The sequence below is a fragment of the Paenibacillus xylanexedens genome, assembly GCF_007676705.1.
Taxonomy (GTDB): domain Bacteria; phylum Bacillota; class Bacilli; order Paenibacillales; family Paenibacillaceae; genus Paenibacillus; species Paenibacillus xylanexedens_C.
In genome coordinates this window covers 1-57,671 of record NZ_VEBF01000012.1, presented here as the reverse complement: position 1 = coordinate 57,671, position 57,671 = coordinate 1, and the positions used below count along the sequence as shown (strand labels likewise).

Genomic DNA, 57,671 nt, shown 5'->3' with positions numbered 1-57,671 from the left:
CAGGCACATGAACCGAACCGTAGGCTGCAATCCGCCCGATATCGTTACGTTCCAGATCGACCAGCATAATATGCTCCGCCCGTTCCTTCTCACTGCCCAGCAGTTCCTCCGCCATAGCCTTATCCTCTGCTTCGTCACGACCCCTTCTTCGGGTCCCTGCGATGGGACGTGCGCTGACTTTGCCATTCTCCACCTTCACCAGAAGTTCAGGAGATCCGCTTACCAGTTGAAAATCAGGACTGCGCAGCATACCCATATATGGTGATGGATTCACGAGACGCAGCCATTCATAAATATGCTCAGCGCTCGAATGAAGCCGTTTTTCCTGTCTCAAGGACAAGTTCACCTGGAACACATCACCCTGCCTGATATATTCCTGTACCGTGCGTACAGCTTGTTCAAAGTCATTCTGGGGAAAAGAGGTCTCCCATCCTTCGGATTCTCTTTCCGCATCTTCAGGCTGCGGGATGCGATTGACCCGCTTGTTGCGACGTTCCAGTGCCTGCTGCTGTTCCTCGGCCTGTGCGAATCCCATAATATGAAGCCAACGTTGCTGCATCGCTGTCGCTCGTGCTTCTGCCGCTGCATATAGGCTACGGATATCGGTTTCGTTCTGATTAGGCTGTATAGCCAGATGAACCATGCAGAAAAGCGCCTGCTGCTCATGGTCGTACGCCCATATTTCTTCAAAACGCATCCACCAATAATCCGGCAGAGACGGATTATCTTCAGCCAAAGCTGGAAGCTTCTCCAACGATCTCGCTATATCGTAGCTGAGATAACCTGCATATCCACCCCCAAAGTCTGGAGCTCCAGTAACCTTGGGTGCGCTGTAAGGGGCTGTCCATCTCTTCAATACATCAAGCGGCTTGCCACTGTCTGTCGAGGTGGTTCCCTGCGTCACATCATGAATAACCGCTTCTTGACCTTTACCAGAAATAACGGATACCGGGTCCAGCCCCAGAAATGTATATCTCCCGCCTTTGCCATTCTCCAGCACAATTGCGTATGGTGACGCCTGCTGCCAGGCTGCCTCCCACGATAACGGTAAACCGCCATGATACGGCCCCTCATCCGACTTCGTGATATAGGGCATCATGGTCCAGCCTTGTCCAGCCCACTCCAGCCAGTCGGCGTATGTTGTCATCAGGTGTGTCATTGCGGTGTGCCGCCCTCCATCTGTCGCTAGTTCTATTGTCTGATAGTATACTAAAGCGCCGCCCCTTTTAAAAGCATTACGCCAAAAATCCTCCGTACCCGTCATGCGGGCAGGGAGGATTAACTTTGACATTTGTAGGCTTAGGCTTCGAAGTTGTAGAGCGGTGTGCTGAGGTAACGTTCACCGTTACTTGGCACGATTACGACAACACGTTTGCCTGCACCCAGCTGTTTGGCAACCTGAAGACCTGCGCGGATCGCTGCACCGGAAGAGATCCCGGACAGGATGCCCTCTTCCTTCGCTACCTGACGAGCTGTCTCGAATGCATCATCATTCTCAATGTGAATGATCTCATCATAGATTTCCTGATCCAGAATCTCAGGGATGAAGTTGGCACCAATCCCCTGAATCTTATGAGGGCCCGGTTTGCCACCCGCCAGAATTGGCGAAGCTGCTGGCTCAACTGCAACAATTTTAACGCCAGGGAAAGCTTCTTTCAGCACTTCGCCTGTACCTGTGATTGTTCCGCCTGTACCAATTCCTGCAACGAAAGCATCCAACGTACCGCCCACGGATTGAATCGCGTCAACAATCTCAGGGCCAGTCGTTTCACGGTGGATCTTCACGTTGGCTTTATTTTTAAATTGCTCTGCCATGAAATAGGATGGGTTTTCCTTCAGCAATTCTTCGGCTTTCTTAACAGCACCATTCATACCTTCGGCTCCCGGTGTAAGCACAAGCTCAGCACCATACGCACGAAGCAAGTTGCGACGCTCCAAGCTCATCGTCTCAGGCATTACAATAACAGACTTGTAGCCTTTGGCTGCAGCCACCATCGCGAGTCCAATTCCCGTGTTACCACTTGTTGCTTCGATGATGGTATCACCTGGTTTCAGCTTGCCTTCTTTTTCCGCTTCTTCCACGATGCTAATTGCGATACGGTCTTTCACGCTTGAACCTGGATTCTGGTACTCCAGCTTCACGAGTATTTCAGCACTGCCTTCAGGTACAATACGATTCAGACGAACAAGCGGAGTACCTCCGATGAGTTCTGTTACGTTATTAACTACTTTAGCCATATGAATGCCCTCCTTAGTGGGATGAGTAATACTTAAGTCCTGTTACTTTATACTGTGCGGCCGATAGCCTCTGGATGCTATAGAAGAACTGCGGAAATCCTGTTGATCCTATCCCTTACTGCTAAGTTTTCTAGACAGGGCGGAGGTTTCCGAAAGTTTCTTTGTTCATAATTAAATCTTTTATATCCGAGTAAACGAGTGGGTATTTGATTGTTTTCATCTTATCAACGTTAACCCTTATTGTCAATATGAGTACTCAAAAAAAATACTCTGCCTTAGGCCCTAGGACCGCAGACAGAGTACTTTTATCAAGATGCAGCAGTACGAGACAATCCTTGCGAATGGAATTCAGGAGGCAGGAATCTCGGACAGGATCACGGCTTCATACTTGTTACGCAGCATTTGCTCTACCTGCGGTAACGGATCAGCCTGACTCAGAGCCAGCTGCATTCGAATTTCCTCACGAACTTCTTCAGCCGACTGCACTTGGCGTTCTTCTATATCATTGAGTCTGATAATCGCATAGCCTTCCTCTACTCGAACAGGACCGGCAATATCGTCAACATCCAGTTCCGCAGCGAGTTGAAGAATTTCTTCAGGCTGGAATGGATCATTCCGCTCAATCCATCCCAGCCTCCCACCAGCTTCACGAGAGAAGCTGTCTGTCGATAGCCTGCGAGCAGCTTCTTCAAAGTCTTCACCATTTTCCAACGCATCCAGTAAGGAATCCGCTTCCTCTTCTTCCTCTACTACGATGATGGACAAATCATATTTCTCAGGAGAAACGTAATCCTCACGGTGTTCGGTCCAGTAATGCTCAATATCTGCATCTTTGATCTGTATGCCGATCGTGGCGATTTTCTCAAGCAGCAGCCTATATCCGGCTTCCAACTCAAGCTCCTGTTTTGACAGGCCTAATTGGGACTTCATTTCGTCAAAATACGATTTTTCTGAATCGTACCCCTCCATCGCGGCAGCCAGTTCCCTTGCGATCTCTTGGGGAGTGACGATCAGCTTGCGTTCAATTGCCTCGGCATACACAGCTTTACGATTCAGCATTTGGAGTAACAACTCACTGCCGTAACGTTTTTTCAGCGCGTCGGTCCACTGCTTGTTCGTGATGACTTCCCCGTTGATTGTCGCTACGGTGCTTCCTTCTTCCGTATTGGCATCATGGGATGCATCTGTCTCATCTTTACCCTGTCTGAGACCATGCATGGCCATCACTGTACCCATGACCAGCATGCCCAGTGTCAAGACAATTACGGCCGTCCACAACCCTTTTTCCTGTCTCGTCATTCCGCATCCCGTCCCCGCATAGATCAGTTCTTGGCTTGCTCTAGGATGGTCTCAAGTTGTTCTTTGTTAAATTCATAAGCTTCATTACAGAATTGGCAGACCACTTCAGCCCGACCCTCTTCTTCAATTAGCTGTTCCATTTCGGATTGGCCCAAGCTGATCAGCGTCTTCTCTACCCGCTCACGTGAACATTCACAGCTAAAATGAATATCCAATCCTTCCATCACTTGTACATCTGGCAACAATCGGCGAAGTAACTCTTCCAATTCAAGTCCCTGCTCCAGTAACGTCGTCACTGGTGGCAACGTCCCAATGGCGTTTTCGATTGCTGTGATCTCTTGATCTGTCAATCCCGGCAACAGCTGCATAATGAATCCACCTGCGACAATAACGGAATTATCCGTATCGACGAGTACACCTACCCCTACAGCAGAAGGTGTCTGCTCCGATTGAGCAAAGTAGTACGTGAAGTCTTCGCCCAGTTCTCCTGAAATAATGGGCACACTGCCGCGGTATGGCTCTTTCAGCCCCAAATCCTTGGTTATGTTAATGAAGCCTTCCGTTCCAACCGCGCCTGCAACGTCCAGTTTTCCCACACTATTGCTTGGCAAATGTACATGCGGATTAGAAACATATCCACGTACTTCGCCTTTGGCATTGGCATCAGCTACAATCTGTCCAATGGGCCCATCACCGTTGACTTGTACCGTTAACTTCTCTTCGCCTTTGAGCATTGCACCCATAATGGCTGCTGTTGTAACCGTACGCCCCATGGCAGCTGTAGCCGTGGGAAACGTGTCGTGTCTTCTGCGTAGTTCCTCAACCAGTTCCGTAGTCTGGATAGCAAAGGCTCTTACCTTTCCATTCATTGCTGTACCACGAATTAACCGATCATGCTTGTTGTTGTTTTCCAAGTCATTCAGCCTCCTTTGGCGTATCGTCATAATAGTCGTAACACAGAAAAAACGGCACAACACTTAAGCTGTAATCTCAGCCCGCTGTATGCCGTCTCTAAGCTCACCTTTCCCGGTTCCGCTCATATATAATACGCAGCCCTTCAAGCGTAAGCAGCGGATCAACTTCCTCTATACTACGGGTTTCTTCTGCAATCAGTGTAGCGAGACCACCCGTTGCAATAACTCTGGGTCTGGCTCCCATTTCTTCGCGAATACGCTCTACAATACCATCTACCTGCCCTGCATAGCCAAATATAATGCCGGCTTGCATCGCATGAATAGTATTACGGCCAATCACCTTCTTGGGTTTCTCCAGCTCAATACGAGGCAGCTTGGATGCTCGCTCATAGAGCGCTTCGGTGGCAATGTGAATGCCAGGTACAATAGCTCCCCCCAGGTAATGACCTTTCTCGTCAATACAGTCAAAGGTCGTCGCAGTACCGAAATCGACCACGACGAGAGGGCCGCCATACTTCTCAACGGCTGCTACTGCATTAACAATACGATCTGCACCCACTTCACGCGGATTTTCGTATCGCAGGTTCAGGCCGGTTTTGATACCAGGCCCAACAAGTAACGGTTTTTTGCCTACATATTTCTCACACATCTCTTCGATTACATTCACCAGTGGCGGAACCACAGATGAGATGATTACACCTTCGATGTCGCTTGCCCTGATGCCGGACATATGAAATAAATTATAAATCAATACGCCGTATTCATCCACTGTTGACTGACGTGATGTACTCAGACGAAAGTGGTGCAGCAACTCCCGGCCTTGATATACGCCGAGCACCATATTGCTGTTCCCCACGTCTACAACTAGAATCAAAGAGGTTCACCCCTCTTTCTTTTCATTTAAATCCAGACTAATATCCAAGCTCTCAAAGGAATAGGTTAACCTGCCAACCGAAATTACATCCACACCACTCTCTGCAATACCACGAATGGTCTGAAGGGACACGTTACCGGATGCTTCAACCTTTACATGAGGAGCCTGTTCACGAATAAGTTCAACTGCTTCACGCATCCGCTCTGGATGCATGTTATCCAGCATAATGATATCTGCCCCGGCTTGCAAGGCTTCTCTCACCTGCTCCAGATTTTCAGTCTCCACTTCAATCGTCATCGTGTGTGGAATAACGGTTCGCGCACGCTGTACCGCCTCGGTGATTCCGCCTGCACCCTTGATGTGGTTATCCTTAATCATAACAGCATCGTACAGTCCAAATCTATGATTCGCTCCGCCACCCACGCGCACTGCGTATTTCTCAAGTAATCGGTGACCCGGCGTTGTCTTACGTGTATCCACGAGTCTGGTCTCAAGACCATCCAGCACATCCACGTAGGCACGCGTACGCGTAGCTATTCCGGACATACGTTGCAGCAAGTTAAGTGCCAGTCGTTCCCCCGTAAGCAGTGAATGTGTACTTCCCTCTACCTCGGCCAAAATCGTGCCATGGGTAACCTTGTCTCCGTCTGTTACCTTCGGTGTAAATACAAGATCAGGATCGACGACCTGAAATACGAGTTCGGCTACGGTCATGCCTGCTATAATGCCATTGTCCTTGGCATGTATAATGGCCTTGGATTGATTGCCTGCTGGAATCGTCACACTCGTTGTAACGTCACCTGCACCGACATCTTCACGAAGCCAGTTTTTGATTGATTCGATAAGCCCATCATTATATCCATTTCGTATCATGACATCAATTCCTCCACAATCGCTTGTTCTCGCTGCTGCAGACTATGCTTCTGCCAGACGACATCATCACGTGCCGGGAAATCCTCACGGTAGTGGGCCCCCCGACTCTCCTCGCGGTGCAATGCTCCGCTGGTAACTAACCAGGCACAGGTCAGAAGGTTGGCGTACTCTAACTCTTCCTTATGGGTGAGTGTCTGATCAAAAAACTGCAATTCCTGGTGCAGCTTGTCCATGGCCTTCTCCAGATTCTCACCATTCCGGCGCAAGCCTACCTGACGAACCATCATTTTCTGTAGTCGTAAGCGTCTTTCGGATATCGGTCTTTGCTCTACCATGATTTTGCTCATCTTGCTACTCATGTTCACAGAAGAAGACGTATTCCCTCTTAATGAACCAAGCGGAGGAAGAGATTGAATGCGATCTACAATTCTCCGGCCAAATACAATTGCTTCAGACAAAGAGTTGCTTGCCAGACGGTTAGCTCCATGCACTCCTGTAGACGATACCTCTCCACAAGCAAATAACCGGGAGATGCTGCTCTCTCCACTTAGGTCCGTTTTCACTCCGCCCATCATGTAATGGGCAGCAGGTGCAACGGGAATCCAATCCGTTGTCATGTCTAATCCATAACGCATACAAGTCTCATATATGGTAGGGAACCGATGCTTGATCATCTCTGGCTGTTCATGCGTAATATCCAGGTACACAAAGGTGCTGTTGGTCGACTCCATCTCACTAACAATCGCCCGTGCCACGATATCGCGTGGTGCCAGTTCAAGCTGAGCATGATATCGATCCATGAAGCGTTCACCCTTCACATTGCGCAAAAATGCTCCCTCACCGCGCACGGCTTCTGACACAAGGAAACGTGGTGCCCCCGGGTAACAAAGAGAGGTAGGGTGAAATTGAATAAATTCCATGTCACGAACGATAGCCCCAGCTCGATAGGCCATTGCTACACCATCGGCAGTAGCTACATCCGGATTCGTCGTATATCGGTACAGTTGTCCTGCCCCACCAGAGCAGAGAACCGTTGCCTGTGCCTTCACGAAAACTTGCGATCCATCGTCCTTCTGAATCAGAGCTCCGATGCACTCCCCTCGATCTCGATCCGTAATTAGGTCAATCACAAAATGCTCATCCCATACTTCAATTCCGGGATGTTCATTCACTTCGACTGCAAGCGCACGTACAATCTCATATCCCGTTGCATCCCCGTTGGCATGCAAAATACGGCGGTGGCTATGCGCACCTTCCTGCGTCAACGCCAACTCGCCGTTCTCCAGGTCAAACAACGTACCTAAACGAATCAGTTCCTTCACACCGTCCGGCCCCTCATTCACCAATACCTCTACTGCCTCGGAGCGGCATAAGCCCGCTCCTGCAACAAGTGTGTCCTGCAAGTGATAAGCAGGTGAATCATCTTCAGCAATAACCGCAGCGATGCCTCCCTGCGCATACCGGGTGTTACTTTCAAGTAATGACTTCTTCGTAATCATTAATACACGTTGTTGTTCACTTGCTTTAATAGCGGTAAACAAACCAGCAATCCCTGAGCCTATAACCAGTACATCCGTCTCTACTGTGGGTAGCGCAGATAGATCAAAATCAACTAAATATTGCGGTATCATGTTATTCACCTGTCTTGGAGCAAGAGTAGCGCATCCTACTTCACCAATAACATACGCTCTAGTGATTCTCTGGCTTTGTCGGCAACGGCCGGTGGCACATAGATCTGCGGCTTCATCGTTTCCAGGCATTTAACCAGTTTCTTCAAGTTGTTGACCTTCATGTTAGGACATACGAGGAACTTGGTAGCAAAATGAAACTGTTTATCCGGACTATCCAAACGAAGTTGATATCCTGTACCATCTTCCGTACCTACGATAAATTCCTTCGCTGATGAATTTTTGCAATACTCCAAGATGGCTGTTGTACTGCCTACAAAATCACCCATCTCTACAACCTCAGGACGGCACTCCGGATGGACAACAAACTCTGCATTCGGATGCTTGGCTCTCATCTCCACCACATCTTTGACTGTGAGCATATCATGAGTGTTGCAATAACCTTCCCAGATAATCATTTTCTTGTCTGTATGCTGCTGCACATAGTGTCCCAAGTTTTTATCCGGTACCCAGATAATTTCGTCGGAATCTACCGATTGAATAACCCGAACTGCATTCGCAGATGTACAACAGATGTCGGTCTCTGCCTTGATCTCAGCCGAGGAGTTGATATAAGTGACAACCTTGGCATTAGGGTGTTGTGCCTTCAATTTGCGTAGTCCATCCACATTCACCATATCTGCCATTGGGCAACCCGCACGTTCATCCGGGATAATAACTGTTTTGTTCGGCGCCAGAATCTTAGCGCTTTCACCCATAAAGTGAACACCACAGAAAACGATCACATCTGCATCAGTTTGTGCTGCCTTCTGGGCTAATAGAAATGAATCTCCACGGAAGTCAGCAACCTCCTGTACCTCGTCACGTTGATAATAATGGGCAAGAATAATGGCATTACGTTCCTTCTTCAATTCCATCAGCCGCTCACGCAGTTCGCGGTTCATCTCAGCCTTGCGCTCTAAAGCCAGAGCTTCCACCTGTGATCCTCTCCTTTATCGGGACAGCGTCATGCGCTGTTTCGTAGAGCCAACCTAGTCGTTATCTTCGCTTGAGAAACGAATCACAAGCGGTTTAACAACTAATTTACACAACGTTCACGACTCTGTCAATAAATGAAAAAGGCTCAGAACAACGCCGTAACCACCCGTTTGCTAACTGGTTCGCCATCTAACTCCCGTTTATCTTTATCTATCCTCTTTTAAAATAATGGACAAAAAAAGAGAGCCCGAGGGCTCTCTTGATTTCACCTGCTAGCATAGCCAGATGTATTATGCATTAAGACGTTGGCTTCGTTCCGCCATCATCCGGGTTATTGTTATTACCCTTTTCCAGATTCGGAGCTTCGTTCGGAATATCTCCGGCTAGTGGCTCAGGCGTTCCATCTTTACCTTGAATACGGACACGCACATCACCGATGTTGTCGATGATTGGCTCTCCGCCTTCAGTTGGCGTACCTTCACCATCATTGTCATTCTCTGCTTTTGGAGTCAAAGAACCTGTTTCGATCAATTGTTTGATCTGATCCATTTCCAAAGTCTCAACCTCAAGCAAAGTTTGAGCGATCAGGTGCATCTCTTTTGAATGTTTAACAAGCAAGTCCTTACACTTCTCATAACAGTCATTGATAAAGCGTTGCATTTCCTGATCAATCTCATAAGCAATGGAATCCGAGTAATTCTGTTCATGACCGATATCCCGACCAAGGAATACCTGTCCTTGTGAACTTCCGAATTGCATAGGTCCCAATTTCTCACTCATACCGTACTCCATAACCATGCTGCGAACAATACCTGTCGCTTGCTGGAAGTCACTGTATGCACCAGTACCAATTTCTCCGATGAACAATTCTTCAGCTACACGACCCCCGAGAAGTCCGGTTACTTTATCCAGCAATTCCTGCTTGGTAACCAGCATACGGTCTTCTTTTGGCAACATGATTACATATCCACCCGCACGTCCGCGCGGAATAATGGTCACTTTATGTACCATATCAGCATGTTCGAGGAAGTATCCTACGATGGTATGACCTGCTTCATGATAAGCAACGATTCGTTTCTCACGGTCACTGATGACACGGCTTTTCTTCTCCGTACCAACGATAACACGGTCAATCGCTTCGTCAACTTCCTTCATGGAAATATCTTTACGGTTACGACGTGCTGCAAGCAATGCCGCTTCGTTCAAGAGATTTTCCAAATCTGCACCAGAGAAGCCTGTTGTACGTTTCGCGATAATATCCATCTTCACATCTTTAGTCAGTGGTTTATTACGGGAATGTACTTTCAGAACAGCTTCACGACCTCTTACATCAGGGCGGTCAACCGTAATTTGACGGTCAAAACGTCCTGGACGCAGCAAGGCAGGGTCCAAAATATCTGCACGGTTCGTTGCGGCTATGATGATAATGCCTTCGTTAACTCCGAATCCGTCCATCTCAACGAGCAACTGGTTGAGTGTCTGTTCACGTTCATCGTGACCACCACCGAGACCAGCACCACGCTGACGTCCTACAGCATCAATCTCATCGATAAAGATGATACATGGGGCATTTTTCTTCGCATTTTCGAACAAATCACGTACACGTGATGCACCGACACCGACAAACATTTCCACGAAGTCGGAACCTGAAATAGTGAAGAATGGTACACCCGCTTCACCGGCTACGGCACGAGCGAGCAATGTTTTACCGGTACCTGGAGGCCCTACGAGCAATACGCCCTTAGGAATCCGTGCACCTACCGCTGCGAATTTACGAGGGTCCTTGAGGAAGTCTACAACCTCAACAAGTTCCTGTTTCTCTTCGTCAGCACCCGCAACATCTTCAAATGTAACCCGCTTCTTCTCTTCGTTGTAGAGACGAGCACGGCTTTTACCAAAGTTCATTACTTTACCGCCGCCGCCTTGAGCCTGATTAAACAGGAAGAAGAACAGCAGGAACATAATGATCAAAGGAATAAAGGAAGTCAGCAACGTCAACCAGATGCTGTCACCTTTCATTGGCTCCTGATGATATTGGAAATTGTTAGTTTCACTTGCAGCTACAAGTTCACTAATTGCCTCATCCGTAGGAGGAATATACGTTGAGAAATTTTCTGATTTGGCGCCATCGGGTGCCTTCTTGTATTGACCGGTCACGAGATACGTTTGACCGTTGAATTGAACCGTCAATTCAGAGACATTGTTGGCTTTGATCGCTGCACGCAACTGATCATATCTAGGATTATCGGTGGCTTCGCCGCCATTGCTGACGAACTGGACTATCCCCACCACAACTAAAAAAAGAATCAAATAAAAACCAGAATTCCGGATGAACCGATTCATCCCCTACCTCCTCTCGAGACACTTTAATTATTTTAACATAGCCCGACATGGCTTCTCAACAGAAGCCAAGAACAGCTCAAGGCTTGGGTCGGGCAGGATATTAGCTACTATAGACTTCCGGCTTCAAAATCCCGATATAGGGCAGGTTCCGGTACTTCTCCGCAAAATCCAAACCGTAACCAACGATGAACGCGTCAGGAATGTCAAAGCCTGTGTAATGAGCTTCCAACTCCACTTTACGGCCTGAAGGCTTGTCGAACAGCGTAACCACACGCACCGATTCGGCACCACGGTTTTGCAGCAGTTCAATCAGATAACTGAGTGTAAGTCCACTGTCGATAATATCTTCGACAATCAGAACTTCCCGTCCTTCAACGGAGACATCCAGATCCTTAATGATTTTGACAACACCTGATGACTTGGTGGAAGCGCCATAACTGGATACCGCCATAAAATCCATTTCAACAGGTACCGTTATGTTTTTAACCAAATCAGCCATAAATATAAACGCACCCTTGAGCACACAAATGACCAAAGGATTGCGGTTTGCATATTCGGCACTTAGTGTTGCGCCTAATTCCTTGACTTTACTCTGAATTTCTTCTTCACTGATCAATACTTCCTGAATGTCGTTCTGCAACTGTGCGAACCTCCTAAGTTATACTATGAAAGCCTTACCTGAACCATAACCACTACCCCTGAATCGCTGAATCGCCTACAGTCATGTACAGGATTGCGGAAGTGCCCTCCCTGACAGGAGCCACATTGGACCGTCGAACACCCGGTAACCAGATGATATGACCTGCTCCATCACATACCACAGGAATACGTGGACGGACAGATGGGGGGATTTTCTCATCGATGAAAATATTTTTCACCTTTTTGCTTCCGTTTAATCCCATTACTTTCATGGTATCTCCAGGTAACCGTGAACGCACAACCAGCGGCATAAGCAGTTGATCCGCATCAAACGCGGCTTGATCCGCCGATTCTGGTACATGATAGTCCTCGGGACTCACCGGCATCAACCGAATATACCGGTTAATCTCGGTGAGTGAAAGCTCATAAGTTCCACTCCATTGCGCAAGACGATACTCGTAAGATTGATCCTGTACGTCCGTCCGTATGCCAAAAGAAATCAGATTATACTCCCGAGTGCAGGCGAGTGTCTGTCCTATATCCAGGCTCCAGGTCGTCACATGGGTCTCCATGACCTTGCGACGAATGGTTTCTATACGGGTAAAGTCGACAAAATCACTGTCCAAAGGCAGATAATTCAATATTAGTTTAATCAACCTTCGTTGTAAAGCGACATGTAACTTCAAGAAGGAAGGCACCTCAAAGGTTTGCCTTCCGCCGTTCACCTGCACTAGACACCTGTATGTGTCATATGCACTCTGCTCCATGAAATCGTCTTCATCACCCACAATTTCGGCAAGCCGATTCAATGACGGCGTAAGTTGTCCATTATACTGCCCCAAAAAAGGAAGCACATCCAAGCGAATGGCATTACGCCGATATTTACGCAGGGAATTGCTCTCATCATTGAAATACTTAAAACCCTGGGTATTACAAGCTTCTACAAGGTCTGTCTTGTTTATACGAAGGCATGGACGAATAAGTTCCACATTTTTTTCACGTCTTTTAAACTTCATTCCTGCGAGTCCCGACAAGCCGGTTCCACGAAGCAAATGAAGCATGACCGTCTCTGCCTGATCATCCGCATGATGTGCCAAAGCGATGCTTGCCGCATTATATTTGGCAGCCACTTCGTGCAGAAAGGCATATCGCTTGTTGCGGGCCGCTTCCTGTGGTCCTTGACCCGTCAGCTCCATATATGAAGGAACATCGGCCTTGATCCATTCAAAAGTAATCCCAAGCTGCTGTGCCAGTTCCATCATTTTCTCCGCTTCATCATCAGATTCACTTCGGAAGCCATGATGCACGTGGGCACAGATCAATTCAAGTGGCACATGCTGCTTGCTGATCTCATGCATGATATGCAAAAAAGCCACCGAGTCCGGCCCGCCCGATACTGCGACGACAATCCGATCCCCGGGAACCCATAACTGATGCTCTTCCGCTGCATCCAGCACGTTATTCACCAGCATGTTCCAGCGTAAAGCCTCCATACCTGTTCCTCATTCCTTGCGTTATGTATATGCACCCTTACCGATCAGAAACGTAGTGCATAGATGAGCACCCCAATAAGTAGTATCACAGATACAGCAAATGCGTTCTTGAGCCAGCGCGGCGTTGTACTTTTGGAACGACGGCGAAGAGGCGTGGGGCGTGCCATCATTTCCTTCCATCCTTGTGCCGCATGGCCTGCATCACGAAACTGACCTCGTAAGGCCTGGATTGTCCAATTCCGAAAAGGACCCAGTCGTTCACTACGTTCCACCAGCGCTACGAGCTGATTCACACTTCGCAGTTGCGGTAACCCTTCTGCTGCCAATGCCTTGAGTGCGTCTGCTTCAAGTACATGAATCAACAATAATGCAAAAGCAAATACATCATAGGTACCGTCTGCTGTTCGGCTACCTGCATTCCAGAACCCCCGATCATACCATTCGGTGAACTGCTTGACGCTTCGACCAATGGACGTAACTCCGCCGTAGTCGATCAATTCCACATGCCCATAATCAGATACCAGCACATTCTGAGGCTTGAGATCACCGAACACCCATCCCGCCTGATGCAACTGTGCCAGCTTCTGTAAGAGTCTAAGTCCAACCAGCAGTGTCCAGTCTGTCCCCTGACGCCGAATGAAGTGATGAAGAGCCTCACCTCGAACGTAACGCATCACATAAAAGGGAATATCCCGGCCACGAACGGCATAATCATCCACATCTTTAAGATAGGAAGGAATGCCGCTCTGCCGAAGGGCCTCATGATTACGCTGTAGTTGAAAAGATTTGAGCACATTGACTTCCGATTGCAGATCTACCGGATCAAATCCCATTTTAAGCGCGTAGTGTTTGCCATTTTCACCCCGTTGGACAAGAAAAACGATGCCATTGGCTCCTTTGCCCAGTAGCTTCCGAATCGTGTAACGACTGCGATTCCATTTCCCTGTAACCACTGTTCCTGGCGGGAAAGAGGCGTCAGACAACGTTGTCACCGAGCATCCCTTCTCTTTCAATGCGATAGTTCCCTTCTATTTCCTGCTGTTTCTCCAGTGTACCATAACGGTAAAAATCAATCACCTTCTGAATTGCAGGGCCTGTCGGCGTTGCACCCTTCATCTGCAATCGTCCAAACAGGGACCGAACACGGCCTGGATCCGTTGTCCAGTCAATATCCATTACCGCATCTTCGCCACTGTGTCGTCCCGGAAAATGAAATACCGAAAGCTTGCTCTGACCTATACGCGCCTGCAAACTTAGCATTAAATCGCGAATGCCTTCTTCTACTGCTGCCAGTTTGGGCTTCATGCTGGCACTAACGTCAATCAGCAATATAACCTGTAACGCTGTAGTTTCAGCCATATCATCCATCACTTCCACGACCCGGGCGCGTTGTGCGGGTTCCAGATCGGTTACCGTTTTGGGCTCCTTCTCTCCCAAAATTTGTGTTAACTCTCTATTAACCGCCTGCTGAATCGTCTGAACCACCGTTTTCCTTGTCATCATCTGCATGGTATGGGCAAGCTGACGTGTACCTACAATTTGGCTGATTCCACCTCCGGCTCTGGCAATGTCCTCAATCTCCCGGCTACCCAGCTCACCAATGGTTCCATAATCAATCACGCCAACCACATTAACCGTAATCCCTTCTTCCTGCGCTTCGGCCGCTGCCAGCACCGGACTTGGTCCTACATTGGAACAACCGTCGGTGATCAACAAGATTTGCTTCATCCGATATCCCTCCGTTATTCGTTACTCTCCAACTCTATGACTAGCATTGCCAGAATGAAGAGACTTCAAACAGAAGAAATGCAATTAACTGACGGTCCGTGGACGCTCCATCCGGTTGATGCCAGGCACACGCAGTGTGGCCCATTCAGGGCGGAAATGCTCTACTTTTCCAACAACGACAGTCATATCATCCAAAATTTCATGTTGCTGATATCTTATGACACTCTCAAGCAGGCAATCGGCCAACTCTTGTGGATCATCTGTATCAATCTCTTGAATGAGCCGTTTCATCCATAACTCTTTGTTCACCGCATACCCCGGTGCATCATAGATGCCATCCGTCATCATAATGAGTATATCACCAGGTTGAAGCTGTACCGTTACCAGATCTACTTCAATATCCTTAATAATACCGATCGGCAAATTACTGGCTGAAACTTGAATAACCTCCTGTCCTCGTTTGATAAAGCTTGGCGTTGAGCCAATTTTCATAAATGTTGTCTCTGCCGTATATTCATCGATCAGTGCCATATCCACTGTCGCATACATCTCTTCAGGTGAGCGCAGCATCAGGACGGAGTTCACGGATTTGATCGCCAGCTTCTCATCCATGCCGGACTGTAGTAACTGTTCCAGTATATTTAGAGCTGCACTGCTCTCCATGCGTGCCCGTTCTCCATTGCCCATTCCATCACTAAGCGCCACCGCGAACGTGCCATTGCCTAACTCAACCGTGCTGAAGCTGTCACCTGACATCACATCTCCCCCTTTGGCAGCAGCAGCAACACCTGTGGTAACCTCGAAGGTTTTGGCTGAACCAAACGTGACAGTCGCCAGTCCCTGACGAGGGTCGGTCATGGTCTCATGCAAGACGGCAATATGCTCGTCCAATACATCCGAGATCAGCGGAGCTATCATTTTCCGGCACTCATCGAATCCCCGTGTATACGCATGTACAATCTCAATTTCCACATTACCCGCTTCCAGATTGATAATCTCAATGGAATGAATGGACAGGCCCAGTGACTCTAACGCGTCCCTGATCTGCTCCTCTTGCTGCACCATCTCCTCACTTTCCCGTTGAATTTCTTTTGCCAGGTCCTCCATAACCTGAGATACACCAGACAATTGCTCCGCAACGAGCTGTCGACTATCGATAATCTGACGCTTCCATTGCATGTTATGTTGATGCAACCCATACTGGGCACGCATGACTTCAAGGACCTCTTCCGGTTTCGCACACACCCTGTTCCATTCTACTGGAATCTGCTTGCCTGATATCTCCGGGTTCCCCTCAATCGTACTCATCACGTCCGTCATATATTTGTAGGTTTGAATAAACTTTGCATCCCAGCATTGCGTACGCTTGAAGCAGCTTGCACATGTGCCCTCGGCAACCGCATTCATGAAATGATCCATTCCACCTTCTTTTTGTACCGGCTCCCCCGCACCGGACATCTGATCAAAGCTGCGTGATAATTGACGGAATACCTGCGAGAACCGGGTTACCCGCTCTGCCGTGATATCCCGTATCCGTTTGGCATACTCATGCTGGGATTTCGTATGATCCTGCGTACCTGGGACATACTTGGATATCGCCGTCAGCAAGCTCTTAGGTGTCAACATAAACAGAACGATAGCTGCACACGTCTCCCATAATGAGTTCATCACATCACCTGGACCGCCCAAGTAGATGGATAGAATGGACGAACCCAGCAGCATGCCCAGTGCAACTGCCGCACGTTTGCCCTCTCGAAGCATACCCGCCAGCATGCCGGCAAAAGCAAGCAGGCTCATCTGATACACCGCTGACATGTCAGCCAGACTCAGAATCAAGCCGGTAATCACCCCAACCGAGGCTCCGAGGGGGGCTCCGCCCACCAACGCAAAGATCAGAATGAGATAACGGGAGAGCATATGCTCAACGGACAAGGACTGAATTGTCCAACCCACGGCTCCCGTCATAACGGAAGCGAGCAATATGATCAGGCAAAGGATCTCCTCGTTCTTTAGGTTGAACTTTTTTTTGCGGTAGGTGAAGATCGGTATGGCTTGTATAAAAACAAGGGTGAGCACGAAGCTTAATACCGAATCCATCGTGAGCATCAGCATGGCGTACCAGCTGAAGGATGGTCCAATCACGACGGCGAATAACTTGACCATAAATGTAGTCGTAAAAACCATCGTCGGCGCATAAGATAATTCAGCACGATCATATGACTCCAGTCCCCGGAAGAGCAGATAGAAGATGGCGATCTCCGATGCGACAATGAGAGGTACTGGAAACGGTGCAAAGAGACTGCCTGCGAGTAGAGCAGCTCCTACCGGTATGATGTAATCCCTGCGCATGAATGCAATCACGGCGAAGTAGGCTATGGCAAAGGGCGATAATTCATTCAGAATCATGGCCTTTCCGAGCAGGAACCCCATAAACGTAAGCAGCAGTACCCATTTGCGGGAAGCAACCATTTGGACAGCCTTGCGGGAGCCAAGCCATTGTTTCAGACGTACCGACAGCTCCTCCCGAGCTTCTGTACCTCCTTTGCCTGCTTTCATTCCCGGAAATTGAATGACATTCCACTTTTCCATCATCCTCAAGGCACCCCATTCGATTAATTTGAATTTTCGTGTTTCGTTCTCGATGGTTCTGATTATAGATAGATTAGAAGACGTAGTTTGTCAGAATAGGTGGGCAGGGCCCAAAAAGTTTACGACAAAAGAAACGAGCCTGGCGCGGTGGTGCGAAACCCCCGGCCTTATTGTGGTTTTAATCATTCTCCTACTTGATTCCGACAAGGGGAATGTCTGATTTTGAACCGGAGTTAGTATGTCCTCGCCATCATTTGAGCAGGATAGCTGTGGAATGCCACGGAAACCTGTCGGTAAAAAATGGTAGACGACAAATGTTCTTATCGTTCCATTTTGTTGTGCAGAAAAACTGGGGATATGGAGCTTCACCTTACAAAAAAAGCTAATCCACCGCTCACCGGCAAGAGTAAACACAAAAAAACCGTTAGCCCATGGGCTAACGGTTTTACTTATATGTTTAGATCAGGTTGAGGTTGAGACAGATTACACACGCTTGGCTCCGCGGCCTCCGCGTTTGCCTTCTGTGTTCTTCTTAAGCGAAGAGATCCGCTCTTCACTATCTTTCAGGAAGCGTGACATTTTATCCTCAAATGAAGGTTTGCCTGCTGCGGGCTTGAAAGAACGGCCTCCACGGTCACCACGGTTAAATCCACCGCCGCCGCCACCACGACCTTGGCCACCACTTGGGCCTCCGCCGCTGAATCGTTCGCGATCTCCTCCACTGCGTTCCGGTCTAGGAGCTCTCGGGGGTCTGGATTGTGTTTGTTGCTCAACCGGTTTGTCAACAGCTTGCTTAATGGAAAGTCCGATCTTGCCATCCTTGTCAACGTTGATAACCTTCACTGTAACGAGGTCATTCAGCTTCAGGTGGTCGTTGACATCTTTGACGTAATTGTCGGCGATTTCCGAGATGTGAACGAGACCCGTGACACCTCCTGACAGATCCACAAATGCTCCAAAATGCGTGATTCCTGTCACCTTGCCCTCTAACTTGGTGCCCACTTCAATTGCCATAGAATAAAATGATCCTCCCTTAAAAATATACAACCCGATTTTTTGAATGCCAAAATCAATGCTGCGCTAATGTAATTATACCTTATGCCGTAAACCAAGGTCAACTGAACACTACCCCATCAGAGAGCCTATTTTTTCCGGTTTAACGGCTTCAGACACACGGATAACAAACCTAGCTCGGTAATGGACCGAATTCCATCAGTTCCCTGACTCTTCAACCTGGATCGGCGTTTCCTCAGGAAGATAATATCCTTTTTTTCGTGCCAGCTGTCCTATGTATTCTGGGTCATTCAACCGGCTGACTTCGTACTTCAACTGCTCCAGCTTCTTCAACGTATCTTCCTTTGAAGCTTGCTGAGTAGCCAGATGAGAACTCTTGTCCGAAATTTGTGCATTCTGCACAAGGAATGTATATCCTGCCCATACTACAAATACAATCATAAACGTCATCCAAAGCATGAGGCGCCTTCGTGCACCGGTAGATTTTCCTTGATTAGTTGGAGCCTTAGATCTGCCCACAGGTGTTTTACCCATTATCGGACCTCCTTAAAACCAGCGTTTCCACATCGCTGCAATTCTTGTACCCACACGGATCATCCAATGCGGCGTTACCCAATGTCTCAGGAGCGGCCTAAACATCCAGCGGAATAACTTGCCGAAAGGTACCAAACATTGCAGCACCAGCTTGCCCAGGAATATTAGTATCGCAATTACAAAACCTAATAATACGCGAATCAACTTATAGATTCCTTTAGCCGGCATAACGATCAGGATGTTAAGGATATGTCCACACCAATGAATCAGCGTTCTTGCGAGTTTAATTAACATTACCACAAAACGCTGGGTTGTAACACTTAAAAGCCAAAAATAGAAGCAAACCCCTATAATCAGCCCCAAAAAGACATAAAACCGCAACTGTCCGTGGTTTCCGGCATATAGCATCCGAAAAACGAACAGCGCGGAAGCAACCCAGTACAACAGATCTAGCGTGTGGATGCTCCATCTCGGAAACCGCAGCTGTCCGGACAGTACCCGGTAACTGTCATAGGCCATCCCCATCACGACCCCCGAAATAAGCATCCACATCAATGTGATCCATTGAGTATCCGGACTCATCGGAACATCTTGCCAAACAGGCCTTTACTGTTTTTGGACTGGGAACCGGGGTCCAGATATTGGAGCGAACTTACTGTACCTTCAATAGATAACAGACCTTCCTCCAGGCTTAGGTTTTTGATATGTAAATTGTGCCCCCGGATGGTCAGATGCCCAAGTTCAGTCTGCAGCAAAAATTCCTCACTGTCGAAGCTCTCCACATTGGAGACACCCGTCAGATCCAGCAGTTTCCGATTCTGCATGCTCAGATGATGCTGTTTGGCCTTACCGTGCTCAACCATGGCATGTACCCCTCCTTCATACACCTAGCTTATGGATGTGGAGGTTGGAATAGAACCTGTGTTGCTGAACAAATAACCCGCTGTCTAGTGAAAACAAAAACGCCCTTCCCAGTTACAGGAGGACGTTTCGATTCAACTTGCATTGAATGAACATACAATCATATCAGGTGTACTGTTACCAGTTCATCCCGTTATCCTTGGCGATCGGCTCTTCCTTAACCAAGGTATAGAGGCTGCTCGCCTCATCCTTCTTGGTGCTCTCGGCAATTCGTTCCACCTTCACGGTGACCAGTTTCTGACCGAACTGAACCGTCAGCTCATCGCCTACCTTAACAGCGGCGCTGGGCTTCGCTTCACGTCCGTTCACCAGAACACGTCCTTGTTCAGAGACGTCCTTGGCCACAGTACGGCGTTTAATTAATCGGGAGACCTTCAGGAATTTATCAAGACGCATTATTTTACGGCTTCTTTAAGTTTGTTACCTGCTTTGAATGCAGGAACAGTGGACTCAGGAATCACGATCTCATTCCCTGTTTGTGGGTTACGTCCGGTACGACCGGAACGTTTGCGGGTCTCAAAAGTGCCAAAGCCGATCAATTGTACTTTGTCTCCGCTGGCAAGCGCATCTGTAATTTCTCCCAAAAAGCCGTTCAATACGGACTCAACGTCTTTTTTAGTCAAACCACTTTTGGTTGAAATGTTGTTAATCAGATCTGTTTTGTTCATTTTTAAAAGCCTCCCAAATTGAAAAAAAAGTATCTGCGATCCTGAGCAATAGGTTATTGCCGCTGGTTTCGCGTTAGGTTACTACACATGTATTCTGGCTTGGTATCTGAAATCCTGCCTTGGTCCGCGACTTTTTTTTAGCTTTTTGTCGATGGTCCGCAGGCAACAGTCTAAGACCAGTACCCGAAACCATCTGTTGCTAAACACCAACCCCAGTTTACACAGATGAACACATGTTCGTATTATCATAACACACTGCATAGCATGAATGGAATAAGGTTATCCGGCTTTTCCCAGAAAATTGAACCTGTTATAATCCTGCCTTCTTCGCATCCTGCCAGAATTGCTCCATCTCTTCTACATTACTATCTGCTGGCGTTCTCCCCTGTTCACGCAGACGCTCCTCGATGTACTGGAACCGTCCAACGAACTTGCGGTTTGTCGCAGCGAGTGCCTCTTCCGGGTCTGTATCGATGAATCTTGCGACGTTCGCGGCTGCGAATAATAAATCACCCAGTTCGAGCTTCCGTTCTTCCGCAGACTGACCTTGTTGCACCGCTTCTTTCAACTCCGCCAATTCTTCCTCGATCTTGGCAAACACACCTTCAACATCATCCCAATCAAAGCCCACTTTGGCTGCTTTCTTCTGTAGCTTGTATCCCTTCATCAATGCAGGCAAATCACGCGGTATGCCGTCCAGCACGGAAACCTTCTCCTGATCCTGGCCCTTGCGCTTCTTCTCCTCTGCCTTCATCTGTTCCCAGTTCTGAAGAGCTTCATTCGCATCTTCGGCCTGATGATCACCAAAAACGTGTGGATGACGGAAAATCAGCTTATCGTTCAAGCCTTCGATGACATCATACACATTAAATGTGCCAACCTCTTCTTCCATCTGGGAATGCAATAAAATCTGCAGCAGCAGATCACCCAGCTCTTCTTTCATATGGTCGGGGTCATCCTCATCGATTGTCTCAATGACTTCATAGGTCTCTTCAATCAGGTTTTTGCGAATGGACTGATGTGTCTGTTCCTGATCCCATGGACAGCCACCCGGACTGCGAAGAATATTGACGATCTCATGCAAACGCGCAAAGGAACGGCGACGCAGGGCATCATCGGTGTTCTTCGGTACATAGATCAGTGACAGATTGCCGTAACCTTCGATCCGGTCCAGTTCGTGCAAAGGAATCTTGTGAATGACCTCCTGGCCCTGTACGCCCAACGCGTGACCAACAAATACCGGATAATCATCCGGGTAAACCTCCATCAGGCATAGCTTCACATCCGAAGCAGTGAACACATCGTAGACTTGTCCAATCAATGTATGTAGCTGTGGTTGTACCAATTCCGTGTTCAGGCTGCTGGCATCCAGGAGTTGAAACCCTTCGATTGGATCGAATCCAAGTCGTATAAAAGCTTCATCCAGGAAGCTCTCCCCGCCCATGACACGCAATGAGATACCCATCTGCGGACAACGTTCTTTGAGTAGGCGTACACTTGCTTCTGCTACCATCGGATGACCGGGTACGGCGTACACAATCTCGGTTCCAGCCTCACCCTTGCGAGCGGCTTCTATCAGTTGGTTCGCGATCTCATCATATACTTCGGGGAAGGAGGACTTCGCCTCATAGATGGCATCAAATGATGTCATCTCCAGCCCCTCTTGTTGCAGATCATTCAATACGGGATGATCCAGGGTACGTACATACAGCGTAGCTGCATGTTTCATTTTTTTGATAATACCTACGGTCAGTTGGTCTGCATCTCCAGATCCAAGACCCACTACGGTTAAAGCTGCACTCATCACGTAAACCTCCATCCGGACTATCCTGTCCAGACTCACTGATTCATCGCGCCTGAACAGGACTAATTACACGTATTATACCAGAATCATTCGATATCCTATAATTGCATATTCTCGGTGCTGCATGCAGTAGCACCGTGAGCATGGAGCTAGCGCAGCACACGCAGTCTGCGCAGCAGCTTGGCAAGGCGAGGCCCCAACTTGGGCACGGCCGCCAGCTCTGCGGCGGTCAATAGCCCTGTCCGGGCCGCCGCCAGCAAAAACACGGCCGAGCCTGCGGCAATGCCCAGCAGGCTCACGCCCATCGCGGCCAGCCTGCGGTCAGCCGCGATACCCATGCCGCCGAGCACGGCTTCGGCGGCCCAGGCCATGCCTACCGCCGCCAGACTCATGGCGGCGATCACCAGCGCCGGCTTCGCCAGGACGGCGCCAGGGGCAGGGCGCAGGGCGACAAGTCGCGCCAGCAGCGCCACATTCAGGCCAGCCGCCAGCATGTAGGCGACTGCGCCTGCCAGGGCCGCGCCGCTAATGCCCAGCGTCGGCACAAGCATAACGTTCAGCAGCGCCTTAACGCCTGCGGCGGCCAGCATGCTGAACGCTGGTGCGCGCACGGCGCCGAGGCCTTGCAGCAGCGCCGCCGCAATAATGCTGACGGTGCTACCCGCAGCCGTCAGCGCCATGTACCGCAGTGCTTCGGTGCCTGCGGCATCTCCGTACAGCATGCGGTTAATCGGCTCCGCCAGCACCGCGAGACCCGCGGAGGCCGCCAGGCCGATCAACCAGAACCAGCGCAGCGCGAGGCCTGCTTGCTGCCGGACGGCTTCTGGCCCGCCCTTTAACCGGGCTTCCGCCATCGCCGGAATAAACAACACAGATAGTGACGTGGCAAGCATCGTCACCAGTTGAACCAGCGGCAATCCACGGTTGTAGATGCCGAAAGAAACCATCGACTGGATCTCATCCAGTCCTTCTCCTCGCAGCAGCCGCGGCACAGTGAAGGTATCCACCAGATTCATCAGCGGTACGGCCAGCGACCCGAGACAGACCGGAATAGCATACATGAGCAACGTCCTGATCCATTCCCCGTTGGATCGTGACCGTTCTCCCAGGGCGGGATTAACAGTACTCACAGTTTTCTTCTGCGGCGTAACCGGCCTATGCTCCTGACGCTCATGCCTGTCTGCTTCAACTTCTTCACCTTTCCTGCTCCATTCTGAATTCACCTGTCCGGCTATCACGTCCCTGTTTCTTCGCCGATGTCGGGCCATGTACCCTAACATGACTAGTAGCCCAACCATTCCGCCGGCAACAGAGCCTAACATGGCGCCAGCAGCGATTGTTTCGAGCGAAGCATCCCGCCTCATTAACCACAGAAGCAGAACAATCATGACGGTGACACGTATCGTCTGCTCCACCACTTGCGATACGGCTGTCGGTACCATCTGTTGCAAACCCTGAAAATATCCACGTAACCCTGTCATCACCGGGACGAACAACAAAGCCCCTGAAGCTGCACGAATCGATGGCACCACATGTCGATTGCCAATTAGTTCAGCGATCAGCGGCGCACCGGCATACATCAAGAGCGCCATTATAATTCCAATTCCCCCGAGCAGCAGGGAAGATAGTCGAATAATCCTTCTGCTCTCGTCTGGTCTTCCGAGTGCGTTCTGTTCTGCTACGAATTTGGATACGGCCAGGGGCAGTCCTGCAGCAGCAAGCGTGATAATGAGCATGTATAACGGATATACCGTATTGTAGATGCCAAATACACCGTCTCCCCCCAGATTCTGCAGCGGAATCTTCTGAAAAGCACCAATAATTTTAGAGATAATGGCAGCAAGCCCAAGTACAAATGCACCTTGTAGCAGCCTTGAGCCTGTAGACGGCTGTTTCATAAGTCCCTCCCGCGTATGTCCCTGTGTTCTAATCCTTTAAGAAGTTGTTCAAAAAGTCGGCTTTTGATTACGGAAGATGACTGAAGGCATCACCAGCATCAAATATGGAATTCAGCCGAAATGTCCGTTGCTCACGTAGTTTCGCCTATGCTCCGCTACTCCATTTCTAGCTTCATCCCATCTCTTCGGTACTGAAAACCGTTCTTTTGGAACACATATTTTAAGCATACCTTGCTATTATACCTGCCTGAAGACACACAGACTAACCTCCCCCATCACAATCATCCGGATTAACTTCGTTATCCCTTAAAATGCAAAAACTCCCGTATGCCCAAAACAGGGCACCAGGAGTTCATCTGCGGTCTATTGTTCCATTTGCTTGCCAAGGAAGCCAGCAGCCGTCTCAGACATCTTCACTTCCATCTGAGACATCTTAACTGATTCATCCTTATTGAAAAGGATAACTGTTCCGATGGGGTCACCACCCGAGATAATCGGCGCAATAACAAAAGAGGATAACGTCTCGTCATGATCTTTGCTAAGCTCATAAGAACCATTGTTTGTTTCCAAAATGGTCTTTCTGTTTTCCATACAACCTTCTAATAGTTGACCCACCTGCTTGTCCAAATATTCTTTCTTGGAGCCGCCTGCCACCGTGATAATGGTATCCCGGTCAGAGATCATCGTTACATGGCCTGTACTCTCATACAGGGATTCTGCATATTCTTTGGCAAAATCGCCAAGCTCGCCAATCGGCGAATATTTTTTAAGGATAACTTCTCCATCACGGTCCACGAAAATTTCCAGTGGATCACCTTCACGAATACGTAACGTACGGCGGATTTCTTTTGGAATGACCACACGACCAAGGTCATCTATACGGCGGACAATACCAGTAGCTTTCATTTCACATGTTGCCCCACTTTCTCGAGAAGATTTTTCAACTACTGTTCCTTAATGGGTAGAGGAAAGTCCCAGAACGTTTAGTGTGATATCTTGACCATAGTATTCATCTGTTCCCATTTCCTTATACATGCTTCGGAGAATATAGTTGTGTAACTTTCGAAGAAGGCGACCATGTACCTATACGGCTTGAATATATAAAAGAAGAAGCAAGAAGGAGGTCCTAAGTCCTCCCCTTGCTTCTCTGTATGGTTGTCCATATTTACGTAGTACAAGGCATTCATTCGGGCGAATTTAACCCTGAACGTATGCTAACACAGCCATATTACTTGCTGCTTGTACCTTCATCTGTCGTTGCATCTTTGTCTGTTCCAGTCGTACCTTGGTCAGTCTTGGTATCCGTACCTGTGGAGTCATCCGTTTTTGGTTCGGTTGTTTTCTCTCCTTCAGTTCCTGTACCCGTAGTACCTTCAGTTGTGCCTTCAGTCGTACCTTCTTCAGCTTTTTCTGTTTTTGGCAGTTTAACTTCTTTTACGATTTTGTCCAATTCATTTTGCATGAACGTATCGATTTGGGCTGCAGCCAATTGGCTCTTCAGACTTTCTTTTTGTTCAGCCGTCAATTTGGCAAAGTCAGCTTCTGTACGAGCTTCCACTTTCATGACGTGGTAACCGTACTCTGTCTCTACTGGATCACTAATTTTGTTCAGTGGCAACGTTTTTGCAGCTTCCTTAAATGCCTCTACCCAGCTGCCTACAGGTGTTTCTTCATACAATCCACCTTTTTCAGCAGAACCTGGATCTTCGGAATACTCTTTTGCAATTTTAGCAAAATCAGCTCCACCATCCAACTTGGTTTTTACTTCTTTTGCAATCTTCAGTGCATCTTCTTTTTTACGCTCTTTTTGCGTTTTTGGATCAGTGAAGTTAATCAGCACGTGACGAACGGAAGCCGTAGTGAACTGATCTTTGTTTTTCTCAAACTCAGCCTTGATGGCATCTTCTGTAACGCCTGTTTCCTTGTCTTTGATTACCGTCATAATGCGAGTCATATAATCTTTGATGTTCTGGTCAGTCAGGTTCTGAGCTTTCATCATCTCAGTCCATTGATCTGCCTGAACAGAAGCTTTCATTTTATCGAATTGCTCGGTTGCTGTTTTGACACCCGCTGTTTTGGCTTCTTCGCTTGCTTTGCCACTCAGATATTCATAAGCAACTTCCTGTTTCACCAGGTACTCCTTGAAATCGTCCATATCCATCATTTGTGCATATTCCGGATACAGGAATTTCATAACACGTTGTTCCATGTCGAATTCATTGGCTGTAATGGTACCACCATCATACGTAGCGACTACAGCACTCGTATCTGTCGATTCCGGTGCTTTCGCTTCTTCCTTCTTGCCGCAGGCAGCAAGCAATGATAAGGACAGTACTGCGACCATGCTCACAGACAGTACTTTTCCTACTTTTTTATACTTTGGTAACATCCTTTAGTTCCCCCTTTGATTTAAAAGCAGTCTTCATGGACTCCAGAATTTTCTCTACCAGCTCCATCAGTTGCTTATCCCCAAGCCCCTTGCCTTTAGCGTGAATCAGCATATGGGGTCCTTGTTCAAATTGTACACGTCTTTCGAACTGATTTCCAATGTGCGAGATTTTCGAGAGCTCAAAGGCATGTTCACGCCCTTCATAGAACTTCACCGTGATGTCCTCACCGCGTTGGGTAATGGCCTCAATACCGTAGATTTTGCCGTATACTTTCATCCGCGCAACAGCCAGCAAGTTAATGACGGCCTCCGGAAGATCACCGAATCGGTCAACCAATTCGTCTTCCAATTCCATCGCATCGTCGAAGGAGGCAATGACCGCCACTTTTTTGTAGATCTCAATCTTCTGAATACTGTCATAAATATAATCGGACGGCAAGTAAGCATCGATACTGAGATCCAGAGTTGTATTCCACTGGTCGGAAGGTACCGGCTCCTCGCCAAGCATCGTAACTTTGCGTTTGTTGATCTCCTCTGCGAGCATCTGGGAATACAGATCGAACCCGACGGAAGCGATGAAGCCATGCTGTTCTGCTCCCAACAGATTGCCCGCACCACGGATCGACAAGTCACGCATGGCGATTTTGAATCCGGAACCCAATTCGGTGAATTCCTTGATCGATTGCAGACGTTTCTCGGCAACTTCAGTAAGAACTTTGTCCCGTTGGTACGTAAAATAGGCATACGCAATACGGTTGGAACGACCCACCCGCCCGCGCAGCTGATACAGCTGGGAGAGCCCCATTTTATCTGCATCATGTACGATCAGGGTATTTACGTTCGGAATATCTACCCCGGTCTCGATGATACTTGTGCTCACAAGCACGTCATATTCACCATCCAGGAAGTCCAGAATTGTCTTCTCCAGCTCTGTTTCCGACATTTGACCATGTCCTACACCAACCTTGGCTTCGGGCACCAGTTCAGAAATTTCGGCAGCCATCTCCTGAATTCCCTGAACACGGTTGTAGAGGTAATACACCTGACCACCACGTGCCAGCTCACGCTCAATAGCTTCGCGTACAAGTGCCTGGCTATGTTCAACCACATAAGTCTGTACCGGGAAACGATTCTCTGGCGGAGTCTCAATAACGGACAGATCACGCACACCCAGCATGGACATATGAAGCGTACGCGGAATCGGCGTTGCCGTCAGCGTCAGCACGTCCACATTCGTTTTCAGCTTCTTCAGTTTTTCCTTATGAGTTACTCCGAAACGCTGTTCTTCGTCGACAATGAGCAGTCCCAGGTCCTTGAACACCAGATCCTGTGACAGCAATCGATGCGTCCCAATCACAATATCCACTGTGCCTGCCTTGATGCCTTTGGCTGTTTCATTCTGCTCTTTGCGGGAGCGGAAACGGCTCAGCACATGAATGTTGAACGGATAACCGGAGAACCGCTCACGGAATGTCTCAAAATGTTGCTGTGCCAAAATTGTTGTCGGCACGAGTACAGCCACCTGTTTGCCTTCAATCGCTGCTTTGAATGCAGCACGAATAGCCACCTCGGTTTTGCCGTAACCAACATCCCCACACAATAAACGGTCCATTGGACGGTTTTGTTCCATATCCTTCTTGATTTCTTCGATCGCACGCACCTGATCACGTGTCTCATCGTAAGGGAACATGTCCTCAAACTCCTGCTGTTCTGCAGAATCCTTGTCGAATCCAAACCCTTTGGAGGTCTGACGCTCTGCATACAGCTTGATCAGATCATCAGCAATATCCTGTACGGATGTGCGGACTTTATTTTTAACCCGTGTCCACTCGTTACCGCCCAGCTTGTATATTTTCGGTTCTTTCTCTTCGGAACCTACGTATTTCTGAATCAGATCAATCTGTTCAATAGGTACAGACAGTTTGTCTCCACCCGCATAGAGAATATGCATGTAGTCTTTATGAATGCCGCCAACCTCAAGTGTACCGATCCCCAGGTACTTACCAATCCCGTGGTTCTGGTGAACGACATAATCGCCCACTTTTAGCTCGCTATAGGATTTGATCCGTTCCGCATTGTCAACATTCCGAATAGGTTTGCGCACTTTACGCTGTTTTTGCGAGAACATTTCGCCCTCAGTCACGACAGCCAAATGAATGGACGGCATCTCAAACCCGGTTTGCAAGTTACCAATCAGCATCTCCGGCTCAGGAATATCATAGTCCATCAGTACCCGGCGCATCCGATCCAGTCGTTCCTCACCATTCGCCAGCATGAGCACTTGAACGCCGGCCTTCTGCCAACGCTCCATCTCTGCCTTCAGTACGTTCATCTGTCCATGGAAATCCTGCATGCCACGACTGATGAAGTTCAGAATGTTCTGTGGTTGGGTGTGTGGAACCTGACGCAAAAAGATCGACATAAACAGCGTCTGGAATGGACGCTCATACAAGAGTTCATCGCCGTCTGCGGATAATGAAAGATCCGGAAGTGTTTTTCCGTTTTGCATTAAGTGTAGATTCCACTCTGATTCATCACGGTCTAGCTGTTTCGATGTCTCCGATAGTCTGGCAGGCTCATCAAGAACCAGCAGCGTATCTTCTGGCATATAATCGTAAATCGTTTTGTTCTCTGGATAGAGCGGAGAAATATATTTATACATTTCGGAAAAATATACGTGCTCTCGTAAAAGCTCAATCTCCCGGTGAATTTCTTCACGAAGACGCAGCTTCGCCTGCCGGTCCGTCATTTTCTCTAGCTGTTGCTCCAGCAAAAGAACAGCCGCGTCCGCAGCCTTTTCCATCCGTTCACGGTCTGCGATTAACTCCTTGCATGGCAGAACCGTAATTTCTTCAATCCGTTCAATCGAACGTTGATCCGCCGGGTCAAATGTCCGAATGGAATCGATTTCGTCATCAAATAACTCCACTCGATACGCGATCGATGAAGTAACCGGATAGAAGTCGATGATACCTCCGCGTACACTCATCTCCCCGCGAGATTCCACGCGTTCCACACGCTCGTATCCGAGCTTTACCATCTCCAGCAGGAAGGAATCCAGTTGAAGTGTATTGCCCTGTTTAATCAAAATCCGAGCATTGGCCATCACTTCCGGAAGCGGGACATAACGTCTTACCCCGGAAAAGGGAATAACAACAACGCCCCTGAATCCCTGGGCGCAGCGGACCAACACATCAATACGCTGACCCAATGTTTCCGGGCTGGAAACAGCAGCTTCAGCAGCGACAAGTTCGTTGGCAGGATAGATCAACACCTGATCAGGTGAAAGCGCTTCCTGTAAATCTTCTGCAATTTTTTGGGCTGAAAACATATTGTGCGTAACTACGAGCAACGGTCGTTTCATTTCCTGATGCAGAGCAGCCAGCATAATCTGACGCGCTGATCCGGACAAACCGGAAACCAATTGCTCTTTCATGCCGGACTTGATTCCGGCTGTAATGGACCCGAAGTCCGGATCTTTGGAAAAAGCCTGTATAAGTGCTTGTAACAAAAGGGGCACCTCTCTTATAACTTACTTGATTATCTCACGCATACGCGTAGCATCACTATTAAAATGGATACAAATTCCTTTTTGTCCTGTTTCATCATAAAGGATTACTCGCAACATTGCCACATCTGTTGATGTGGCTGAGCCTGATTTGGAGATAGCGCTGGCTTTCATACCAACTGAAAAGAAGCCTCAGCAGGCTGCCAAGGCTATAAAAGGTGGAGCGTTATTACGCAACCGCCCTAAACTGTCATTCGATCCTGTTACAGGCGATGTCTACTGAAGCGGACTCGCGAGCAGGCTAAGCTCCGGATTGTGCTCCAGGGCTTCCTTGCAATAATCACATGTAATCCGAACGGTAATGTCACCACCGGAATTATACGCTATTATATCCCTCCGCTCGTCGGGGGTCAAGAAATGAAAGCCGAGCTCTACTTCCGTTATCCGGGCAGAATCGATTCGTCCAATAAAGGTACGGCAATGCCGACATACGTAATTCACTGACATGTTTATGCCTCCTGAACATGGTTTATACGTCCAGTATGTCCAGTATGGCTGAATTGAACCCGTCTTTTTTGATCAATTTACCAGAATGACTTACAGAATTAACCGTTAAACTTCGCCATTGTTTGTTCAAACGTATGGGTCAAGCTATGCTCCAGGGCATCACACGTTTGTTCAATGGTCTGATCAAGGGCTTCTTTTTCTTTCTTCATAAATGTCGACAGTACATAATCGACAATGGCATGTCCTGGTTCAGGCCGAGATATTCCCATACGTACCCGGTTAAACTGCTGTGTACCGGTATGCTGAATAATGGATTTGATCCCATTATGTCCACCTGCACTGCCTTGGTATCGCAATCTGACTTTGCCAATCTCTGTATCCATGTCGTCGTATACAACAATCAGATCTTCAAGGCTAACTTTATAAAAATCCATATATGCCCGAACCGATTCACCAGACAAGTTCATATAGGTCATGGGTTTGATTAGCACGGTTTTCACACCGCCGATATTGCCCTCTCCAATCAGCGCCTTACATTTACTCTGTGTAATGGAGATACTATGACGATCTGCCAACCGGTCCAGTGCCATAAAACCGATATTATGACGGGTTTTGGCATAATTCGAGCCTGGATTTCCAAGTCCGACAATCCACTTCATCTTGTTCCCTCCTTCGGATTAGCCTGAGGTGAGGCATAGACTTCGAATGTTATATTTCATATAATATCAGGAAAGTAACGTTCCGAATTTACTGTAGTATTCACAGTTCATATTTTATCAACCCAGGAAGGTGAGCGGGTTTTGCGCGAAGACAACGGACAACTGACTCAACATAGCGATTTTATCTATCATCTCGAATATCACGTACCTGTACAGGTATACGACCGCGACACCCATATTGAGATCGGTCTCATCACACGTTTTGATAATCAATTCGTCGAAATTGCCAACACGCTTTTTCATCGGCGTCGTTTCCGATTTATCTCCCGCCCCGGGTATTAGCTGACCAGCGTCTGTTTCACTTTTAATAAAACGGCACGCCGACAGGGGTTACATTTTCCATTGAACCGGAAAACGTAACCCCTCTACTACTTTATGCAGACATCCTTATTCAATTTCAAACAGCTTGCTGATTGACAATTCCTCATGAACCCGGATAATTGCTTCCCCGAGCAAAGGTGCTACAGACAACACTTTGAGTTTGCTTGTCGGATTAGCATGCGTAATTGGAATGGTATCCGTTACGATGACTTCCTTCAATGGTGCATTCTCCAAACGTTCCATCGCAGGTCCGGACAATACCGGGTGAGTACAGCACGCGTATACTTCTTTTACGCCGCCTTCCATCAAAGCATTCGCTCCCAATACAATCGTTCCCGCTGTGTCAATAATGTCATCGATCAGAATGGCTGTTTTACCCTCGATGTTACCGATAATGTTCATCACTTCGCTGACATTCGGCTCAGGACGACGCTTATCGATAATCGCAAGTGGTGCATTCAGGAAATCAGCCAGTTTACGCGCGCGTACTACGCCGCCGTGGTCAGGCGACACAACAACTGGATTTTCGATCTGTTTCGACCGGAAATATTGAGCCAGAATCGGCACGCCGAGCAAATGATCGACCGGAATGTCGAAGAATCCCTGAATCTGCATTGCATGCAAGTCCATCGCGATGACACGGGTTGCACCCGCTTTTTCGATCAGGTTGGCAACCAGTTTCGCTGTAATCGGGTCACGCGAACGTGCCTTGCGATCCTGTCTAGCATAGCCATAGTAAGGAATAACGACGTTAATCGTCTTGGCAGATGCCCGTTTAAGTGCATCGATCATAACGAGCATTTCCATCAGGTTGTCATTAACCGGCAAGCAAGTGGACTGCACGATGTAGACGTGACAACCCCGAACACTCTCGGAGAGTTTCACTTGAATCTCACCATCACTAAAGCTGGTTGTATGAGATTCACCCATAGGAATCCCGATATAATCAGCAATTTGATGGGCGAGCTTGGGGTTAGAATTGCAAGTAAATATTTTTAATTTCGAATCAAAATAAGTCATAAAATAAAAACCCTCCGTGCTGGTTCATTGGAATCTATAAGCGTCTGCGACATGTCGGCACCTCCCGGTCTTCGGGAGGCAATCTTGTTATCAAAACCCCTTATTGGGATTTGGCATTTTGTTTCTTGGCTTTGGCACGTCCGCGAATCTTCTCCGCATAACCAGGTTTATTCTCCTGACGTGGACGAGCAATGGCCAGATCATTCTCGGGAACGGAATGGGTAACGGTGGAGCCAGCAACCACATAAGCGCCTTTTCCTACCGTAATCGGTGCGATTAGATTGACGTTGCTGCCTACAAAAGCATCATCTTCAATCGTTGTCACAGCTTTATTATAACCATCATAATTGACAGTTATTGCCCCGCATCCAACATTTACGTTTTTCCCTACTTTGGCATCCCCAATATAACTGAGATGAGATACTTTGGATCCTTCATCAATTGTAGCATTTTTCACTTCAACAAAGTCACCAATTTTTACGTTGCGACCAAGTTTAGTCCCTGGACGCAAATTAGCAAATGGACCAACCGTTGCATCAGAACCAACCTCGGCATTGGATAACACCGAATGTTTAATCGTAACTCCATCCTGAATAACGCTGTCTTCCACATCTGCCTGAGGACCAATATGACATGCTTCCCCAATGGAAGTGTTGCCTTTGAGGATCGTCCCCGGATACAATACCGTATCTGATCCAATCGTAACATCCGCCCCGATATATGTCGATGACGGATCAATGATCGTAACACCGTTCAACATATGACGTACGGCGAGACGTTCACGCATGAAGGCTTCGGCTTGCGAAAGTGCGAGTCGATCATTAACCCCGATGGATTCTGCGATGTCATCTGACATGTAGGCCTCAACGACTTCTCCATCTTTGCGGAAAATGCCAACCACGTCTGTGAGATAATACTCTCCCTGAGCGTTCTGGTTCGTCACTTTTTCCAGGGCAGCGAACAATTTGGCATTATCGAAACAGTATGTGCCTGTGTTAATCTCATTCACAGCATCTTCCTGCTCCGTGCAATCCTTTTGCTCCACAATCCGTTGTACAGACCCATCTTCTCCACGAATCACTCGGCCATAGCCTTTGGGATTGTCCAACTGAGCCGTAAGAACCGTCGCTGCTGCTCCGCTACTCTCATGGAGTTTCATCAGACCTTCCAATGTCTCACTGGTCACAAGCGGTGTATCTCCACAGACTACAATTGTAGAGCCTGTTTCGCCGCCAAGCAATGATTTAACCTGCTTCACTGCATGACCTGTTCCCAGTTGTTCCGCCTGAAGTGCGTACTCCGCTCTGGAACCCAAAAATGACTGCACCGCTTCGGCACCATGACCGACTACAACTACACTGCGTTCAACGCCTGCGCTGAGTGCTGCATCCAGCACATGTCCAACCATAGGTTTACCGCATACGGGATGCAGTACTTTGTACAATTTTGATTTCATTCGTTTTCCTTGCCCTGCGGCAAGAACGATTGCCATTCGTTTCAAAATTAACGACCTCCTGTTCTGAAAATCCCATTGAAGTGCATTGTTTACCTGATATCCAATGAGTATCGTCCAGCCGGCTTCAAGCCGGTCTTGTTCATCGCCTGCTGTCTCTGTAATCACACGTAACAACGCGGACACCAACGAATCGTGACCTATATGTATACGCCGTGTACCTGCGAGCTTAACCGAATCCCAATGATTCCTAAGATGCCGCCCTGCCATCAAGCGCACGATGCGCTTTTTGTTCTCTGCTAATAAACTCAATACTGAATATATCTTATTCCGGTCAAAAAGAAAAGAGAGCCATAAGACATGGCTCTCTTTTCCTTCGAACCCCAATAATGTTCTCAGGCACCTTCTTCAATGACTTCTTCCTCAGTTGCTGCGCGATCATATTCAGTCAAAACTGCTGCCTGAATCTTCTCACGAGTACCGGAAGAGATCGGGTGGGCGATATCACGGAACTCTCCGTCAGGAGTCCGCTTGCTCGGCATAGCAACAAACATTCCGTTGTTACCATCAATGACACGAATGTCATGAACGACGAATTCGTTATCGATGGTAATGGATGCGATAGCCTTCATTCTCCCCTCCGAGTTAACACGGCGGAGTCTGACATCCGTAATTTGCATGTGTGTGTTCACCACCTTTTTCCATCAGAACTTGGTGTATAATTCCACACAGCCTATACGAACTCCTTCTTTTTATAACCACAAAAATTTCCTAATTTCAGGAATTTTTTTATTTAATACACAATTCGACAACGTTAGTGCCAGGTCGATGGAAAAGAACCTTTCCCGACACGAAATTCGTCATCTTTCTACAGGTCAAAATAGTTGCCAGGCTTCACGGAAATGTGTCTGCTCTTGGCATCAACTGCTGTTAGCTTAGCCAACGATACGTAGTCTGTTAGCAGGCGTTCTTCTGAATCCACAGAACCAGATTCAACCAGCACCCCTACCCCGGCTACCGTAGCATTAAACTCGGCCAAAAGATCGATCATTCCTTGCACCGTACCCCCAGCCTTCATGAAGTCATCCACAATAAGTACTCTGGAGTGCTCACGCATCGCCCTGCGAGACAGGGACATGGTGTGCAGACTTTTATGGGACCCCGATACATAATTGATACTTACGGCCGATCCTTCTGTAGCCTGATGGTCCCTGCGTACGAGCACAACAGGCAGGTTGAGCTGGGCTCCGGTCGCATAAGCCAGTGGAATTCCCTTGGTTTCTACCGTCATAACCACATCAATATTCATGTTGCCAAAGGCCGTTGCAAAGATCTTGCCGGCTTCATTCATCAATGCGGGCTGTCCGAGCAGATCAGACATGTACAGGTATTCTCCAGGCAAGATCCGATCAGGCTGCGCGAGCTGGGTCGAGAGTCGCTCTGCAAAAGCCAATGCCAGCTCTCGGGACACCTTCGGAATCCATCTAACTCCCCCGGCTGCTCCAGCCAGTGTATTCAGTTCTCCTGACCCACCTTCTTCGAACACTTCCTTGATAATCGCCAAATCTTCACTAATCGAAGACTTCGCGGCTCCATAGCGTTCGGCAAATGTGGTGAGCGGAATAACCGTATGCGGTCTGGACAATAAGTATTGCGTCATTTCAACCAGCCTTGCGCTTCGTTTTAACTTCTTCACAGAGATCCATCCTCACGATCACGGAAACATCTAAATCCGAATAATTATTTAAAAATATATCACCTTTATACGTGTTTGTACATTATAAAAGCGAATTTTACGTCAACATACGTACAGCGTACACTTCTTTGCAGAAGCCGCGCAGACCATTGTATATCCGGGCAACCTTGGATTCTTTCGACACCAAACCAAATACCGTTGGACCACTGCCTGACATCAGCACACCGTCTGCACCCAGACGAATCATGGCATCCTTCAGATGCTGAACTTCCGGATACAGCTTCAACGTCACATCTTCGAGCACATTGCCCATCTGGTTACATACATCCGTAAATGATTGTTCACGAATAGCCTGTTCCATTTTGGCAGCACTCGGATGCCGAACAATCTTGTCACTACGAAACCGTCCGTATACATCGGCTGTAGACACATTAATAGGAGGCTTGGCCAGAATAACCCAGCATTGCGGCGGATTAGGCATGGGCGACAATTTCTCGCCACGTCCTGTAGCGAGCGCTGTCCCTCCTGTGATACAGAATGGAACATCCGAACCAAGTTCAGCTCCAAGCTCCTGTAGTTCGTGATCCGGTATATTGAGCCGCCAGAGACGGTTCAATCCGCGCAGAGTTGCTGCTGCATCACTGCTACCGCCTGCAAGTCCAGCTGCAACTGGAATCTTTTTGTCCAGATGAATATGAACTCCCGTGCGCACGTTATAGCGCTCCTTAATAAGCCGAGCTGCCTGGAAAGCCAAATTTTTCTCATCCAGTGGGATATACCCTGCCTGACTGGAGATGAAGATGGTATCTCGCGGCAGCTCCGACATTTCCAGTCGATCGGCCAGATCGACCATGGTCATAATCATTTCAACTTCATGGAATCCATCGCTTCTTTTATGTAAAACGTCCAGCATCAAATTAATTTTAGCAGGCGCTTTTTCGTAAATTTTCAAGGCGTTCACCCGTCCTCACCTTTTCCCTAAGACAACTTAACATATTATATCAAAATGGGGCTGTCAAGTCATTTCTATTCCGCATCTATGGGGAAAAAGCGGGGTTATTCCTGACGGATTTCCCCGCTTCTCAATCTGATGGAACCGGATTATGATTTGCGCGCAGCCTGTTCAGCAAGTTGAATTGCACGTTTTACCATGTTTCCTGCATCCTTGGCTTTGATCCCGCCCCAGCCTTCCTGTTGGACCGTATCATAGAAACCCAGGTCTTTTGCTAGTTCATTCTTCAGATCCTCTGACATGACACTTCTTCTCCGACTCATGATCCATCCTCCTCCTTAGTATCCTTCATGATCTGATGAGTCCGTTCACGCTTTAGACAACATACCTCCAGGTCAATTTCAGTTTCCCACCAATTGCTTAAGAAACTGTTCCTTCACCTGTCCAAATAGTATGCCGCGAGCGTCCCTCACTCATTCCTAAGTAAGTATGGTTTACCTTAGAGGACGAATTGGTGGTTTTGTGAAAAAACAAAAAAGCGATCCGCCTTGGGGGGCGAATCGCCTGTAAAACGATACTTACGTCTCCATATAGGAGCTATGCGTCTGGCTGCCTGGGTCATAGACCATGACTTCCACCGATTCCGTAAGTATATCCGCATAACTATAAGATACTCGCTTGAAAGTTTCTTGTTCCTCATCAAGCTTAACAATAAAAACAGAAGGGTACGTTTCTTCCAATACACCCGTACGCTCAATGGTCTTACGGCGGCCACCATTAGCCCGCAACATAATTTTCTGACCAATATGTGCGTCGAGATTGCGTTTGATATCCAACAGCGTGTTTTTAGCCATTGTCGACGACCACCTCTTTTCTTGTCCATTATACCGGATTTTACAGTCATTGTCAAATCAAAACTAATTATTATATCAGCATCAAAAAGTTGTTGTCAATGAATTTTTTTGCAAACAAAAAAAGCCCCAAATTGGGACTTTAAATGGCCTACATCAGACTGCAGATGGGTTCACTTTTAGCGTGGATAAATCATTCAAACCCGGCAGACCTACCCGGTAACTCCCACGTGTCTCCACACCACCCACACCTTGGCTACCACTGATGGTATTGTGCAGAACATCACTCATGTTAACTGTATCCCGCACAGATGTGAAGGAGGCCTTAGCTGCCACATAGACCGGATCAAGTGCATGAATAAGAATTCTGCCCGGAGAACTGGCAAAGTTCGCCCCAGCGCGCAGCAGTGCCTCAAAATGGGACTGACAGGCCCCTGCCACGATGGTGAGTGCATCCAGATGACGTTCATATTGTCTGGCCACCTGAATGGCCGCCACAAAATTTTGCGAGTTCTTGTAGCTACCAAGACTATATAAGTCATAGGGCTGACGCGTCTTTAACACCCCATCATGACCCGTAATTACGACGATATCCGGACGGACTTTGGGTAACAAACGGTATAAGGTATCTGCCATTGCAGATTCATGAACATACTGTCCCTCCGCAGGAACACGTAGCTGTTCATAGAGATCCATGCTTTTTTTTAGATAATTCGGATCTCCATCTAGATGAAGCACCTTGCCAGGCATTTCAAAATAAGCTGGTTCCTGCTGAGCAGACCAATCCTGCACCAGACCTTCACGATTCCGCTCAGCCTGCTCCTTACGATTCTGCTGCAGGCGTGACAAGGTCTGATGTGCTTTAATATGCGCCTGTCTGGTCTTGGCACTTTGCGGTTCGTAGGGAACCTGTATCAAATCATCCACCGGGGAATCGGCAAGCAGCCGGAACTCAGTCCCTTTAATGACCGCAGTATCCAACTGGAGGCCTTCCACCCGAAAAGTCACATCGCCGCCGTATGACTTCCGAACGACCAAGTCTCCGATATTCATCAACGTAATCACCTCTACCCCATCGTATGGGCAGAGACCCGGTTTGGTTCATTCGAATTTTACAGCGCCGCGCGTACCCCTGCTTCCCACATCACGGTACTGAGCGTAGCATACTCCTGCAGACTCAACGTTTCTCCGCGCCGGGAAGGTTGAATACCTGCCTGCTCCAACAGAATATCTGCCTGTTCCCGGTTCTCCTTTGTGAAGAAGCGTGCTTTCAGGTTGTTCGAGATTGTTTTTCTCCGCTGGGCAAAAGAAGCCTGTACCACTTCGAAGTAGTGTGCTTCATCAGGAATCTCAACTGGCGGTTGCTCACGCACCTTGAGCTTAATAACAGCCGACTCCACATTAGGTTGCGGAATAAAGACTGTAGGAGGCACAATACAAACCAGCTCCGGCATACTGTAATACTGAACTGCAATGCTCAGACTGCCGTAGTCTTTCGATCCCGGTGCAGCAGCCATACGTTCAGCGACTTCTTTCTGAATCATGACGACGATGCTGTCTACCGGCAGCTTCTCTTCCAGCAGTTTCATCATGATGGGGGTCGTTACATAATAAGGCAGGTTAGCCACGACACTGACTTTATCCACGGAGGCAAAATCCGTATTAAACAACTCAGCCAGATCAAGCTTCAGCACATCCCCATGATGAACACGTACATTCGAATAAGGCTGCATCACTTCTCCCAGGATTGGAATCAAGCGCTGATCAATCTCTACGGCTGTGACAGGACCTGCTACCCGAGCCAATCGCTCCGTAAGGGCTCCAATACCCGGCCCGATCTCCAGCGCACCCTTGGACTCATCCAAATCGGCTGCATTAACAATCTTGTTCAGTATATTTTGATCGATCAGAAAGTTCTGACCCAGACTTTTCTTGAATGAGAATCCGTGTCTTTGAATAATCTCTTTGGTTCGCTTGGGCGTTGCAATTTCAATCGTTTCTTCCATGTCTTTCATATGCTCACAATCCTTCGCGTTCAATTTGCGCTAATGCTATGGAGAACTCTTCCCGTGTAATCTGAAATACACTCAGACGTTTGTGGAACTGCTTACCATTACAATATCCAATGCCCAGCAGATTGCCCATCTCCATACGACGTGCGGCAGCCTGCGGGTGTACAATAAGTCCTGCCGCGATCAGGTCCTCCCAATCGATGAGGCTTGGAGCACCTTCGTATGAAGTATGTACGCGTTCCAGCGCGTGCCGAATCGCCTCTGGTGAGGCGTTCTCCACCCCGATGTCTCCTTTGCGCGTCGCATCGGCCTCCGGAATGAAGGCATGCTTGCAGCCAGGAACTTTGTTCGCAATAATTTTACGAATGCGCTCGCCGGCATGATCCGGATCTGTGAGTACAATGACTCCCCGTCTCTCCTGAGCTAGTGCAATCCGTTTCAGAATGCGTTGGTTGATGGCTGACCCGCCTGTTTCTATCGTATCGGCTTCCACAGCCCGGCGAATGGCTACCGTGTCATCGCGGCCTTCCACCACAATCACTTCTTTTATCATGTTCCATTTCTTCCTTTCTAACGCAAAAAGAAGAGGAATATCCTCTTCTCTGCCAAACGGCGGGGGAGACTGAATTCAGACCCCTCCGCCGCATATTCCGCATGAATCATTCATGCAACTATTTTATAGCATTCCCATTTCAAAGTAAAACGATTTTAGTTCGCTTCCGGCTTCACCGGACCGATCACGTAGACCGTCTTGCCTTTCTTACGTCCAAAATTCAGGGCATGCTTCACACTGTCATAATATACATCAATTTTGTTGCCTTTAATGGCACCGCCTGTATCTTCCGCACGACGGAAGCCCAGACCCTCGATATATACCCACCAGCCAATTGGAATGACTTTGGGATCAACCGCAATGGTGCGCCCTTCCGTTACACGAGTACCGGAAGCTGTTTTGGTGCCTATGCCAGGCTCTTCGGAAGAGTAGGCAGTCATGGATACGTTCTTCAGTACTTTGGAGTATTTAAAAGAAGTCCCGGATACGGTAATCACTTTGCTGCCCGAGGCAGATGTTTTCTTCGAGTTCGTTGTTGTAGCCTTTTTGGTTGTAGAAGTTTGAGCCGATACCGTCTGAATCTGAGGTTCTTTCACGACCGGTTTCGCCTTGGTGCCGACAGCAATCACTTTATCTACGCGATTATTCGCAACCGATTTGCCAACCATTTTTTTGGAGACCAATTCTCCATCCTGAAATACCTTTTCAATATGCTGTACAAGTTTGCCTTCTTTGCCGTTTACAACGACACGGTTATCCCCTTTGTACAAGCTAGGGTCAGCCGTTTTAATTACTTTGTAAGCGATCGGTTGCTCTACTTCCACTGTACGCTTTGTTACACGCACTACACGGATCTTCATATCCGCTTTGATAGCAGTTCCAAGCGCCGGATATACTTTATCATTATTTTCAACTTGAATACCTGATTTTTGAATTGCATCTTCTACCGATGAATCGGTTGTATACAGAGTCTTGGTGTCTCCGTCTGCCGTAATGTTGACTGGAACGGCCCGCTCAATAACGATTCGGTCTCCATCTGTAATTGCTCCATTGAGCGGAATGGATACCTGATCGTGAGGGCTGACTGTGATTGACTGCTCCTCCAGCATTTCCTGAAGCATTCCTGTACGAGTCTCTACCACCTGAGCTTTGCCATCAATAACCAGTGAAATTTGTTTCCCGGCCTGACCGTAAACGACTAACAAGATCATGATTGTAAGCGCAATTGAGAAAATCGCGATCAATGCCATTTGACGCATGTTCTCATGCTTCCACCGCAACGCGAAAGACTTACTGGATGATCGTGACTCATGGGTCTCTTCTGGTTGGAATGTGCCCACTTCTCCGTCCTCCTTCATAGCCTCGCCGTCTAAAGTAATGCATGATGTCTTTGACGTGACTATACCAATTTTTCTACAGAACACAGATCGGACCATATGACCGGTTCTGCACCATGAATCAATCTTCGCAACATGATGTCATCCTCCTGAATACCTACCGTATGATGACAACCTTTCTTTTATTCAAAAACAAAAAAAGCCAAAGAAAGAGTGTAAGAGGAACTCTTTCGTGGCTTCCGAATGATTTTGAATATCGGAAATTCATGCACGAGGTTGCCTCTCTTTTTCCGCTTGCGAGGTTAGCTGTCGGGTTCGGGCGAAAGAGAGCCGCCCTATCTTGGGTCACCCGCTCATGGCGGACGCCCTTGAATTCACCCCGAGACCCAAAGAAGAAATCAAATATGGCTTCGCAATTCCTTTCGCTGCTTTTGGGTCAGCGAATGATGCGCAGCAGCTACATACACCGCTGTTTAAGCCTTATTGGTTCCCCCGCTCTCCGTTAACGGAGACTCAGCGAGACTGATTCATGAAAGTAATGTTGTTTCATCGGAAAGTGTCCCTTTGTTCATCCCCCGAACATCTGTCCAATTTTCCGCACAACAATTCACTGAAAAGATGATATCCTGTTTTGATGCATGTTGTAAAGCGTTGATCAAGTACGTTTTTCTGAATATTTGGTTAAAATATTGTAATATTCTTGATTTATTTGGATCAAAGAGCAAATTACCTCCGCTTACCTGCCTTTTTCACCTGATTTACTCAATTTTTTAACGAATCCCAAATCGTTCCATGGCATTTCTGGTCGTTATTGCAGCAATTTCCTCTACCGAAATGCCTTTAATTTCCGCTGCTGCCTCTGCAACCAGACGTACATGCGCTGTTTCATTTCGTTTCCCACGATACGGATGAGGTGTCAGATATGGAGCATCTGTTTCAATGAAAAACCGGTCCATCGGAACCTTCGCCAGCACCTCTTTGGGCTGTTTTGCATTTTTGAATGTGATCGGGCCTCCAAAGGACAGGTGGAAGCCCATATCGAGACAACTTTTCGCGGTTTCCCAGCTGCCTGAGAAGGAGTGCATAACACCACCAACCTCGCCAGCTTTCTCTTCACGCAAAATTCTTATAATATCTTCGTGTGCATCTCGATTATGGATGACAATGGGCATGTTCACTTCACGAGCCAATGCAATTTGTTGTCGTAATACGCGATGCTGCACTTCCTTCGGTGAAGTATCCCAGTGATAATCCAACCCAATCTCACCAATCGCAACCACTTTTTCATGCTTGCATAAAGATGCAATCCATTCCAGATCGCCCTCCTGCATTGTGATCGCATCTACGGGGTGCCACCCTACAGCTGCATATATAAAATCATACGTTTCAGCAAGTTTCATGGTGGTCGGGATCGTCTCACGGTTAAAGCCAATGTTGATCATGCGACCAACTCCGGCATCCACAGCACGCTGAATCATGTCCTCGCGGTCCTCGTCGAATTGTGGTGCATCCAGATGTGTATGTGTGTCGAAAAGCATCATGTTTGTATCTCCCTTCATGTCGAACTAACGACTATCTTTGTTTAAAAATTCAATGTGTAAAATTCAATATATCATTGCTTCATAGATAAAACATTTTGGGGAATCTGTATATTGCCATCATTACATTCATTGCATCGCAACTACAATATATAGAAGATGTACAGATACTCTGGTCTACATATGGCTGATTGAGATGATTCCACTTGCTTGCATTTACAAAATTATGTCGATCTACATATACTGCCCATTAAAGCAGATTACTGTATCATGAAAAATAGCTCTTTTAGAAAGTCTTTTGAACTCAAAGTTTTCACCAAGTTGTACCCTCATCATTACAAGAAATAGGGGCGTATATGGGACGGTAATTCATGAATAATCGCATCCACCTTGTTTTGCGGGTAATACAAATGATGTTTGCCCCGATGCAGTCCACTAATGGACCGGACAATGTCGGATACTTCTGACAACTCATGTAACTTGTCCTGTCGATCGAGCAGAAGAATCTGCTTATCTGTGGATTCATCCGGACGAAACACATCATACGGATTATCCGACGGAAAATCAATTTCAAGATCATATTCGGGATTCAGACCTGCCTGGATAAAAGCTTCCCGAATCTCTTCCATCATTGTCAAGTCGGTCTGTTCAAGCTCTACATACTTATATAACTTGCGATCCATGAAACGTTCGCATAACTCACTCAGAACAGCATCGTCCTCCTTGCGCCACTGCGCAAATGCCGTCTGAATAAGGGCTTCGTCCAACTGCAAATATTCATCTACCGAGAGTTCTCCTTCAAATAATTGAGGAAGTGGATCGATCAAGAAGCGGAATTGGAAACCTTCTTCTATGAGTGCTTTCGCTCGCTTGAATATTTGCCGCAATATAATTTCGGAACTACGGGTTACCGGATGAAAGTAAATCTGCCAATACATCTGGTACCGAGACATTAAGTAATCCTCCACAGCATGCATGCCTGACTCCTTGACTACAATTCGTCCATGATAGGGACGGAGCATGCGAAGGATACGATCAAGGTCGATCGTGCCATAATTTACTCCCGTAAAGTAAGCATCCCTGAGCAAATAATCCATTCGGTCTGCATCCAGAGGACTAGTCACCAGATTGACCACAATGGGCTGCTCATACGTTTTTTGAATCACAGAAGCCACTTTCTCAGGAAAATCAGGAGCATACCGTCTTAAGATTGCCCCTACTTCGGTATCACCTGTAATGATGCGACAAGTCCAATCTTCATGATTCATGTCAAAAGCTTCCTCAATGGAATGAGAGAACGGCCCATGCCCAAGGTCATGAAGTAGAGCTGCGCATAGCGCTACAATCTTTTCTTCCTTTGGCCAATCTGAATAATGACTTCTTTCAAATTGAGAGATGATCTTGCGCGTAATCTCATACACACCCAGTGAATGTGAGAAACGACTGTGCTCTGCTCCATGAAAGGTAAGGTAAGAAGTCCCCAACTGACGAATCCGGCGTAACCGCTGAAACTCCGGGGTGTTGATTAACTCCCATATAATCGGATCTTGCACGTGGATATAATTATGTACCGGATCTTTAAACACTTTCTCTTCCGTTAGACGTTGTTCCATGTCGACTCACTCCTTTAATTTCTTTTATATTAACGCTTTGACCTCTACGATTCGACACGATTTGACGAACTTTGTCGAATAAGGTAGTTTTGTCGTTTTCCAAATCGACAAAGCTGACATTGATGTTTAAATACGAAAAACAGCTTGCAATCCCTTACCACCAGTAACCTTAGGAAAAACAGCCTTAATTTTAAGCTAATTTTAAGGTTGACTGATTTGGGAATCGTTGGTATGATGAGTATCATAAAACATAAAATAATGTCGAATAATGACAAAGATAGTTAGCTGAGAGGAGCACTGATTATAATGATGAAATCAACAGGTATTGTAAGAAAAGTGGACGAACTGGGACGGGTAGTTATTCCAATTGAATTGCGCCGTACGCTCGGTATTGGTGAAAAAGATGCTCTGGAAATCTATGTTGACGGCGAGCGCATCATGTTGAAAAAATACGAGCCTGCTTGTATCTTCTGTGGTAATGCAGAGAACGTTACTTACTTCAAAGGTAAAATCGTTTGTAACGAATGTATTTCCGAAATCCCTGCACCTGTAGCAAAATAAAAAATTACAGGTACACTGGACTTATCTAAATTGTTATTTCTAACCTTTTTAATATTCCTTAATGGCCTTCCCGGTGTGAATACACCGTGGAAGGTATTTTTTTGCCCTGTTATGGGTTCCATTACCCAAAATGAGTCTGTCACACTCCACCAAGGAGAGAGTGGTAAACATTCGTTTGGAATTATTTTGAACCACTCTGTTCTTTTAATGTTCCACTCATGTTGGAGGTCAGATTCGCTATTCGATTAACGCATTATATACATCGCGCTTCGTCAGACCACGATCGGTTGCTGTTTTTTTCATCGCATCTTTGCGGTTATGTCCTTCACCCTCATAATGACTGACATGATCGGCGAGCGACATGAGCTGCCACCACGCTTCGCGCTCAGCCTTACGCTCCTCTTCCTTGATGCCTTCTACCAGTAAACAATACTCACCCAGAGGCGGATGCTCTTCAAGCCAGTCGATGCATTCCTTCACACTACCCCTTGCGAATTCCTCATGACGCTTGGTTAGCTCACGAGCCAGGACGATCGAGCGATCCCCCAGAATTTCTTCAAGATGGACTAATGTTTTGCGAATACGGTGAGGTGATTCATAAAATAACAAAGTCCCATTGGATTCGTCAAAAGCTTCCAGCACTTTTCGCATGTCCTTTTTCTCCCGCGGCAAAAAGCCGCCGAATGTAAAACGCTCCGTCGGTAATCCGGACACGATCAGAGCAGACAACGCAGCATTGGGTCCAGGGATGGGAATGACCGTAATTCCAGCTTCAAGCGCAAGCTGTACAAGGTCGGAACCAGGGTCCGAAATGGCCGGCAGACCAGCATCGCTGACGAGTGCCAGATTTTTTCCTTCTATTATATAGCGTATCAGTTCAGGGCCACTTGCTCCCTTATTATGTTCATGATAACTAAACAACATGGACGGTGTAATTTCAAAATGGGTAAGCAGCTTTCGAGTCTGACGTGTATCTTCTGCCGCAATGATGTCACAGCTCTGCAACGTCTTGATCGCCCGGAATGTCATATCCTCCAGATTACCAATGGGTGTTCCCACCAGATATAGCTTGCCTGAACCTTCAGGCTGCTCCGCATAGCTTTTCTGAATATGCAAAGTCATCTAAAGTCCTCCTTTCGTTGTACGCTCAGCATGTTGCTGACCATAATAAATATCCATAATCTCTTCGCAGTATTTCCCCTCTTCATTGTAGACAATGAGTGGAGGAAGCATCCTCACTTCGGGTTTACCATCTTTCATTCCTTCAATTAACACCATATTGGCCTCCAGATGAGCACGGGGATGTACCATCCGAATTCGTTTTGGCTCCAGCTTATACTCACGCATGAGCGAGATAATCTCTGCAAGCCGCTGTGGACGATGAACCATGGATACTTTGCCACCATTACGTACAAGTCGACTGCAAGCCTGGATCACTTCTTCCAGGGTACATCCAATCTCATGACGTGCCATTGCCTGATGTGTGTTCATCTTGAGATCACTGCCATTCAGAGGCATGTATGGAGGATTAACCGTTATTGCATCATAGACAGCGTGGCCCGTTTCTTTCACGAGTTCTCGCAAATCACCCTCACGAATCATAATCGATTCGTCCAGTGCATTTAATTGTACGCTGCGACGAGCCATATCAGCCAAACGTGGCTGAATCTCGATCCCCTCCAGACTAGCCTGCGTACGCGTTGTAAGCAGAATAGGAACTACTCCATTGCCTGTACACAAATCAAGTACACGACCCCGTTTGGGTACAGAAGCAAACCGAGCCAACAATACCGCATCCATTGAAAAACTGAATACTTCATCACTTTGAATGATTCTCAGATCATGAGAGAGCAGATCATCAATCCGCTCTGACTCATGTAACACTACTTCTTTTGCTTCCATATGTTACGCTCATCCTCCGGTACTCTATATCTCATGTTTGTATCTTTAGGTTTGTAACCTTGAAAAAAAACCGTAGGGGATCCCTACGGTCACTTCATTTATTCAAAAAAGACAGGCAGAACAGACAATCGCCTTCCGTCCGCAGATGTCCATAATAGACGTTGCAGATATGGAAGCCTTCGTGATACAACCGAGCCAGATTATCATACCCTTCACCCACGACATCTTCACCTGTAGCCGGACCTGCGGGTCTGGCTACAGGAGCGAGTGCTGCGGAGATCGGCAGATCTGCCGGAGCCTCACGTTTGAGCAGTTTGCGTAACTGCTCATTCTCGATGGTAAGCCGCTGATTATCCTCAAGCAGCTCCTTCACAATCATTTTTAACTCTCCTAAATCACCGTGCAACTGACCCAGTTGGGTTTCCATTTCATGAATGTGCGTAAACAGATTTTTCTTTTCCAAGTTTCCACCCCGAAGCAACCTTTATGGTTTACTTGATAACGACGTCATCCAGCGGAAGTTCTTTGACTTTACTGATGTCGAACAGTTGAACATGGACTGTGCGGCTACCGGCATTAATTCCGACAACTTTTCCTTCACCCAATGAGGTGACGACCAGTTTGCCTACAGCCGGCAGTTCTTCTCTCACACTTTCATAGTTATCATGCTCAAATTTCAGACAGCACATGAGTCTTCCGCACAACCCTGAAATTTTCGTCGGATTCAGTGATAGGCTCTGATCTTTAGCCATCTTGATTGATACCGGCTCAAAGTCTCCCAGCCAGGAAGAACAACACAACACACGGCCGCAAGGTCCGATTCCGCCAAGCATCTTCGCTTCATCACGTACACCAATCTGTCTCAGCTCGATTCGTGTCCGGAAAATGCTTGCCAGATCCTTAACCAGCTCCCGGAAATCGACTCTTCCTTCAGCTGTAAAATAAAATATGATTTTATTGCGATCAAACGTAAATTCCACATCGACCAGCTTCATTTTGAGGCCATGGTCTTTGATTTTATTTAAACAAGTACCGAATGCTTCTTTGGCTGCACGCTTGTTCTCATCCACCACACGGGCATCTGTCTCGCCCGCAACACGGATGACTTTCTTCAGCGGCAACACCACATCGGACTCGCCCACTTCCTTCTTACCAACGACAACCTTACCGTACTCTACCCCCCGCGCTGTCTCCACGATAACGCAGTTTTCTTTCTCAATGGGAAGGTCCAGGGGATCGAAGTAATAAATTTTGCCCGCTTTTTTGAAACGGACACCCACTACACTGTACAAAAAATTAACCCCCTTGTAAGCCAACCCCACTTCGTCTGAAGCCCCGTCTTCTTAGGGAACCGGCCGAAGTTATAACCGTTTGCATATGATTGGAGCTAATGCTGCCCTCTCCCAGTCTTATGCCAAACCGATCAAAAATTGCTCCAGACAAAGCTGGCCATTGACATTGAAACGCAATTTTTTTCTGCATGCTGCGGCCATATCCATATAGGAGACCCACTGCTCTGTGCTGCGGGTATGTGCCAACTGAGATAGCATGTCTAACTGATCTATAAAAACGATATGTTCATGCCTATCGTACTGAACATACAGCATGTCCCTAAACCATAGATGGAACAAACTAAGCAGCATGTCCAGGTGTTCAGAGAGTCCGGTTTTAAAAAGCTTCTGCTGTGCAGAGATCAATGATGTACTTCCTCTACCCAGGGACTCCTTCCCTAATTGTAACATTACGTTTCTAATTTCTGCAAACCAATTCTGCTGGAGAATTTCTCTACATGCTTCCAATCCTGACGCTAAATGGACGGCAGACCGAGCCAGATTGGCAGGGTGCCCTTCCTCAATCAGAGATTGCAACATCTCCTCCGGTTTCAGTGCGCTGAACGGCACCAATTGGGAACGAGACCGGATGGTGGGCAGCATAGCCTGTCCATTATCTGTAATTAGGATGCCGACTGCTGGTACTTGTGGTTCCTCCAGAAATTTAAGCAAACTGTTCGCTGCCTGCACCGTCATTTTCTCAGCTTGTTCTATAATATATACTTTGGGATGGCCTGCCTCAGATCGGTATGAAAAGATACGCTGCAGGTCCCGGATTTGATCTATTTTAATGTTGTTTCCATCTGGTGCAAGCATGGTTAGATCCGGATGGTTACCATGATCCACCTTACGACATTCAAGACACTGCCCACATGCGTCATCTTCTAACTCTGTACAAAATATCGCCTTGGCGAAAGTAATTGCCGTCTTCCGCTGCCCGCTACCCGCTGGACCGCTAAATAAATACGCATGGCTTATTGCCTGACGTCTCAAACTGCTTTGTAACATTTGCTTGGCCGCCTGTTGACCCATAATTTGTTGAAAGGACATACTTCCTCCTCAGAAGCTTAAATTAATAAGCATCCCCCGAATTTCGCCTACTTGTTGTAATAGAGAGATTTTTCCTTCTTCTGTATCCAGCAATTCATCAGCCATGGATAACAGAGCGGAGTCAATTTCATCAATCAGCTTATAACGCTTGCCTCTGCCACGACGATCCCAACCCCTAGTCTCTTTCATGGATACACCGCGGCGAACGGTCTCTTCCAGAAACCTTTTAACAAGTTGCTTATACGCCTTCAGCTCACGAATCGTCATGGAACGTGCCAAGCGATCGCCCTGAAGCTGGATTTCACTAAACCGGCGATTCAGTTCAGCTTGTGAGGCTCGTTCCCCCTGGTGATTCATCATATCAGAGAAATTTTTGGATTGGACCGGTTTGGAACCTGAATCAGTAGAACTGATCCCGCTCTGAATCGGTCTGAATCCAGGATTGATTTTCATGGATACGCCCGCTTTCTATCATAGTTAGCCAATCGCCCATCAGCACAGTGCGCGTTGCGCCTGTGCGTGAGGATGAGGCCTTTATATATGTTAATTCACACTCTATATATAATGGTAGATACACATCACCATCAAGGACTTGTTGTTTGTAGTCAACCTCTTTCCGAAATGAACCATTCCCTGGCTGGGAGATGCTCATCCGGAAAGAGTGTGCCAATTCATCTCATAAGAAAGGCGTTCCGTAAGCAGCACGCACAAACTCTGTTTAAATCTTCTTGCATTCATCGTTTCCAACATGCTATCGAAAATGAAAGACCCTCATGGGATCCATGCAATAGGTTTAATTAGAAATGTTCGAAGCGATCTACCGGGAGAACAAATACAGTAGCTCCACCTACTTGAACTTCAACAGGTAGCGGCAGGTAAGAGTCGGTTGTTCCACTCATCGGTGTGACCGGAGTCACGAGCTGTTCACGAACCTTACAGCTGCTGCGAATGACGTTCATTACGGATTCGACTTGACTATCATCGACACCGATCATAAACGTCGTGTTGCCTGCCTTCAAAAATCCGCCCGTACTGGCAAGCTTCGTTGCCCGAAAGTTTGCTTTGACCAATGCGCTGGATAATCGGTTGCTGTCTTTATCCTGTATAATCGCAACAATCAGTTTCATCCTGCATAACCTCCTTTAGAATAAGCACCTTTATCAAATGCCCTGTCTATATATTAGACAATTACTCGTCAAAATCCTTCAAAATCCCTGTCTCCAGCGACAAAATCATTGCTGCCAAGACGTCCTCCTGCTTCATGGAAGCATCGATAACCCTGATCCGTTCCGGGAACTGCTCTTTTAATAGGAAGTAACCCTCTCGCACTTTACGGTGAAACTCCAGGTTCTCCAGATCCAGACGGTTCACTTCGCGGCCATCATGAGCGTCGATCCGGGCAAGCCCCACTTCAGGCTCGATATCCAGATATAAGGTCACATCCGGCATAAGATCACCGATTGCAAAGCGATTAATGGCCCATACATTCTCTATCCCGAGTCCACGGGCGTATCCTTGATAGACCAGACTGCTATCGACAAATCGGTCACAGATGACTGCCTTTCCAGCTCTCAGTGCAGGCTCTACCTTCTCCGCCAGATGCTGGCTGCGAGCAGCTGCATACAATAGTGCTTCGGTTCGAGCATCCATTGCCGTATGAAGAGGGTCCAGAATAATGGAACGTATTTTCTCCGCAATCTCAATTCCGCCTGGCTCTCGCGTAACTACGTAAGGTATACCCTGTTCTTCAAAATAAGAACCTATTCTCCCGATCATCGTCGTTTTACCGGAACCCTCTCCCCCTTCCAGCGTAATGAATTTACCTCTGCCCTGCATATGCTTCCCTGCTTTCTATGTCGATAATTGCATCTATTGCTGCTGTAATGAATATGCTTAGACCCTCTTGCTACAGGATATGATATCCCCCACCCAGAGGTGTATGGCTCAGCTATACCGGTACGTATTAATAACACAAAGATCATACAAGCTTGTTTTCTTTCTATAATACTATAGGTCAGCGGTTACTCCAACATGAACTACAAAGTAAAGCATTCAACCGTAGATGATCCATACCCATAATGGAAGCATAATTGATCCGGCAATGGCACTGACAATCATGGATACCGAGCTGAGGGTTACCGCATTCTCTCCATATTCATAAGACCTTGCCATGCCAAGGGCATGAGATGCTGAACCCAGTCCAATTCCATAGGCATGTTCACTGCGAACTTTAGCCCATTTCAACAACATTGGCCCCAGTAGTATTCCTGAGAAACCTGCAATCATCACAAACAGTGAAGTGAATGAGGCGTTCCCTCCAACCTGATCAGCAAGTTGAATAGCCACAGGAGTCGTCACGGATTTTGGCAACAAAGCGATAACCATATCTTCAGGATAGCCAAGCACAATAGCAATTAAGGCACCTGTGACGATACCTGTAATACTGCCCCCGATCGTTCCACCCACAATTGGAATGATATTTTGCTTCAGCACGTGCAGATGTCTGGACAAGGGAAAAGCGAGAGATACAACTGCTGGGCCCAAAAGTTCTTGTATCCATCTACCACCGAGCATATACGTATCCAGCTTTATATTGGAGATCACCAAGATCAGGATCAGTATGGCAGTCGTTGTGAGTACAGGCATCAGTATCGGCCATTTTAACCTTTTATATAGACGAGTGGCTGGAATATATACAGCGATGGTTAGCGCGATCATTCCAATTCCGAGGATGAATGCTGACATGGGATCGCCTCCTTTTTACCTGAATGAGACAATCTCCATGTCATAAGCCACTCACTTACTTTGGCAGATACCAGACATGTGATTAATGTGCTAACAATCAAACCAAGGACTAATAACAATGTGTTAGCTCGGAAAAAATCAAAATGATTAATGATACCCACAGTAGGTGGGATGAACAACAATTGCAGATGAGATTGAAGCCACGTTGACCCTTCTTCTCCCCAGCTCATTTTGATCCATCCCAGTTGAATGGCGATAAACAATACCAGCATGCCCACAATACTGCCTGTTAACGGTAGATGTAATAAAGCTTGAATAATGTTTCCTATCCAATAAAAACCATACATCAACAAAACTTGCAGGACTATTCCTGTATATTTTTTTAGCGGAATACCCAAAGTGTTCCCTTCTTTCTTATGTCTATCTGTATACGTTGAACTAACAAGTGGATTAATGACCAAGAGACCCTCACATGTGTAGGGTCCGGTATCGCAATTTGTATTGGTCATATAGACTACCTAGTGGTAAATGCAATTCAGATTTTCATGTGTATCTTTTAATCCTTCATGACCTTCAATGACTGTAAGGATGCATCTGATACCCCATGAAACTTTGCTCCTTCATCCCGCAGGAGTATTATACGTGCTACCATCGATGGACTTAGGCGTTCACCTGGATATACAAGTGGAATCCCTGGAGGATACGGGACAACCATCTCAGCTGATCGACAGCCCGCGCTTTCTTCTATCGGGACATTGATCGTATCCGTCTCCACAATGGGTTGCAGTGTAAAGGAGATCGGTTCTGAAAAGCGAGTGTTTTCTTGTAAATTGTTCCACGTGGAAATGTAATGCGCTGAACCTTTCGCAAGCTGTTGCGAGGGCTCTGTACTTGAATGAATCTGCTCATGCCCATTGGTAGAGCTGATATGGTGTAAAGCCTGCAATAGGTGCTGAGCATCTAGAACCGTTGAGCCCAGGCTGAAGAGCAAGACGACGTACCGTTCGTCGCTCATCTCAGGCACACAGCCGCATGCTTCCAGCTGCTGCTGTAGCCCATAACCGCTCAGCACCCCTGTGCCGTCATAGATGACGGCCTTGAATGGGTCCTGAGCGGTATACCCCGCGACAGATGGTATCGCCGCCGCGGTCAGGCCCTCCCGTGTCTGCTGCGCAGCGGACACGGACATGCCAGCCGGCTTCGCTGTTCCGGCTGGCGGTTCTTGCTGCAGCGGCTGTGCAGGCTGCAGCAACTGGAAGCGCGGCAGCTCTGCGAGGCCGCGCTTAAAGGCGTCCACGGCGGCGAGCCCCGCCGTGAAGGTGTTCGCGCCCTGCACGTGCAGCAGGCGACGCGCCAGATCAAGCGAAGCCATCACCGGGTATGATGGGCTTGAGCTTTGCACCATGGCCAGGCGCTGCCTTAACAGGGACCGATTTAACCGTGGTCCCTGAATGTGCAGCATGGCACCCATGGTGAAGGCCGTCAGCATCTTATGCGTCGACTGCACCACACCGTCTGCGCCGCATGACAGTGCAGAGACTGGCAGCTCCGGATGCTGCCCATAGTGTGCGCCATGCGCTTCATCCACGAGCAATGGCATGCCAGCATCGTGACACAACTTGGCAATGGGCGTCAGATCAGCGCCCATGCCGTAATAATTGGGCAACGTGACGAGTACTCCCTTTGCCTCAGGATAGGACTGGACAGCAGCCTGAACCGTCTCCACCGACGGCATGACCGCAAGTCCAGACGCAGGATCAACCCACGGCTCCAGAAATACAGCTCTTGCGCCTGCCAGCATTAACCCGTGAATAACGGATTTGTGTATATTCCGTTGCACCAATACAATACTGCTCGGCTCATCGCACACAGTTAGCAATAGAGAAAGATTACCTGCCGTGCTGCCTCCCACAAGGAAGAAACTCTCCTCCGCTCCAAAACAATCTGCCGCAAGCTCCTGCGCTTCCTGGATCACACCCTCAGGATGATGCAAATCATCGGTACCCGTAATCTCCGTAACATCCATCTCCATCATCTCTAGAAATGAACGCACTGGTACCAATTCTATTTCCGACTGATTCCCTTCGCCACCAAAACGTTTCCCGCTCTCCATATCAGCTCCATGTTCATCAATCGAACTGAATCTGAATTGCTCTACCCTTTGGTTAACAATCCCTCCTGCACCGTTCTGAATCTCTCCGTTGTGCTGGTGTTCCTCCTCAACGATATCCTTAACGGGAGGCTTTTCCGATTCTGCTTCTTCCACCAAATATCGGTAAGCTTGTCCATTCTTATGCCCAGGCACATGAAAAGAACGCTGCTTCGAATCACGATACGCAAGCAACGCTTCATATAAAGGGGCTCTACTTGATTTAGTTTTATGATCCATGAAGTAACCATCCTGTACATATATAATGTGAGTTCTATGCATTCTAATATGCTTCCTATACTCAGTAACGTCCTTCTTCCCCATCTGCAGACGTTCTACTGTAAACTATCCATATCATTATATCAGCATACGCCTTCCTTAGATGGCAGACAAGGCGATCTCTCCTAAAAACAGAAAAAGGCCCATTGGGCCTCTACACACATCAGCATCATTGCAATGCGATGTTCTAACTTCTACTTCTATAGCAACGTTAATTATGCGTTTTTTTGTACCCAAATCTGTTTCATCTGATTGATAAAATAATTGTACTTGGCATCCTGCGCATCGGTATGAACCATTTCTGCTTCACAAGCGTCACATATGAATTCAGATACAATAAAAATGCCTTCTCTTTTTCTTTGCTCGCAGATAATACATGTGTGTTCGGCATGTTCTTCCATGAACCATCCCACCTTGTTTTACGTTTACTATCAGTATTGCACAGTTTCTATTATTTTAAACATTTTCATAGTGCTTTCTTTCTATAAAATATATATATTCGCCCACCCCCTCTTGGGTGTCTGTACCGAAAAATACATTCATTCTTCCTACAAAAGCATTCACCTGCTTATGTTCTATACCGTTATCCTGCATTCCATCGCATTTCCCTCTAAATCATGTATCCCTCTGGTCTGACTCAAAACTTATATTCAATTTTCTTAAAAAAACTTGGAATCTCAGCCGATATATAATACATGATAACGATATCAAAGCCTGACAGTCCGTGTATTCAGGAGTATACTGAGATAAGCTCCGTCAAATCTCAATATCTTGTACAATCTTCATGGCTTGAGATACAAGGTTCATATATACATACATGATTCATTCCCTTATACACCTGCACGAAAATGACTACTTACCCCACACAAACGTGAATCCGAAGGAGGATATATAATCGTATGATCGCCGAACCGGAGAATAAAGCAACGTTCTATCAATACCGGCTTCTGAAAAAAAAGGCTATCGCCCGCAGCGTCATCTATAGCTATCTGTGTCTGCCGGTCATCATGCTCTTATTCAATCTACTCGCATTCTCCTGGACTGGCCTCTTCTTTTTTGTACTGGCAGGCCCAATCACCATCTGGATTCATTATGTCATTGCCCGAACCATATTACTTCTGGTCCGTACCTCTTATGCCAAACGGTGGCGCTGGAATCTGCGTATGCCCTGGTTAGGTTATATCCCTGATCAGCATTTCAGCTTCCGCATGTTTACCCGGGTACATCTAAACATGAGCTGGATTGGACTATGTATCATTACTGTGTGTTTGATATGGTCGCCCTTGTCCTTCACCCTCTCGCTGATCTTCTGGCATTTGTGGCTGCTTGGCCCTCGCTTATATGTTGTAATGGTTCTCTCCCGCGAGCGCAAAGATGGACTTATCAAATTGAATGAACAAGATGTCTCATACTATCTGCAATAAATAACCTCTATTCATCCAATGATAAATGTACCTCACTTATCTGTAATACATAACGGCTGAGTCCTTCGGATATTCAGATACAAAAACCTGTTACTCGTATCCTCCATGACTCAGCCCCACATACTCAAATAAAGGTTATCCACAGTGGATAACCTTTATTTATCTTCTCCCTCTCTTCTCTTATCCACAGCATGAGTGTAGTTAAAAATGTTATCCCCACCCCTGGCTCCATTTCATCTCCTCTTTTTCTCCGCTTCTCCATATCTCATGACCCAGTTAGCCTGTATATCTTACGCCTTTAAACGATCTCTTGCTCAGTCTGAGCTCCATCCCTTCTGGTTAAGCCGTCTCCACCAGCCATTCAATACCTCAGAATATCTCTATAAAACTCTACTTCTCTATATCTTTACCCTACCTTTAAAGCTCAGCACTCCCCTTATAGTTCAAGCACAGATACTGCCTTTCTATACAACCATGTCTACTCCAAATCCTCTGTACCTTTTATGCTTCTCCTGCACATAACGCGATAGGTATTTCATTACTGCCTACTTCCGCAAAATAACAAAAAGCCCCCGATCAAGTACACGGGAGCTTTACTATATAAGGAACATCACAGCGTTAATTATTCATACCTACCATGCTCACAGCAGCTCAATCATCTTCAGCCAATGATTTAACTGTCGTTTGTGTAGCATCATTTCTAGGAACCATTAGTGTAAAGGAACCGTCATGTACCGCTAAATGAACAGTATGTCCTTCCTTTGCAAATACACGCAAGGTACTGGATTCATTGGATGTACCCTTGGCTTGCCTCTCTGTCCAACCCCAGCTTTTGATCTCGTCTAGATATACCTCAGGCAAACTAGTGCTTTCACTAATACCAGACAGCGTATATCGAACATAATCCATATCCGAATTGTTTTCGGACTGGTCAGATTTATTCGCTACTTTAGGCACCGGAAAACTCTTCTCGTTAACCGCACCTTCATATGAAGTCCATACAGCTCCTGAAGCTTCACCGCATCCTGCCAGAACAACCGTCAGGCAAAGCAACAGAAATGATTGTAGTCCAAGTCTCCGCCAACTTAACACACACACCCTCCTTTTCACAGCTGCACATTCCAGCTCTGTGGTCAGGTACTTTTAGCATATTTAACATAGTCCTATTATACTGGTTTTACCGCTGTTATCCGTAACAAAAATGTTACCTTCAATTGACGAACATGTTAAAGCTTCCGCTCATCATATTTAATCCTTATACACAAATAAAAACCACCACCGAATAACATCGGCAGTGGTTCTTTGCTTGGCGGCGTCCTACTCTCC

Annotated in this window: 57 protein-coding genes and 1 riboswitch (1 of these 58 running past the window's edge); of the genes, 3 read left to right on the top strand and 54 right to left on the bottom strand. The window is 47.3% G+C overall.

Going from position 1 to position 57,671, the window contains the following annotated elements:
* From FS628_RS29235 to pth, 27 genes are all read right to left on the bottom strand, one after another.
* Nucleotides 1-1,159 carry the 5' portion of an anthranilate synthase component I family protein gene (locus FS628_RS29235; protein ID WP_145326542.1) on the bottom strand. It extends 455 nt beyond the left edge of the window, so 1,159 of the gene's 1,614 nt are visible here — the first part of the coding sequence; it begins with the start codon at nt 1,157-1,159; its stop codon lies beyond the left edge, outside the window.
* A gap of 140 nt (nt 1,160-1,299) precedes the next feature.
* The gene (gene cysK / locus FS628_RS29230; protein ID WP_145326541.1) at nt 1,300-2,238 is read right to left on the bottom strand and encodes a cysteine synthase A; all 939 of its coding nucleotides are present in this window, start codon (nt 2,236-2,238) and stop codon (nt 1,300-1,302) included.
* Between the two features lie 348 nt (nt 2,239-2,586).
* A complete protein-coding gene (locus FS628_RS29225) occupies nt 2,587-3,537 on the bottom strand; it encodes a peptidyl-prolyl cis-trans isomerase (protein ID WP_145326540.1) in 951 nt (316 codons plus the stop codon).
* A gap of 23 nt (nt 3,538-3,560) precedes the next feature.
* Nucleotides 3,561-4,481: an Hsp33 family molecular chaperone HslO gene (gene hslO / locus FS628_RS29220; protein ID WP_145326539.1), complete on the bottom strand. Its 921-nt coding sequence runs from the start codon at nt 4,479-4,481 to the stop codon at nt 3,561-3,563.
* A gap of 73 nt (nt 4,482-4,554) precedes the next feature.
* The gene (locus FS628_RS29215) at nt 4,555-5,325 is read right to left on the bottom strand and encodes a type III pantothenate kinase (RefSeq protein ID WP_145326538.1); all 771 of its coding nucleotides are present in this window, start codon (nt 5,323-5,325) and stop codon (nt 4,555-4,557) included.
* 6 nt (nt 5,326-5,331) lie between these two features.
* Nucleotides 5,332-6,198, bottom strand: a complete 867-nt coding sequence (nadC, locus tag FS628_RS29210) for a carboxylating nicotinate-nucleotide diphosphorylase (RefSeq protein WP_145326537.1) — start codon at nt 6,196-6,198, stop codon at nt 5,332-5,334.
* Nucleotides 6,195-7,829, bottom strand: a complete 1,635-nt coding sequence (gene nadB / locus FS628_RS29205; protein WP_145326536.1) for an L-aspartate oxidase — start codon at nt 7,827-7,829, stop codon at nt 6,195-6,197. The genes nadC and nadB overlap by 4 nt, the downstream gene beginning before the upstream one ends.
* 35 nt (nt 7,830-7,864) lie before the next feature.
* Entirely contained in the window at nt 7,865-8,803 is a 939-nt protein-coding gene (gene nadA, locus FS628_RS29200) for a quinolinate synthase NadA (protein WP_017691350.1), read from the bottom strand.
* A gap of 298 nt (nt 8,804-9,101) precedes the next feature.
* A complete protein-coding gene (ftsH, locus tag FS628_RS29195; RefSeq protein WP_145326535.1) occupies nt 9,102-11,147 on the bottom strand; it encodes an ATP-dependent zinc metalloprotease FtsH in 2,046 nt (681 codons plus the stop codon).
* Between the two features lie 100 nt (nt 11,148-11,247).
* Nucleotides 11,248-11,787, bottom strand: a complete 540-nt coding sequence (hpt, locus tag FS628_RS29190; RefSeq protein WP_145326534.1) for a hypoxanthine phosphoribosyltransferase — start codon at nt 11,785-11,787, stop codon at nt 11,248-11,250.
* A gap of 52 nt (nt 11,788-11,839) precedes the next feature.
* Nucleotides 11,840-13,279 (bottom strand): tRNA lysidine(34) synthetase TilS, encoded by a 1,440-nt coding sequence (tilS, locus tag FS628_RS29185; RefSeq protein ID WP_145326533.1) that lies wholly within the window; start codon nt 13,277-13,279, stop codon nt 11,840-11,842.
* 44 nt (nt 13,280-13,323) lie between these two features.
* The gene (locus FS628_RS29180; RefSeq protein ID WP_145326532.1) at nt 13,324-14,271 is read right to left on the bottom strand and encodes a serine/threonine protein kinase; all 948 of its coding nucleotides are present in this window, start codon (nt 14,269-14,271) and stop codon (nt 13,324-13,326) included.
* Nucleotides 14,255-15,007, bottom strand: coding sequence for a VWA domain-containing protein (locus tag FS628_RS29175; protein WP_091018321.1), 753 nt, complete (start codon nt 15,005-15,007; stop codon nt 14,255-14,257). The genes FS628_RS29180 and FS628_RS29175 overlap by 17 nt, the downstream gene beginning before the upstream one ends.
* An 84-nt stretch (nt 15,008-15,091) precedes the next feature.
* Nucleotides 15,092-17,599: a stage II sporulation protein E gene (gene spoIIE / locus FS628_RS29170; protein ID WP_186328012.1), complete on the bottom strand. Its 2,508-nt coding sequence runs from the start codon at nt 17,597-17,599 to the stop codon at nt 15,092-15,094.
* Between the two features lie 480 nt (nt 17,600-18,079).
* Entirely contained in the window at nt 18,080-18,610 is a 531-nt protein-coding gene (locus FS628_RS29165; protein WP_017691357.1) for a S1 domain-containing RNA-binding protein, read from the bottom strand.
* Between the two features lie 198 nt (nt 18,611-18,808).
* Nucleotides 18,809-19,144, bottom strand: a complete 336-nt coding sequence (locus tag FS628_RS29160; RefSeq protein WP_145326531.1) for an FtsB family cell division protein — start codon at nt 19,142-19,144, stop codon at nt 18,809-18,811.
* A gap of 12 nt (nt 19,145-19,156) precedes the next feature.
* Nucleotides 19,157-19,726 (bottom strand): spore cortex biosynthesis protein YabQ, encoded by a 570-nt coding sequence (yabQ, locus tag FS628_RS29155; protein WP_145326530.1) that lies wholly within the window; start codon nt 19,724-19,726, stop codon nt 19,157-19,159.
* Nucleotides 19,723-20,007 (bottom strand): sporulation protein YabP, encoded by a 285-nt coding sequence (gene yabP, locus FS628_RS29150; protein WP_056697424.1) that lies wholly within the window; start codon nt 20,005-20,007, stop codon nt 19,723-19,725. Before yabP ends, yabQ begins: the two co-directional genes overlap by 4 nt.
* A 175-nt stretch (nt 20,008-20,182) precedes the next feature.
* Entirely contained in the window at nt 20,183-20,461 is a 279-nt protein-coding gene (locus FS628_RS29145; protein ID WP_036606120.1) for an RNA-binding S4 domain-containing protein, read from the bottom strand.
* Nucleotides 20,461-20,733 carry an HU family DNA-binding protein gene (locus tag FS628_RS29140; RefSeq protein ID WP_017691362.1) on the bottom strand — a complete coding sequence of 91 codons (273 nt, stop codon included), beginning with the start codon at nt 20,731-20,733 and terminating at the stop codon, nt 20,461-20,463. Before FS628_RS29140 ends, FS628_RS29145 begins: the two co-directional genes overlap by 1 nt.
* A 310-nt stretch (nt 20,734-21,043) precedes the next feature.
* Nucleotides 21,044-22,537 (bottom strand): nucleoside triphosphate pyrophosphohydrolase, encoded by a 1,494-nt coding sequence (gene mazG / locus FS628_RS29135; protein WP_145326529.1) that lies wholly within the window; start codon nt 22,535-22,537, stop codon nt 21,044-21,046.
* A gap of 149 nt (nt 22,538-22,686) precedes the next feature.
* Nucleotides 22,687-24,435, bottom strand: coding sequence for a putative polysaccharide biosynthesis protein (locus FS628_RS29130; protein ID WP_145326528.1), 1,749 nt, complete (start codon nt 24,433-24,435; stop codon nt 22,687-22,689).
* A gap of 363 nt (nt 24,436-24,798) precedes the next feature.
* Complete coding sequence (gene spoVT / locus FS628_RS29125) at nt 24,799-25,341, bottom strand: stage V sporulation protein T (protein ID WP_036606123.1); 543 nt, start codon at nt 25,339-25,341, stop codon at nt 24,799-24,801.
* A gap of 322 nt (nt 25,342-25,663) precedes the next feature.
* On the bottom strand, nt 25,664-26,824 hold the full coding sequence (locus tag FS628_RS29120) for a peptidylprolyl isomerase (protein ID WP_145326527.1): 1,161 nt from the start codon (nt 26,822-26,824) through the stop codon (nt 25,664-25,666).
* The gene (gene mfd, locus FS628_RS29115) at nt 26,808-30,335 is read right to left on the bottom strand and encodes a transcription-repair coupling factor (protein WP_145326526.1); all 3,528 of its coding nucleotides are present in this window, start codon (nt 30,333-30,335) and stop codon (nt 26,808-26,810) included. Before mfd ends, FS628_RS29120 begins: the two co-directional genes overlap by 17 nt.
* A gap of 273 nt (nt 30,336-30,608) precedes the next feature.
* Complete coding sequence (locus FS628_RS29110; protein WP_017691368.1) at nt 30,609-30,839, bottom strand: anti-sigma-F factor Fin family protein; 231 nt, start codon at nt 30,837-30,839, stop codon at nt 30,609-30,611.
* Between the two features lie 98 nt (nt 30,840-30,937).
* Nucleotides 30,938-31,498 (bottom strand): aminoacyl-tRNA hydrolase, encoded by a 561-nt coding sequence (pth, locus tag FS628_RS29105; RefSeq protein WP_017691369.1) that lies wholly within the window; start codon nt 31,496-31,498, stop codon nt 30,938-30,940.
* A 141-nt stretch (nt 31,499-31,639) separates the two neighbouring features.
* Here pth and FS628_RS29100 point away from each other — a divergent pair, with 141 nt between their 5' ends.
* Nucleotides 31,640-31,840 (top strand): hypothetical protein, encoded by a 201-nt coding sequence (locus FS628_RS29100; protein WP_076216763.1) that lies wholly within the window; start codon nt 31,640-31,642, stop codon nt 31,838-31,840.
* A gap of 105 nt (nt 31,841-31,945) precedes the next feature.
* Here FS628_RS29100 and FS628_RS29095 read toward each other — a convergent pair whose 3' ends face one another.
* The 13 genes from FS628_RS29095 to FS628_RS29035 form a co-directional block, all read right to left on the bottom strand.
* Nucleotides 31,946-32,899 carry a ribose-phosphate diphosphokinase gene (locus FS628_RS29095; protein ID WP_017691370.1) on the bottom strand — a complete coding sequence of 318 codons (954 nt, stop codon included), beginning with the start codon at nt 32,897-32,899 and terminating at the stop codon, nt 31,946-31,948.
* 100 nt (nt 32,900-32,999) lie between these two features.
* Nucleotides 33,000-34,391, bottom strand: a complete 1,392-nt coding sequence (glmU, locus tag FS628_RS29090) for a bifunctional UDP-N-acetylglucosamine diphosphorylase/glucosamine-1-phosphate N-acetyltransferase GlmU (protein ID WP_440131323.1) — start codon at nt 34,389-34,391, stop codon at nt 33,000-33,002.
* 356 nt (nt 34,392-34,747) lie between these two features.
* Nucleotides 34,748-35,032, bottom strand: coding sequence for a septation regulator SpoVG (gene spoVG, locus FS628_RS29085; protein ID WP_017691372.1), 285 nt, complete (start codon nt 35,030-35,032; stop codon nt 34,748-34,750).
* Nucleotides 35,033-35,220: 188 nt separating this feature from the next.
* Nucleotides 35,221-36,048, bottom strand: a complete 828-nt coding sequence (gene purR, locus FS628_RS29080) for a pur operon repressor (protein WP_145326525.1) — start codon at nt 36,046-36,048, stop codon at nt 35,221-35,223.
* Nucleotides 36,049-36,145: 97 nt separating this feature from the next.
* Nucleotides 36,146-37,000 carry a 4-(cytidine 5'-diphospho)-2-C-methyl-D-erythritol kinase gene (gene ispE, locus FS628_RS29075; protein ID WP_145326524.1) on the bottom strand — a complete coding sequence of 285 codons (855 nt, stop codon included), beginning with the start codon at nt 36,998-37,000 and terminating at the stop codon, nt 36,146-36,148.
* Nucleotides 37,001-37,149: 149 nt separating this feature from the next.
* Nucleotides 37,150-37,326, bottom strand: a complete 177-nt coding sequence (locus tag FS628_RS29070; protein ID WP_145326523.1) for a small, acid-soluble spore protein, alpha/beta type — start codon at nt 37,324-37,326, stop codon at nt 37,150-37,152.
* 252 nt (nt 37,327-37,578) lie between these two features.
* Nucleotides 37,579-37,854: a biofilm formation stimulator Veg gene (gene veg, locus FS628_RS29065; RefSeq protein WP_017691376.1), complete on the bottom strand. Its 276-nt coding sequence runs from the start codon at nt 37,852-37,854 to the stop codon at nt 37,579-37,581.
* A gap of 153 nt (nt 37,855-38,007) precedes the next feature.
* Entirely contained in the window at nt 38,008-38,904 is an 897-nt protein-coding gene (gene yabG, locus FS628_RS29060) for a sporulation peptidase YabG (protein WP_145326522.1), read from the bottom strand.
* Between the two features lie 59 nt (nt 38,905-38,963).
* Nucleotides 38,964-39,866, bottom strand: a complete 903-nt coding sequence (gene rsmA / locus FS628_RS29055) for a 16S rRNA (adenine(1518)-N(6)/adenine(1519)-N(6))-dimethyltransferase RsmA (protein ID WP_272907837.1) — start codon at nt 39,864-39,866, stop codon at nt 38,964-38,966.
* 4 nt (nt 39,867-39,870) lie between these two features.
* Nucleotides 39,871-40,416 (bottom strand): ribonuclease M5, encoded by a 546-nt coding sequence (rnmV, locus tag FS628_RS29050; protein WP_145326521.1) that lies wholly within the window; start codon nt 40,414-40,416, stop codon nt 39,871-39,873.
* 155 nt (nt 40,417-40,571) lie between these two features.
* The gene (locus FS628_RS29045) at nt 40,572-41,756 is read right to left on the bottom strand and encodes a 3D domain-containing protein (protein WP_145326520.1); all 1,185 of its coding nucleotides are present in this window, start codon (nt 41,754-41,756) and stop codon (nt 40,572-40,574) included.
* Nucleotides 41,757-42,028: 272 nt separating this feature from the next.
* Nucleotides 42,029-42,282: riboswitch (cyclic di-AMP (ydaO/yuaA leader) on the bottom strand.
* Nucleotides 42,283-42,523: 241 nt separating this feature from the next.
* Nucleotides 42,524-43,294 (bottom strand): TatD family hydrolase, encoded by a 771-nt coding sequence (locus tag FS628_RS29040; protein WP_186328010.1) that lies wholly within the window; start codon nt 43,292-43,294, stop codon nt 42,524-42,526.
* 332 nt (nt 43,295-43,626) lie between these two features.
* The gene (locus FS628_RS29035) at nt 43,627-44,904 is read right to left on the bottom strand and encodes an HD domain-containing protein (protein ID WP_145326519.1); all 1,278 of its coding nucleotides are present in this window, start codon (nt 44,902-44,904) and stop codon (nt 43,627-43,629) included.
* 306 nt (nt 44,905-45,210) lie between these two features.
* On the opposite strand from FS628_RS29035, the gene FS628_RS29030 reads away from it, so the two are divergent.
* Nucleotides 45,211-45,465: an AbrB/MazE/SpoVT family DNA-binding domain-containing protein gene (locus tag FS628_RS29030; protein WP_017691383.1), complete on the top strand. Its 255-nt coding sequence runs from the start codon at nt 45,211-45,213 to the stop codon at nt 45,463-45,465.
* Nucleotides 45,466-45,702: 237 nt separating this feature from the next.
* Here FS628_RS29030 and rsmI read toward each other — a convergent pair whose 3' ends face one another.
* The 13 genes from rsmI to FS628_RS31550 all read right to left on the bottom strand — a co-directional run bounded on the left by rsmI (nt 45,703) and on the right by FS628_RS31550 (nt 55,515).
* Nucleotides 45,703-46,587, bottom strand: coding sequence for a 16S rRNA (cytidine(1402)-2'-O)-methyltransferase (gene rsmI / locus FS628_RS29025; RefSeq protein WP_076334090.1), 885 nt, complete (start codon nt 46,585-46,587; stop codon nt 45,703-45,705).
* A complete protein-coding gene (locus FS628_RS29020; protein WP_145326518.1) occupies nt 46,588-47,367 on the bottom strand; it encodes a tRNA1(Val) (adenine(37)-N6)-methyltransferase in 780 nt (259 codons plus the stop codon).
* A 94-nt stretch (nt 47,368-47,461) separates the two neighbouring features.
* Nucleotides 47,462-47,830, bottom strand: a complete 369-nt coding sequence (gene yabA / locus FS628_RS29015) for a DNA replication initiation control protein YabA (RefSeq protein ID WP_145326517.1) — start codon at nt 47,828-47,830, stop codon at nt 47,462-47,464.
* A gap of 28 nt (nt 47,831-47,858) precedes the next feature.
* A complete protein-coding gene (locus tag FS628_RS29010) occupies nt 47,859-48,659 on the bottom strand; it encodes a PSP1 domain-containing protein (protein WP_053778939.1) in 801 nt (266 codons plus the stop codon).
* A 117-nt stretch (nt 48,660-48,776) separates the two neighbouring features.
* Nucleotides 48,777-49,748, bottom strand: a complete 972-nt coding sequence (gene holB / locus FS628_RS29005) for a DNA polymerase III subunit delta' (RefSeq protein WP_145326516.1) — start codon at nt 49,746-49,748, stop codon at nt 48,777-48,779.
* 9 nt (nt 49,749-49,757) lie between these two features.
* Nucleotides 49,758-50,201: a YaaR family protein gene (locus FS628_RS29000; RefSeq protein WP_017691389.1), complete on the bottom strand. Its 444-nt coding sequence runs from the start codon at nt 50,199-50,201 to the stop codon at nt 49,758-49,760.
* Nucleotides 50,202-50,545: 344 nt separating this feature from the next.
* Nucleotides 50,546-50,875 (bottom strand): cyclic-di-AMP receptor, encoded by a 330-nt coding sequence (locus tag FS628_RS28995; RefSeq protein ID WP_047914178.1) that lies wholly within the window; start codon nt 50,873-50,875, stop codon nt 50,546-50,548.
* Nucleotides 50,876-50,936: 61 nt separating this feature from the next.
* Nucleotides 50,937-51,584, bottom strand: a complete 648-nt coding sequence (tmk, locus tag FS628_RS28990) for a dTMP kinase (protein WP_145326515.1) — start codon at nt 51,582-51,584, stop codon at nt 50,937-50,939.
* A 216-nt stretch (nt 51,585-51,800) separates the two neighbouring features.
* A complete protein-coding gene (locus tag FS628_RS28985) occupies nt 51,801-52,493 on the bottom strand; it encodes an LrgB family protein (RefSeq protein ID WP_145326514.1) in 693 nt (230 codons plus the stop codon).
* Nucleotides 52,463-53,002, bottom strand: a complete 540-nt coding sequence (locus FS628_RS28980) for a CidA/LrgA family protein (protein ID WP_145326513.1) — start codon at nt 53,000-53,002, stop codon at nt 52,463-52,465. The genes FS628_RS28985 and FS628_RS28980 overlap by 31 nt, the downstream gene beginning before the upstream one ends.
* A gap of 47 nt (nt 53,003-53,049) precedes the next feature.
* On the bottom strand, nt 53,050-54,882 hold the full coding sequence (locus FS628_RS28975) for an aminotransferase class I/II-fold pyridoxal phosphate-dependent enzyme (RefSeq protein WP_145326512.1): 1,833 nt from the start codon (nt 54,880-54,882) through the stop codon (nt 53,050-53,052).
* A gap of 254 nt (nt 54,883-55,136) precedes the next feature.
* Entirely contained in the window at nt 55,137-55,322 is a 186-nt protein-coding gene (locus FS628_RS28970; RefSeq protein ID WP_145326511.1) for a sigma factor G inhibitor Gin, read from the bottom strand.
* 55 nt (nt 55,323-55,377) lie between these two features.
* Nucleotides 55,378-55,515 (bottom strand): hypothetical protein, encoded by a 138-nt coding sequence (locus FS628_RS31550; protein ID WP_186328008.1) that lies wholly within the window; start codon nt 55,513-55,515, stop codon nt 55,378-55,380.
* Nucleotides 55,516-55,820: 305 nt separating this feature from the next.
* Between FS628_RS31550 and FS628_RS28965 the strand changes: the two genes are divergently transcribed.
* Complete coding sequence (locus FS628_RS28965) at nt 55,821-56,345, top strand: hypothetical protein (RefSeq protein WP_145326510.1); 525 nt, start codon at nt 55,821-55,823, stop codon at nt 56,343-56,345.
* Between the two features lie 651 nt (nt 56,346-56,996).
* On the opposite strand, the gene FS628_RS28960 is transcribed toward FS628_RS28965, so the two are convergent.
* Nucleotides 56,997-57,437 (bottom strand): hypothetical protein, encoded by a 441-nt coding sequence (locus tag FS628_RS28960; RefSeq protein ID WP_082763048.1) that lies wholly within the window; start codon nt 57,435-57,437, stop codon nt 56,997-56,999.
* Nucleotides 57,438-57,671: the final 234 nt, after the last annotated feature.

What these genes read in the sequence shown, in the direction of transcription:
- FS628_RS29095 (WP_017691370.1), bottom strand. Translation starts at nt 32,899, where the DNA reads ATGACTTATTTTGATTCGAAATTAAAAATATTTACTTGCAATTCTAAC.
- yabG (WP_145326522.1), bottom strand. Translation starts at nt 38,904, where the DNA reads ATGAATATCGGAGACTTGGTCGTTCGGAAGTCATACGGCGGCGATGTG.
- FS628_RS29110 (WP_017691368.1), bottom strand. Translation starts at nt 30,839, where the DNA reads ATGTCAGTGAATTACGTATGTCGGCATTGCCGTACCTTTATTGGACGA.
- FS628_RS29040 (WP_186328010.1), bottom strand. Translation starts at nt 43,294, where the DNA reads ATGATGCTTTTCGACACACATACACATCTGGATGCACCACAATTCGAC.
- FS628_RS29000 (WP_017691389.1), bottom strand. Translation starts at nt 50,201, where the DNA reads ATGAAAATCAATCCTGGATTCAGACCGATTCAGAGCGGGATCAGTTCT.
- FS628_RS28995 (WP_047914178.1), bottom strand. Translation starts at nt 50,875, where the DNA reads ATGAAACTGATTGTTGCGATTATACAGGATAAAGACAGCAACCGATTA.
- rsmI (WP_076334090.1), bottom strand. Translation starts at nt 46,587, where the DNA reads ATGACTTTGCATATTCAGAAAAGCTATGCGGAGCAGCCTGAAGGTTCA.
- FS628_RS28980 (WP_145326513.1), bottom strand. Translation starts at nt 53,002, where the DNA reads ATGACCAATACAAATTGCGATACCGGACCCTACACATGTGAGGGTCTC.
- FS628_RS28970 (WP_145326511.1), bottom strand. Translation starts at nt 55,322, where the DNA reads ATGGAAGAACATGCCGAACACACATGTATTATCTGCGAGCAAAGAAAA.
- FS628_RS28965 (WP_145326510.1), top strand. Translation starts at nt 55,821, where the DNA reads ATGATCGCCGAACCGGAGAATAAAGCAACGTTCTATCAATACCGGCTT.
- FS628_RS29120 (WP_145326527.1), bottom strand. Translation starts at nt 26,824, where the DNA reads ATGTTACCAAAGTATAAAAAAGTAGGAAAAGTACTGTCTGTGAGCATG.
- yabP (WP_056697424.1), bottom strand. Translation starts at nt 20,007, where the DNA reads ATGGTTGAGCACGGTAAGGCCAAACAGCATCATCTGAGCATGCAGAAT.
- rsmA (WP_272907837.1), bottom strand. Translation starts at nt 39,866, where the DNA reads ATGAAAGACATGGAAGAAACGATTGAAATTGCAACGCCCAAGCGAACC.
- rnmV (WP_145326521.1), bottom strand. Translation starts at nt 40,416, where the DNA reads ATGATAAAAGAAGTGATTGTGGTGGAAGGCCGCGATGACACGGTAGCC.
- tilS (WP_145326533.1), bottom strand. Translation starts at nt 13,279, where the DNA reads ATGGAGGCTTTACGCTGGAACATGCTGGTGAATAACGTGCTGGATGCA.
- FS628_RS28975 (WP_145326512.1), bottom strand. Translation starts at nt 54,882, where the DNA reads ATGGATCATAAAACTAAATCAAGTAGAGCCCCTTTATATGAAGCGTTG.
- spoVT (WP_036606123.1), bottom strand. Translation starts at nt 25,341, where the DNA reads ATGAAAGCTACTGGTATTGTCCGCCGTATAGATGACCTTGGTCGTGTG.
- ftsH (WP_145326535.1), bottom strand. Translation starts at nt 11,147, where the DNA reads ATGAATCGGTTCATCCGGAATTCTGGTTTTTATTTGATTCTTTTTTTA.
- cysK (WP_145326541.1), bottom strand. Translation starts at nt 2,238, where the DNA reads ATGGCTAAAGTAGTTAATAACGTAACAGAACTCATCGGAGGTACTCCG.
- FS628_RS29030 (WP_017691383.1), top strand. Translation starts at nt 45,211, where the DNA reads ATGATGAAATCAACAGGTATTGTAAGAAAAGTGGACGAACTGGGACGG.
- FS628_RS29140 (WP_017691362.1), bottom strand. Translation starts at nt 20,733, where the DNA reads ATGAACAAAACAGATCTGATTAACAACATTTCAACCAAAAGTGGTTTG.
- FS628_RS29225 (WP_145326540.1), bottom strand. Translation starts at nt 3,537, where the DNA reads ATGACGAGACAGGAAAAAGGGTTGTGGACGGCCGTAATTGTCTTGACA.
- spoIIE (WP_186328012.1), bottom strand. Translation starts at nt 17,599, where the DNA reads ATGATGGAAAAGTGGAATGTCATTCAATTTCCGGGAATGAAAGCAGGC.
- glmU (WP_440131323.1), bottom strand. Translation starts at nt 34,391, where the DNA reads ATGGCAATCGTTCTTGCCGCAGGGCAAGGAAAACGAATGAAATCAAAA.
- FS628_RS28985 (WP_145326514.1), bottom strand. Translation starts at nt 52,493, where the DNA reads ATGTCAGCATTCATCCTCGGAATTGGAATGATCGCGCTAACCATCGCT.
- FS628_RS29035 (WP_145326519.1), bottom strand. Translation starts at nt 44,904, where the DNA reads ATGGAACAACGTCTAACGGAAGAGAAAGTGTTTAAAGATCCGGTACAT.
- FS628_RS29175 (WP_091018321.1), bottom strand. Translation starts at nt 15,007, where the DNA reads ATGAAGCAAATCTTGTTGATCACCGACGGTTGTTCCAATGTAGGACCA.
- FS628_RS29145 (WP_036606120.1), bottom strand. Translation starts at nt 20,461, where the DNA reads ATGCGTCTTGATAAATTCCTGAAGGTCTCCCGATTAATTAAACGCCGT.
- FS628_RS29130 (WP_145326528.1), bottom strand. Translation starts at nt 24,435, where the DNA reads ATGAAACAGCCGTCTACAGGCTCAAGGCTGCTACAAGGTGCATTTGTA.
- FS628_RS29165 (WP_017691357.1), bottom strand. Translation starts at nt 18,610, where the DNA reads ATGGCAATTGAAGTGGGCACCAAGTTAGAGGGCAAGGTGACAGGAATC.
- hslO (WP_145326539.1), bottom strand. Translation starts at nt 4,481, where the DNA reads ATGACGATACGCCAAAGGAGGCTGAATGACTTGGAAAACAACAACAAG.
- FS628_RS29020 (WP_145326518.1), bottom strand. Translation starts at nt 47,367, where the DNA reads ATGGAAGCAAAAGAAGTAGTGTTACATGAGTCAGAGCGGATTGATGAT.
- FS628_RS31550 (WP_186328008.1), bottom strand. Translation starts at nt 55,515, where the DNA reads ATGCAGGATAACGGTATAGAACATAAGCAGGTGAATGCTTTTGTAGGA.
- yabQ (WP_145326530.1), bottom strand. Translation starts at nt 19,726, where the DNA reads ATGAGTCCGGATACTCAATGGATCACATTGATGTGGATGCTTATTTCG.
- FS628_RS29160 (WP_145326531.1), bottom strand. Translation starts at nt 19,144, where the DNA reads ATGGGTAAAACACCTGTGGGCAGATCTAAGGCTCCAACTAATCAAGGA.
- mazG (WP_145326529.1), bottom strand. Translation starts at nt 22,537, where the DNA reads ATGAGTGCAGCTTTAACCGTAGTGGGTCTTGGATCTGGAGATGCAGAC.
- nadC (WP_145326537.1), bottom strand. Translation starts at nt 6,198, where the DNA reads ATGATACGAAATGGATATAATGATGGGCTTATCGAATCAATCAAAAAC.
- veg (WP_017691376.1), bottom strand. Translation starts at nt 37,854, where the DNA reads ATGGCTAAAAACACGCTGTTGGATATCAAACGCAATCTCGACGCACAT.
- holB (WP_145326516.1), bottom strand. Translation starts at nt 49,748, where the DNA reads ATGTCCTTTCAACAAATTATGGGTCAACAGGCGGCCAAGCAAATGTTA.
- pth (WP_017691369.1), bottom strand. Translation starts at nt 31,498, where the DNA reads ATGAAGTGGATTGTCGGACTTGGAAATCCAGGCTCGAATTATGCCAAA.
- tmk (WP_145326515.1), bottom strand. Translation starts at nt 51,584, where the DNA reads ATGCAGGGCAGAGGTAAATTCATTACGCTGGAAGGGGGAGAGGGTTCC.
- spoVG (WP_017691372.1), bottom strand. Translation starts at nt 35,032, where the DNA reads ATGCAAATTACGGATGTCAGACTCCGCCGTGTTAACTCGGAGGGGAGA.
- nadB (WP_145326536.1), bottom strand. Translation starts at nt 7,829, where the DNA reads ATGATACCGCAATATTTAGTTGATTTTGATCTATCTGCGCTACCCACA.